The organism is Novosphingobium flavum, from assembly GCF_014230315.1.
Classification (GTDB): Bacteria; Pseudomonadota; Alphaproteobacteria; order Sphingomonadales; family Sphingomonadaceae; genus Novosphingobium; species Novosphingobium flavum.
The window spans coordinates 1-57,671 of the sequence record NZ_JACLAW010000017.1; the positions used below are offsets into that span (position 1 = coordinate 1).

46 protein-coding genes (1 of these 46 running past the window's edge) are annotated in these 57,671 nt (G+C 69.0%); 16 read left to right on the forward strand and 30 right to left on the reverse strand.

The genetic code is table 11. From position 1 onward, the window contains the following. From H7F51_RS17330 to H7F51_RS17360, 7 genes are all read right to left on the reverse strand, one after another. The coding region (locus tag H7F51_RS17330) for a hypothetical protein (protein WP_221774204.1) at nucleotides 1-309 on the reverse strand (309 nt) is incomplete at its 3' end. A gap of 49 nt (nucleotides 310-358) precedes the next feature. After that, entirely contained in the window at nucleotides 359-1,546 is a 1,188-nt protein-coding gene (locus H7F51_RS17335; RefSeq protein WP_221774205.1) for an HlyD family type I secretion periplasmic adaptor subunit, read from the reverse strand. Next, a complete protein-coding gene (locus H7F51_RS17340; RefSeq protein WP_185665583.1) occupies nucleotides 1,543-3,585 on the reverse strand; it encodes a type I secretion system permease/ATPase in 2,043 nt (680 codons plus the stop codon). The genes H7F51_RS17335 and H7F51_RS17340 overlap by 4 nt, the downstream gene beginning before the upstream one ends. Beyond that, complete coding sequence (locus H7F51_RS17345) at nucleotides 3,582-4,928, reverse strand: TolC family protein (protein ID WP_185665584.1); 1,347 nt, start codon at nucleotides 4,926-4,928, stop codon at nucleotides 3,582-3,584. Before H7F51_RS17345 ends, H7F51_RS17340 begins: the two co-directional genes overlap by 4 nt. Before the next feature lie 393 nt (nucleotides 4,929-5,321). Continuing rightward, a complete protein-coding gene (locus H7F51_RS17350) occupies nucleotides 5,322-5,588 on the reverse strand; it encodes a hypothetical protein (protein WP_185665585.1) in 267 nt (88 codons plus the stop codon). A gap of 91 nt (nucleotides 5,589-5,679) precedes the next feature. Beyond that, a complete protein-coding gene (locus H7F51_RS17355; RefSeq protein ID WP_185665586.1) occupies nucleotides 5,680-5,955 on the reverse strand; it encodes an HU family DNA-binding protein in 276 nt (91 codons plus the stop codon). A 104-nt stretch (nucleotides 5,956-6,059) separates the two neighbouring features. Continuing rightward, nucleotides 6,060-6,320 (reverse strand): hypothetical protein, encoded by a 261-nt coding sequence (locus tag H7F51_RS17360; protein ID WP_185665587.1) that lies wholly within the window; start codon nucleotides 6,318-6,320, stop codon nucleotides 6,060-6,062. Nucleotides 6,321-6,437: 117 nt separating this feature from the next. Here H7F51_RS17360 and H7F51_RS17365 point away from each other — a divergent pair, with 117 nt between their 5' ends. The 7 genes from H7F51_RS17365 (at nucleotide 6,438) to H7F51_RS17395 (ending at nucleotide 18,285) form a co-directional block, all read left to right on the forward strand. Then, the gene (locus H7F51_RS17365) at nucleotides 6,438-6,890 is read left to right on the forward strand and encodes a MaoC family dehydratase (RefSeq protein WP_185665588.1); all 453 of its coding nucleotides are present in this window, start codon (nucleotides 6,438-6,440) and stop codon (nucleotides 6,888-6,890) included. Beyond that, nucleotides 6,887-7,744 carry an aldolase/citrate lyase family protein gene (locus tag H7F51_RS17370; RefSeq protein ID WP_185665589.1) on the forward strand — a complete coding sequence of 286 codons (858 nt, stop codon included), beginning with the start codon at nucleotides 6,887-6,889 and terminating at the stop codon, nucleotides 7,742-7,744. Before H7F51_RS17365 ends, H7F51_RS17370 begins: the two co-directional genes overlap by 4 nt. A 7-nt stretch (nucleotides 7,745-7,751) precedes the next feature. Further along, nucleotides 7,752-11,396, forward strand: a complete 3,645-nt coding sequence (gene putA, locus H7F51_RS17375) for a bifunctional proline dehydrogenase/L-glutamate gamma-semialdehyde dehydrogenase PutA (protein ID WP_185665635.1) — start codon at nucleotides 7,752-7,754, stop codon at nucleotides 11,394-11,396. A 69-nt stretch (nucleotides 11,397-11,465) separates the two neighbouring features. Next, on the forward strand, nucleotides 11,466-12,065 hold the full coding sequence (locus H7F51_RS17380) for a TetR/AcrR family transcriptional regulator (protein ID WP_185665590.1): 600 nt from the start codon (nucleotides 11,466-11,468) through the stop codon (nucleotides 12,063-12,065). Nucleotides 12,066-12,273: 208 nt separating this feature from the next. Further along, nucleotides 12,274-13,593 carry an efflux RND transporter periplasmic adaptor subunit gene (locus tag H7F51_RS17385; RefSeq protein WP_185665591.1) on the forward strand — a complete coding sequence of 440 codons (1,320 nt, stop codon included), beginning with the start codon at nucleotides 12,274-12,276 and terminating at the stop codon, nucleotides 13,591-13,593. 70 nt (nucleotides 13,594-13,663) lie between these two features. After that, on the forward strand, nucleotides 13,664-16,843 hold the full coding sequence (locus H7F51_RS17390) for an efflux RND transporter permease subunit (protein WP_185665592.1): 3,180 nt from the start codon (nucleotides 13,664-13,666) through the stop codon (nucleotides 16,841-16,843). A gap of 11 nt (nucleotides 16,844-16,854) precedes the next feature. Then, on the forward strand, nucleotides 16,855-18,285 hold the full coding sequence (locus H7F51_RS17395) for an efflux transporter outer membrane subunit (protein ID WP_185665593.1): 1,431 nt from the start codon (nucleotides 16,855-16,857) through the stop codon (nucleotides 18,283-18,285). A 10-nt stretch (nucleotides 18,286-18,295) separates the two neighbouring features. Here the strand turns inward: H7F51_RS17395 and H7F51_RS17400 are convergent, their stop codons facing one another. The 4 genes from H7F51_RS17400 to H7F51_RS17415 are packed head-to-tail and all read right to left on the reverse strand — an operon-like array spanning nucleotide 18,296 to nucleotide 22,466. Then, a complete protein-coding gene (locus H7F51_RS17400) occupies nucleotides 18,296-19,708 on the reverse strand; it encodes a sugar porter family MFS transporter (protein WP_185665594.1) in 1,413 nt (470 codons plus the stop codon). Nucleotides 19,709-19,729: 21 nt separating this feature from the next. After that, nucleotides 19,730-20,596, reverse strand: a complete 867-nt coding sequence (locus H7F51_RS17405) for an SMP-30/gluconolactonase/LRE family protein (protein WP_185665595.1) — start codon at nucleotides 20,594-20,596, stop codon at nucleotides 19,730-19,732. Continuing rightward, nucleotides 20,593-21,339 (reverse strand): D-xylose 1-dehydrogenase, encoded by a 747-nt coding sequence (xylB, locus tag H7F51_RS17410; RefSeq protein WP_281384467.1) that lies wholly within the window; start codon nucleotides 21,337-21,339, stop codon nucleotides 20,593-20,595. The genes H7F51_RS17405 and xylB overlap by 4 nt, the downstream gene beginning before the upstream one ends. Then, the gene (locus tag H7F51_RS17415) at nucleotides 21,336-22,466 is read right to left on the reverse strand and encodes a fumarylacetoacetate hydrolase family protein (protein WP_221774207.1); all 1,131 of its coding nucleotides are present in this window, start codon (nucleotides 22,464-22,466) and stop codon (nucleotides 21,336-21,338) included. The genes xylB and H7F51_RS17415 overlap by 4 nt, the downstream gene beginning before the upstream one ends. 252 nt (nucleotides 22,467-22,718) lie before the next feature. Here H7F51_RS17415 and H7F51_RS17420 point away from each other — a divergent pair, with 252 nt between their 5' ends. Then, the gene (locus H7F51_RS17420) at nucleotides 22,719-24,491 is read left to right on the forward strand and encodes an IlvD/Edd family dehydratase (RefSeq protein ID WP_185665597.1); all 1,773 of its coding nucleotides are present in this window, start codon (nucleotides 22,719-22,721) and stop codon (nucleotides 24,489-24,491) included. Between the two features lie 153 nt (nucleotides 24,492-24,644). Here the strand turns inward: H7F51_RS17420 and H7F51_RS17425 are convergent, their stop codons facing one another. From H7F51_RS17425 to H7F51_RS18560, 3 genes are all read right to left on the reverse strand, one after another. Continuing rightward, a complete protein-coding gene (locus H7F51_RS17425; protein WP_185665598.1) occupies nucleotides 24,645-25,694 on the reverse strand; it encodes a LacI family DNA-binding transcriptional regulator in 1,050 nt (349 codons plus the stop codon). Nucleotides 25,695-25,802: 108 nt separating this feature from the next. Further along, a complete protein-coding gene (locus H7F51_RS17430; protein WP_343061323.1) occupies nucleotides 25,803-26,789 on the reverse strand; it encodes a cytochrome-c peroxidase in 987 nt (328 codons plus the stop codon). 2 nt (nucleotides 26,790-26,791) lie between these two features. Next, entirely contained in the window at nucleotides 26,792-27,313 is a 522-nt protein-coding gene (locus tag H7F51_RS18560) for a hypothetical protein (RefSeq protein ID WP_343061324.1), read from the reverse strand. A gap of 79 nt (nucleotides 27,314-27,392) precedes the next feature. Between H7F51_RS18560 and H7F51_RS17435 the strand changes: the two genes are divergently transcribed. Continuing rightward, nucleotides 27,393-29,498: a TonB-dependent receptor plug domain-containing protein gene (locus tag H7F51_RS17435; protein ID WP_185665600.1), complete on the forward strand. Its 2,106-nt coding sequence runs from the start codon at nucleotides 27,393-27,395 to the stop codon at nucleotides 29,496-29,498. A gap of 10 nt (nucleotides 29,499-29,508) precedes the next feature. On the opposite strand, the gene H7F51_RS17440 is transcribed toward H7F51_RS17435, so the two are convergent. The 9 genes from H7F51_RS17440 to manD all read right to left on the reverse strand — a co-directional run bounded on the left by H7F51_RS17440 (nucleotide 29,509) and on the right by manD (nucleotide 42,297). Then, nucleotides 29,509-30,291, reverse strand: coding sequence for a GNAT family N-acetyltransferase (locus H7F51_RS17440; protein ID WP_185665601.1), 783 nt, complete (start codon nucleotides 30,289-30,291; stop codon nucleotides 29,509-29,511). A 93-nt stretch (nucleotides 30,292-30,384) separates the two neighbouring features. Continuing rightward, a complete protein-coding gene (locus H7F51_RS17445) occupies nucleotides 30,385-31,032 on the reverse strand; it encodes a class I SAM-dependent methyltransferase (protein WP_185665602.1) in 648 nt (215 codons plus the stop codon). Continuing rightward, nucleotides 31,029-32,252, reverse strand: a complete 1,224-nt coding sequence (locus H7F51_RS17450) for a BtaA family protein (RefSeq protein WP_185665603.1) — start codon at nucleotides 32,250-32,252, stop codon at nucleotides 31,029-31,031. Before H7F51_RS17450 ends, H7F51_RS17445 begins: the two co-directional genes overlap by 4 nt. Nucleotides 32,253-32,522: 270 nt before the next feature. After that, entirely contained in the window at nucleotides 32,523-33,581 is a 1,059-nt protein-coding gene (locus H7F51_RS17455) for a tyrosine-protein phosphatase (RefSeq protein WP_246448677.1), read from the reverse strand. An 11-nt stretch (nucleotides 33,582-33,592) separates the two neighbouring features. Then, nucleotides 33,593-35,968 (reverse strand): TonB-dependent receptor, encoded by a 2,376-nt coding sequence (locus H7F51_RS17460; protein WP_185665604.1) that lies wholly within the window; start codon nucleotides 35,966-35,968, stop codon nucleotides 33,593-33,595. Between the two features lie 143 nt (nucleotides 35,969-36,111). Next, nucleotides 36,112-37,638, reverse strand: coding sequence for a CYTH and CHAD domain-containing protein (locus H7F51_RS17465; protein ID WP_185665605.1), 1,527 nt, complete (start codon nucleotides 37,636-37,638; stop codon nucleotides 36,112-36,114). A gap of 255 nt (nucleotides 37,639-37,893) precedes the next feature. After that, on the reverse strand, nucleotides 37,894-38,148 hold the full coding sequence (locus H7F51_RS17470) for a hypothetical protein (protein WP_185665606.1): 255 nt from the start codon (nucleotides 38,146-38,148) through the stop codon (nucleotides 37,894-37,896). A 184-nt stretch (nucleotides 38,149-38,332) separates the two neighbouring features. Further along, nucleotides 38,333-41,029 (reverse strand): glycoside hydrolase family 2 TIM barrel-domain containing protein, encoded by a 2,697-nt coding sequence (locus H7F51_RS17475; RefSeq protein WP_246448678.1) that lies wholly within the window; start codon nucleotides 41,027-41,029, stop codon nucleotides 38,333-38,335. A gap of 59 nt (nucleotides 41,030-41,088) precedes the next feature. After that, nucleotides 41,089-42,297 carry a D-mannonate dehydratase ManD gene (manD, locus tag H7F51_RS17480; protein WP_185665607.1) on the reverse strand — a complete coding sequence of 403 codons (1,209 nt, stop codon included), beginning with the start codon at nucleotides 42,295-42,297 and terminating at the stop codon, nucleotides 41,089-41,091. A 102-nt stretch (nucleotides 42,298-42,399) separates the two neighbouring features. Between manD and H7F51_RS17485 the strand changes: the two genes are divergently transcribed. The 3 genes from H7F51_RS17485 (at nucleotide 42,400) to H7F51_RS17495 (ending at nucleotide 45,954) form a co-directional block, all read left to right on the forward strand. Next, complete coding sequence (locus H7F51_RS17485) at nucleotides 42,400-43,155, forward strand: FCD domain-containing protein (RefSeq protein ID WP_185665608.1); 756 nt, start codon at nucleotides 42,400-42,402, stop codon at nucleotides 43,153-43,155. Nucleotides 43,156-43,228: 73 nt separating this feature from the next. Next, nucleotides 43,229-44,644: a glucuronate isomerase gene (gene uxaC / locus H7F51_RS17490; protein WP_185665609.1), complete on the forward strand. Its 1,416-nt coding sequence runs from the start codon at nucleotides 43,229-43,231 to the stop codon at nucleotides 44,642-44,644. Further along, a complete protein-coding gene (locus tag H7F51_RS17495) occupies nucleotides 44,641-45,954 on the forward strand; it encodes a mannitol dehydrogenase family protein (RefSeq protein ID WP_185665610.1) in 1,314 nt (437 codons plus the stop codon). The genes uxaC and H7F51_RS17495 overlap by 4 nt, the downstream gene beginning before the upstream one ends. A 139-nt stretch (nucleotides 45,955-46,093) precedes the next feature. Here H7F51_RS17495 and H7F51_RS17500 read toward each other — a convergent pair whose 3' ends face one another. Together H7F51_RS17500 and H7F51_RS17505 are read right to left on the reverse strand one after the other, a co-directional pair. Then, nucleotides 46,094-46,846, reverse strand: coding sequence for a YiaD family glycine zipper/OmpA-like lipoprotein (locus tag H7F51_RS17500; protein WP_185665611.1), 753 nt, complete (start codon nucleotides 46,844-46,846; stop codon nucleotides 46,094-46,096). Between the two features lie 67 nt (nucleotides 46,847-46,913). Beyond that, entirely contained in the window at nucleotides 46,914-47,579 is a 666-nt protein-coding gene (locus H7F51_RS17505; RefSeq protein WP_185665612.1) for a protein-L-isoaspartate(D-aspartate) O-methyltransferase, read from the reverse strand. Nucleotides 47,580-47,793: 214 nt separating this feature from the next. On the opposite strand from H7F51_RS17505, the gene H7F51_RS17510 reads away from it, so the two are divergent. Together H7F51_RS17510 and H7F51_RS17515 are read left to right on the forward strand one after the other, a co-directional pair. After that, nucleotides 47,794-49,500 carry an Hsp70 family protein gene (locus H7F51_RS17510; RefSeq protein ID WP_185665613.1) on the forward strand — a complete coding sequence of 569 codons (1,707 nt, stop codon included), beginning with the start codon at nucleotides 47,794-47,796 and terminating at the stop codon, nucleotides 49,498-49,500. Continuing rightward, on the forward strand, nucleotides 49,497-51,275 hold the full coding sequence (locus H7F51_RS17515; RefSeq protein WP_185665614.1) for a hypothetical protein: 1,779 nt from the start codon (nucleotides 49,497-49,499) through the stop codon (nucleotides 51,273-51,275). The genes H7F51_RS17510 and H7F51_RS17515 overlap by 4 nt, the downstream gene beginning before the upstream one ends. 43 nt (nucleotides 51,276-51,318) lie before the next feature. On the opposite strand, the gene H7F51_RS17520 is transcribed toward H7F51_RS17515, so the two are convergent. Genes H7F51_RS17520 through araD1 form a run of 4 tightly spaced genes read right to left on the reverse strand, consistent with a single transcriptional unit; the run spans nucleotide 51,319 to nucleotide 54,790 of the window. Continuing rightward, on the reverse strand, nucleotides 51,319-51,963 hold the full coding sequence (locus H7F51_RS17520; protein ID WP_185665615.1) for a 2-dehydro-3-deoxy-6-phosphogalactonate aldolase: 645 nt from the start codon (nucleotides 51,961-51,963) through the stop codon (nucleotides 51,319-51,321). After that, nucleotides 51,960-52,829 (reverse strand): 2-dehydro-3-deoxygalactonokinase, encoded by an 870-nt coding sequence (locus H7F51_RS17525; protein WP_185665616.1) that lies wholly within the window; start codon nucleotides 52,827-52,829, stop codon nucleotides 51,960-51,962. Before H7F51_RS17525 ends, H7F51_RS17520 begins: the two co-directional genes overlap by 4 nt. 30 nt (nucleotides 52,830-52,859) lie before the next feature. Further along, on the reverse strand, nucleotides 52,860-53,786 hold the full coding sequence (locus H7F51_RS17530) for a Gfo/Idh/MocA family protein (protein WP_185665617.1): 927 nt from the start codon (nucleotides 53,784-53,786) through the stop codon (nucleotides 52,860-52,862). 5 nt (nucleotides 53,787-53,791) lie between these two features. Next, nucleotides 53,792-54,790 (reverse strand): AraD1 family protein, encoded by a 999-nt coding sequence (araD1, locus tag H7F51_RS17535; RefSeq protein WP_185665618.1) that lies wholly within the window; start codon nucleotides 54,788-54,790, stop codon nucleotides 53,792-53,794. 215 nt (nucleotides 54,791-55,005) lie between these two features. Between araD1 and H7F51_RS17540 the strand changes: the two genes are divergently transcribed. Further along, entirely contained in the window at nucleotides 55,006-55,749 is a 744-nt protein-coding gene (locus H7F51_RS17540) for a FadR/GntR family transcriptional regulator (protein WP_185665639.1), read from the forward strand. 27 nt (nucleotides 55,750-55,776) lie between these two features. Here the strand turns inward: H7F51_RS17540 and H7F51_RS17545 are convergent, their stop codons facing one another. Next, entirely contained in the window at nucleotides 55,777-57,084 is a 1,308-nt protein-coding gene (locus H7F51_RS17545; protein WP_185665619.1) for a sugar MFS transporter, read from the reverse strand. Between the two features lie 168 nt (nucleotides 57,085-57,252). Here H7F51_RS17545 and H7F51_RS17550 point away from each other — a divergent pair, with 168 nt between their 5' ends. Continuing rightward, nucleotides 57,253-57,671 carry the 5' end (the start) of an IlvD/Edd family dehydratase gene (locus H7F51_RS17550; RefSeq protein WP_185665620.1) on the forward strand. Its footprint extends 1,390 nt past the window's final position, so the window shows 419 of its 1,809 coding nt (coding positions 1-419); the start codon lies at nucleotides 57,253-57,255; its stop codon lies beyond the right edge, outside the window.

Below are 57,671 nucleotides of genomic sequence, written 5' to 3' on the forward strand. Positions count from 1 at the left end.
CGCCGCCGCATCGCCGCTGGCCCCGCCCGCAGGCGCGCTGCCCGAAGCGCCGCCCCCGGCGCCATCGGGCGCGAGGCCCGCCGCCTCGGCGGCAGCGCCGGTGGCCGCGCCCAGGCCCTCCGGCAGGTTGACGACGACCTGGCCGCCCGTGCGGGCCAGATCGGCCTGATCGACGACCTTGCCGGTCGCTTCATCGATAATCACGACGACCGCATCGGGATCGGCCCGGAAGGCATTGGCCCCGTGGTGCAACGCCACGGTGCGCAGCAGCTTGCCGGACTTTCCCGAGATCCTCGCCACGATCGCCATTTTCACTATCCCCTTGAATGAATTGACAGATGTTCTGGTGTTGCGGGCGTCACCGCTCGCGGAAAGCCTCGTCGATCTTGAGGACCGGACGCAGGAAATAATCGAAGACGGTGCGCCGCCCGGTCAGGATATCGACCGTGCCGGTCATGCCCGGAATGATGGTGAGCGCCTTGCCCTGATGAACGAGGGTGGACTGGCCGGTGCTGACCAGCACGCGGTAAAAGGCTTCCTCGTCGGGGCGGCGGTTCTCGCGCAGGGTATCGGGGCTGATCGATTCCACCCGGCCCTTGAGCGAGCCGTAAACGAGGTAGTTGTAGGCGGCGAGCTTGACCGTCGCCTCCTGCCCCGGGCGAATGAAGGCGACGTCGGCCGGCTTGATCCGCGCCTCGACCAGCAGGACGTCGCGCAGCGGCACGATTTCCATCATGTCGGCACCCGGCTGGACCACGCCGCCGATCGTCGTCACCTGCACGTTCTTGACCGTGCCGCGCACCGGCGCGCGCAGGACCGTGCGGGAGACCGCATCGCGCCGCCCGGCGGCCACTTCGGACACCTGCGCCAGTTCGGATTCGACCCGCGACAGCTCGGTCCCGGCGTCCGCCCGGTAGCGGTTGGTGCGTTCGGACATCTGCAGCTGGGCCTCGCTGATCTGGCGGCGCAGGCGCAGCACCTCGACCTCGGGCACCAGCCCGCGATCGCTCATCGGCCCGGTGATCGCCAGTTCGCGCTGCATCAGCTCGATCGAGCGCCTGAGGCCGGCGGTCGCGTCGGACACGGCCTGGAGGCGGACCCGGTAGGCCGAGGTCTCGTCACGAATCAGGTCAGCGTCGGCGGCGATCTCGGCCGGGAAGTTCAGCGGCAGGCCCATCGATTCGGCCCGCAGCCGCGCCGCCGAGGCGATCAGGGCGCGGCGGCGGCGGTCCATCTCGTTGAACGCGGATTCGGCGCGGGTCGGGTCGATCACGATCAGCGGCTGGCCGGCCTCGACCACGTCGCCCTCGTGCACCTTGAGCGCTGAGACGATCCCGCCTTCGAGCGACTGGATCACCTGGACCTTGCCCGAAGGCACGATCTGGGCCGGACCGGTAGTGACCTCTTCCAGCACGGCGAAGCGCGACCAGACCAGCAGGCCCAGCACGGTGGCGAGCAGAAGCAGCGAGAAGCCGAGCCAGGCCGGGTGGCGATCCTGCTCGCGGGCCATGGCGAGCGGCGAGCGCAGGAGGGCGAGCGCCTTCATGCCACGCTCCTCACGCGGCCTTCGGACAGGGCGTTGATCACCCCGTCGCGCGGGCCGTCGGCCACGATCCGCCCGCCGTCCATCACGATGATCCGGTCGACATGGGGCAGGACGGTCTGCTTGTGAGTGACGATGACGAAGCCGGTGCCCTCGCCCCCGAGGGTGGAAATCGTGCGCAGCAGTTCGGCCTCGGTTTGCTGGTCCATCGCCGAGGTCGGCTCATCCAGCAGGTAAAGGCGCGGGCGGGCCATCAGGGCACGGGCCATGGCCACGGCCTGGCGCTGCCCGCCCGAGAGGGTATCGCCGCGCTCTCCCACCGGGCGGTCGAAGCCGAGCGGGTGGCCGGCGGCGATCGCGGCGGCGCCGGTCGCCTCGGCCACCTCGAGCATCCGCTGGTCGTCGGCCCCGGCGGCGGCGAGGGTGATATTGTCGCGCAGGGTGCCGTGGAACAGGCGGGCGTCCTGCCCGACCAGCAGCACGGCGGCGCGCAGGTCCGCCGGTTCGATCGCTGTCATGTCCACCCCGTCAAGCAGGACCTGCCCCTCGCCCGGACGCAGCAGACCGGCGATGAGGCGCAGCAGGGTCGACTTGCCGCTGCCGATCCGGCCGAGGATCGCCACCCGTTCGCCCGGTGCGATGCTGAGCGAGACCGTGTCGATCGCGGCTTGCCCCTCGCGCTCATAGCGGAACGAGGCGCCCTGCAGTTCGACCGCGCCGGCCCAGTCCGGGCCCGAGATCAGGGTCCGCTCCGGTTCGCGCTCGACCGGCAGGGCCATGATCGCATCAAGGCTGCGCAGGGCCGAGCGGACCTGCTGGAAACGCACGGCCAGCGAGGTCAGCGTGACCAGCGGGGCCAGCGCGCGCGAGGAAAGCTGGACGCAGGCGACCAGCGCGCCCGCCGTGGCCATGCCGACGCTGGCGAGATAGACCCCCCAGGCCAGCAGCAACGCCGAAGCGGCCTGCTGGAGCAGGACGGTGAGGTTGACGACGAGGTTGGACCAGGACTGGCTGCGCACCGCCCGGTCGGCGACGACCGCGCTCGACAATTCGTGGCGGCGCCGCATCCGGCCCTCGGCGCCGAGCGCCTTGAGCGTTTCCAGCCCCTCGAGGCTTTCGATCACCGTGCCATGGCGCACCGCCGCCTCGCGCAGGCTTTCATTGGCGAGGCGGGCCATCGGCACCTGTATGGCGAGCGAGAGCACGGCGACGATGACGAAGGCGAGCAGCGGGACCACGACCAGCCAGCCGCCGACCAAAGCGCAGACGCCAAGGAACAGCAGGGCAAACGGCAGGTCGGCAATGGCGACCAGCGTGGCCGAGGTGACGAAGCCGCGCACGGCCTCGAACTCCTTGAGGATATTGGCGAAGGCGCCGGACGACTGGGCGCGGTGTTCGAGCCGGATCGACAGGGCCCGGAAGAAGACCGTATCGCCCAGCACGAGGTCGATCTTCTTGCCCGCCGCATCCAGCACGTGGCTGCGCAGGGTGCGGGCGGCAAATTCGAAGCCCATGGCAAGGACCACGCCGACCAGCAGCGACCACAGGGTGACGAAGGCCTGGTTGGGCAGGATGCGGTCATAGACCGTCATCGTGAAGATGATCCCCGCCAGCGACAGCAGGTTGATCACCGCCGACTGAGCGGCCGCCTCGAAATAATAACGGCGGTAGGACCACAGCACCGGCCAGAACCAGTGCGCAGTGCCCTTGACGACGAGATCGTCGGCCCGCCCGTCGGCCGCTGCCGCCTCGGCGAAGACAAGGACGATCGCCGCCCCCTCCAGCCCGGCCAGTTCGCCCAGCGAGCCGACCGCGCAGGCCCCGCCCTCGGCCAGCACGGCCACGGCGGGCATCATGTCGGCTGCGAGCGCCTCGGGCGCGAGCCACTGGGCGGTGATCCCGATCTCGGCCAGGCCGCGCAGCACGGCGGCCCGGTCCGGCGCCGGGCCGATCGCAGCGTGGATCACGGCGGCGCTGGCGCTGCGGCCGCGCCGGGCGAGGCAGGCCGCGATGGCGCCCGAAAGATCCTGCCGTCCGCTCATGCGCCCTGCTCCGCGCTGCTGGCCGCCTGATAGATCAGGCCAAGGGTGCCCAGCAGCTGGTAGCGGGTCTGGGCAATGTCGAAGCGTTCGTTGACCAGCTGGGCGCGCACGTTGAAGCGCTCGAGGTCATAGGACAGCACGTCGAGGATGGTGCGGCGGCCGAGCCGGAACTGCTCGAACACGATGTCGCGCGCCTGGTCGGAGCGGCCGACGAGGTCTTCCAGTTCGGGCAGCCGCCCGGCCCGGTCGGACTGGAAGGTCCACAGCCGCTCGACCCGGTCGCGCAGCATGACCTCGGTGCCGCGCGCCGTGGCCCGCGCCGCCTCCAGCGCGGCGAGCGACGAGGTGTGGCGGGCCTTGCCGCCACCGCTGTCGAACGGCAGGACCGAGGCGCGCAGGCGCAGGGCAAAGCCATTGAGCAGGCGGGTATCGCCCAGCGCCGTGCGTTCGGAAGTGCGCGCCGCCTCCACCGCAAGATTGGGCGCCCACCAGTTGCGGGTGGCGCGCTCGGCCTCCTGGCCTTCATCGACCTGCAGCGACGCGAGCCGCGCGGCGGGACTGGCCGGGACGAGCGCGAGGCAGGCGTCGATATTGGCGGGAAGGGCCTTGCCCGCATCGGGCACGGCGCCCTGCGGCTCGACCGGGAGCGAGGACACCTCGCGAATCCGGCCGCGCGCCTCGCTCAGCGCGATCTGGCGCGAATAGAGCGCGGTGCGCGCCTGTTGCAAGCGGCTTTCGACCATCACCACGTCCGAGGCGCGGCCGCGGTCGAACCCGGCGATCTCGGTCACCAGCCCGTCGAGCACCATCAGCGCGGCGACCTGCTGCTGGCTGACCCCGACCAGTTCGCTCTGGCGCGAATAGTCCAGCCAGGCGTGGGCCAGCTGGAGCGAAAGGTCGGCCAGGGTGGCCTGCTCCTGCACTCCGAGCAGATCGACCCGGATGCGGCGGCGGCGGATTTCGGCGGGGGTGCGACCGCCATCGAAGACCAGTTGAGAAACGCGCACTTCGGGGAGGATCGAGACCCCGGCCGGGCTGTAGGTGGTGGCCCCGGACCAGCCGAAATCGGTGGTGACGCCAAGCTGCGGGCGATAGGCCGAGCGCGCGCCCGCGACATCGGCCTCGGCGGCGCGGACGAGGTATCCCGCCGAAATCACCCGCGGGTTCTTCTGCGCCATCTCCTCGAGCGCCTGGACGAAAGATTGCGGCTCGGCCCCGGCGGCGGTGCCCCAGACCGCCCCCAGCGCGAGGAGAAGGAAACGCCCCCTGCGCCATTCGCCCTGCAGATAAGGCAGCGGCGATCGCGCACATGGCCGCCGCCCCAGGAAATCACGCCCCCGCATAGCCCCCGCTCAAGTGTCCCCGGGAGCAGCTTCATACCCGGACCGATGGCCGCGGGACCCCCCATCGGCGCATTTACTGCCATTCCTGCAGCATTAGACAACATCAACTTTCGTTAATATCGAAAAAAATTCCAAGAAAAACGGATCAAGCGCCAAGCTTCAAGAATTCTGTTTTCTTTCTCATAAAGTTACCGCGCTTGCGAAATCATGTTTCCGCGACCGCTGTTTCCGCGCGGTTCGGGTACGACTTTGGCGCGGTCCTTTCACCGGGCACGAAGATGCGGCAGCCGCGAAGGCCGCGCCAACCGTCGGCGCCAGCCGCCACGGTGGGGCGAATGGCCGCGCGAGCGCCCGGTGCATCTGCGTGGGGGGGGAGGCCGGAACGGCCGGACGTCAGGAGAGCGCCGGGCCCGCGCGGTCCAGCATGTCCATGAAGTCGCGCGCCGCGTTCTGGTCCGCAGGGTCCTTGAAGGCGACATCGAGATCGGGCGCGCTGCCCATGACGTGCATCAGGCACCACATGGCGAAACGGCGGCCGCGATCCTTCTCGAGCCCGAATTCGACCGCGAGCCGCTCCATCCCGCTGGCAAGCACCGCAGGCGTCAGGCTGGCGAGATCGCTGGTGCCGAAATGGCGGACCAGCTGGTCGTTGAATTCCATGGGCTTCCTGCCGCAAAAGAGGCGGGGCCGGGATGACCCCGGCCCCGCCGCTATGAAAGGCGGCGCAGGGAAAATCCCGCGCCGCAATGGATCAGCCGTTCAGCTTGTCCTTGACTGCCTTGGCCGGAGCGAAGGCGAGCTTGCGCGAAGCGGCGATCTGCATCGGCTCGCCGGTGGCGGGGTTGCGGCCCTCGCGCGCGGCGCTTTCCTTGACCTTGAACTTGCCGAAAGCGCTGAGCGAGATTTCCTCGCCCTTGGCGGCGGCTTCGGTGATGGCGGCGAAGACGGCGTCCACGACCTTGCGGGCGTCAGCCTTCGTCAGGTCGGCAGCCGAGGCGACGGCTTCGGCGAGATCGGAAGTGTTCATGTGCGTGTCTCTCCATTAAAGGCGCGGCATGACTAGGCCGCAGTTTTGCGCCCGTCCAGCACAAGAAAGGGCGCGATCCCCAAGGAAATGCGCCCGGATGGGCCTCAGGCAGAAGTTTCGACCAGTTCGGCGATCTCGAAGACGAAGCTCTTCCACCCACGCGTGCGCGCCGCTTCCTCGGCCGGGGCGCGCTTGCGGCGGGCCTCGGCCAGCGAGCGGGCATGGCCCCAGAACACCTCGGTCCGGCCGTTCTCCAGCTCGGCCACGATCCGCCAGTAATGGGTGAAGTTGTCGGCCGTGGGGCCGATGGTCTTCACATAGCCGTCCGGCATGGTGGCGGTGAGATAGCGGCGCTTCTTCTTCATGGGCGGCCCCATCATCGCCCGGCGCGGGCAGCGGCGGCAAGGCCGGGGCATGACATTTTGTTGACCCGGCGCCGCGAAGGGCCGAATCTTGCCCGGCAGCGGCGGGAGAGACGGCACATGGCAGGTCGCTATTTCGAGGACTGGCGCGACGGCGAGGAAATCGCTCACGAGATCGGCCGCACGGTGACCGAGACCGACAACCTGCTGTTCTCGGTCATGACGCACAACCCGCAGCCGCTCCACCTAGACGCCGAAGTGGCGGCGGCCAGCGAGTTCGGCCGCATCATCGTCAACGGTACTTTCACTTTCGCGCTGATGGTCGGGCTCTCGGTGGCCGACACCACGCTCGGCACGCTGGTCGCCAACCTCGGCTACGACAAGCTGGTCCATCCCGCCCCGGTCTTCATCGGCGATACGCTGCGCGCGCGGACCCGGATCGCCGCGCTCAGGGCCAGCGGCTCGCGCAGCGATGCCGGGATCGTCACGTTCGAGCACGAGCTGATCAACCAGACCGGCACCGTGGTCTGCCGCTGCCTGCGCGCGGCGCTGGTCAGGCGGAGGCCGGCGTGACCCCCCGTTCGTGGCTGTTCGTGCCGGGCGACCGGCCGGAGCGGTTCGCCAAGGCCGAGGCCAGCGGCGCCGACGCGGTGATCCTCGACCTTGAGGATTCGGTCAGCCCGGCGCACAGGGACCACGCCCGCGCCGCCGTTCGCAAGCGGCTGGGCGAGCCGCGCGGGCCCGCGCTGCTCGCCGTGCGGATCAACCCGCCCGGCTCAGCCGCGGCCGCCGCCGACCTTGCCGCGCTGGCCGATGGCCCCGCGCCCGGCGTGATCGTCGTGCCCAAGGCCGAGGGCGCCGCGACCCTTCGCGACCTGAGCGCGCGGCTGGCGGGCACGGGCCTTGCCGAAGCGGCGCTGCTCCCGATCGCGACCGAGACGCCCCGTGCCCTGTTCCAGCTCGGCACTTACCGGGAATGCCGGGAACGGCTGGCCGGGATGGCCTGGGGCGCGGAGGATCTCTCTGCCGCGATCGGCGCCGAGGCCAGCCGCGAGGCTGATGGGCGCTTCACCCCGCCCTATGAAATGGCGCGGGCACTGGCCCTGTTCGCCGCTGCCGCCGCCGGGGTTCCGGCGATCGAGACGGTCTGGCCCGCCTTCGCCGACGAGGCCGGCCTTGCCGCTTTCGCCGCCCGCGCCGCGCGTGACGGGTTTGCCGGGATGCTGGCGATCCACCCGGCTCAGGTCTCGGTGATCAACGCCGCCTTCACGCCGGGCGCAGAGCGGGTGGACTGGGCCCGCCGGGTCGTGGCCGCCTTCGCCGCCGCGCCGGAGGCCGGAGCCCTGCAACTGGACGGGGCGATGATCGACGCGCCGCACCTGGCCCAGGCGCGGCGCATCCTCGCCCGGCTTGGCCCGCAAGCCTAGCCGCGCGGTGCCCAGCCAGCCGCCTTTCGCCGCGTTCTGCCCGGCGCTTGCAAGCGCCGATCCGCTGCGCCGCTCCATCGCGGCCGCCTGCCGCCGCCCCGAGCCGGACTGCCTGCCGCCGCTGCTCGCCGAGGCCGAAGTGCCGCCGGCCCTGAAGGACGCGATCGCGGCGACGGCCACGGCCCTCGTCAACGCCCTGCGCCGTGGCGGCAAGCGCGGCGGGGTCGAGGCGCTGGTGCACGAATATTCGCTGTCGAGCCAGGAAGGCGTTGCCCTGATGTGCCTGGCCGAGGCCCTGCTCAGGATTCCCGACGACGCCACCCGCAATGCCCTGATCCGCGACAAGGTGGCCGGAGCCAACTGGCAAGCCCACCTCGGCGAGGGCCGCTCACTGTTCGTCAACGCCGCAACCTGGGGCCTGGTGGTGACCGGCAGGCTGGTGGGCAGCATTGACGAGAAGGGGCTCCTTGCCGCCCTGACCCGGCTGGCGGCCCGGGCGGGCGAGCCGGTGATCCGCCACGCGGTCGATCTCGCCATGCAGATGATGGGCGAGCAGTTCGTGAGCGGCGAGACCATCGCGGAAGCGCTGAAGCGCAGCCGGGCGCGCGAGCACGAGGGTTTCACCTACAGCTACGACATGCTGGGCGAAGCGGCGGTAACCGCCGCCGACGCGCGGCGTTACCTTGCCGCCTATACCGCCGCGATCCATGCCATCGGCGCGGCTTCGGCCGGGCGCGGGCCGGTGGCCGGGCCGGGGATCTCGATCAAGCTGTCCGCCCTGCACCCGCGCTATGTGCGCGGGCAGGCCGAGCGGGTGATGAGCGAACTGCTGCCGCGCCTGCGGGGGCTGGCGGCACTGGCACGGGACTATGGCATCGGCCTCAACATCGACGCCGAGGAGGCCGACCGGCTCGAGCTGTCGCTTGACCTGCTCGAAGCGCTCGCACTCGATCCGGGCCTTGCCGGGTGGGATGGCCTCGGCTTCGTGGTCCAGGCCTATGGCAAGCGCTGCCCGGCGGTGATCGACTGGATCGCTGCGCTGGCCCGGCGGGCGGGGCGGCGGATCATGGTCCGCCTCGTCAAGGGCGCCTACTGGGACAGCGAGATCAAGCGGGCGCAGCTCGATGGGCTCGCCGACTTTCCGGTCTATACCCGCAAGGTCCATACCGACGTTGCCTATATCGCCTGCGCGCGGCGGCTGCTGGCGGCGCGCGATGCGGTCTATCCGCAGTTCGCCACGCACAATGCCCAGACCGTGGCCACGATCTTCCACCTCGCGGGAGAGCGCTTCGCGCCGGGCGACTACGAGTTCCAGTGCCTCCACGGCATGGGCGAGCCGCTCTACGAGCAGGTGGTCGGCGCGGCGGGGCTGGGCCGCCCGTGCCGGATCTATGCCCCGGTCGGGACTCACGAGACCTTGCTGGCCTATCTCGTGCGCCGCCTGCTTGAGAACGGGGCCAATTCCTCCTTCGTCCACCGCATCGGCGACGAGACCGTGCCGGTCGGCGAACTGGTCCGCGATCCGGTGGACGAGGCGCGCGCGATCGTGCCGCCGGGCAGCCCCCATCCCGCCGTGCTGCTGCCGCGCGACATCCTCGGCAAGCGGCGCAATTCGGCGGGCTTCGACCTGACCGACGCGGCCGTGCTGGAGCGGTTGGCGGCGACCTTGCAGGAGAGCGCGGCGCAGCGCTGGTCCGCTCGCCCGCTGCTGGCGGACCCGGCGCCGGGCGTGGGCGCCGCGCCGCGCCCGATCGCCAATCCCGCCGACCTGCGCGACCTCGTCGGCATGGTGGCCGAGGCCAGCGCGGCGCAGGTGGCGCGGGCCGGGGCGGCGGCGGCGCGCCATGCCGGTGGATGGGCCTGCACCCCGGCGGCCGAACGCGCCGCCATGCTGGAGCGCGCCGGCGATCTTATCGAAGAACGCGGGCCTGTCCTGCTCGGCCTGATCATCCGCGAGGCGGGCAAGTCCTGCGCCAATGCCGTGGCGGAAGTGCGCGAGGCCGTGGACTTCCTGCGCTACTATGCCGCCGAGGCGCGGCGCGGGCTTGGCGCGGACACGGAGCCGCTCGGCCCGGTCGCCTGCATCAGCCCGTGGAACTTCCCGCTGGCGATCTTCACCGGCCAGGTCGCGGCGGCACTGGCCGCGGGCAACCCGGTGATCGCCAAGCCGGCCGAAGAGACCCCGCTGATCGCGGCGGAGGCCGTGCGCCTGCTCCACGCGGCGGGCATTCCGCAAGGCGTGCTGCAATTCCTGCCCGGCGACGGGACGATCGGCGCGGCGCTGGTGGCCGATCCCCATGTGGCCGGGGTGATGTTCACCGGCTCGACCGAGGCAGCCCGCGCGATCAACGCCAGCCTTGCGCGGCGGGCGGGCGAAGAGGGCCGCGGGGTGATCCCGCTGGTGGCCGAGACCGGCGGGCAGAACGCGATGATCGTCGATAGCTCGGCCCTGGCCGAACAGGTCACCGCCGACGTCATGGCCTCGGCCTTCGACAGCGCGGGCCAGCGCTGTTCCGCCCTGCGGGTGCTGTTCCTGCAGGAGGAGATCGCCGGGCGCCAGCTGGCCATGCTCAAGGGCGCGCTGGCCGAACTGGCGGTGGGCAATCCCGACCGTCTCGCCAGCGACATCGGGCCGGTGATCTCGGCCGAGGCCCAATCCGCGATCGAGGCCCATGTCGGGCGGATGGCAGCGGCGGGCTGCCCGGTGCACCGCCTGCCGCTGCCGCCCGAATGCGCGCAAGGCACTTTCGTGGCACCCACGATCATCGAGATCGACGATATCGCCCGGCTGAAGCGCGAGGTGTTCGGGCCGGTGCTCCACGTCGTCCGCTATTCGCGCAGGGACCTCGGCGCCGTGATCGCCGACATCAATGCCACCGGCTATGCCTTGACTTTCGGCCTGCACACCCGGCTCGAGGAAACCGTGACCCGCGTGCGCGAGCCGATCGCGGCGGGCAATGTCTATATCAACCGCAACGTGATCGGCGCGGTGGTCGGGGTCCAGCCGTTCGGGGGCGGCGGTCTTTCGGGCACCGGCCCCAAGGCGGGCGGGCCGCTGGCGCTGGGCCGGCTGGTGCGCGGCGCGCCGGCGGAAACCCCGCGCGGGGCGGGGGCAACGCCGCTGCTGGGCGAACTCCAACGCTGGCTGGCCGGGCGCGGCGAAGCCGACCTTGCGACGAGCGCCCGCGCCGCCGGACAGGCCTCGCCGCTCGGCTTCAGCACCGAGCTGCCCGGCCCGGTGGGCGAGCGCAACCTCTATGCGATCCGCCCGCGCGGCAGGGTTTTGCTGCGGCCCACGACGCGCGATGGGCTGGTGCGCCAGTTGATCGCGGCGCTGGCCGGCGGCAACCGAGCGGTGGTCGTGGGCCCGGCATGGCTGGATGCGGAGCTGGCCGTGCTGCCGGCCCCGCTCCGCGCCGTGATCGAACGCGCCGCCGACATCCCGACTGGCACGGACTTCGCCGCCGCCCTGATCGAGCAGGTCGGGCCCGAATGGCTGGCCAGACTGGCCGCCCGGCCGGGGCCGATCCCGCTGGTCCAGTCGCCGCAGGCGGGCGGGGACTATCGTCTCGACTGGCTGGTGGAGGAAGTGTCCACCTCGATCAACACCACCGCCGCGGGCGGCAATGCCAGCCTGATGGCGCTGGTCTGACCGCGACACCAACAGGGAGGGGCGATCGCGGCCTTGAATTTACTGCGCCATGTTTTTATACCGGGAGGTATGGAAAAGCTCGCAACACGCGGTCGCCCTCGTCAATTCGATCTGGATGAAGCCCTCGCAGCGGCGCTGCGCGTCTTCTGGACCAAGGGATATGAGGGCGCCTCGCTCAGCGACCTGACCGAGGTCATGGGGATCACCCGGCCCAGCCTTTACGCCGCTTTCGGCAACAAGGAGAACCTGTTCCGTCAGGCGCTCGACCTCTACGAGCGCGAGAAGCTGGCCTATATCGGCAGGGCGATCGAGGCGCCGACGGCGCGCGCCGTGGCCGAGAACATGCTGTTTGGCGCGGTGGACACCGTCACCGGCAGCGAGTGCCGGGGCTGCATGGGCGTGATCGCCTCGGTCGCCTGCCAGACGGTCGAACCCTCGATCCGGGATGACGTCAACAGCCGGGCCGAATCGGCCAAGCGCGTGATCGTCGATCGGTTCCAGCGCGCCATCGACGCGGGCGAATTCCACGGCCCGACCAATGCCGAGGCGATCACCCGTTACCTGATCGCGATCATGCAGGGCATGTCGGTCCAGGCCCAGTCCGGCGCGACCCGCGAAGAGCTGTTGCAGGTGGTCGAATCGGCCCTGGCGGCATGGCCGTCGCGCTAGGCGGATTGCTGCGTTGCAGGAAAAAGTAACGATCGGTACAAAAAGCGCTTGACCTGAACGTCACATTATATACTTATCGGTACATATATAAGGCTGCGTCGGTTTCCATCGGCGCAGTTTCTGTTCCAGACAGTCGCATGTTCGCGCTCGAAGCCCTGCCGCTTGCGGGAGCGCCGGGGGCATGCCGACTGTTCGCCGGGGGTAACCAATGCTCGACACGCCATTCGACCGTTCTGACGAAGTTGCCGTCCACGCGCAGCACGACGATCCGGACGGATCGCCCGAAGCACGGCCCACCGCCGCCGACGCCCCCGCGCAAGGCTCCGGCAAGCGCCGGGTGTGGGTCGGCACATGGCTGGTCGTCGCCCTCGGCGCCGCATGGTGGCTGCTGCGCGGGGCCGTGCCCGTCATGCCGCAGGCGCCGGTCCCGGTGGTCTCCGCCGCCGTGCCGCTGCAGAAGCAGGTTACGGAGTGGAACGAGTACATCGGCCGCTTCGAGGCGAGCAAGAGCGTGGAGGTTCGCCCGCAGGTTTCCGGTCAGATCACCCAGGTCCTGTTCACCGACGGCCAGATGGTGAAGGCGGGCCAGCCGCTCTTCACGATCGATTCCCGCGCGCTGCGGGCCGCCCTCGCCCAAGCCCAGGCCGAAGCCGCGAAGGCCGGCAGCGCGCTCGCCCTGTCGCAGAACAACCTCGCCCGCGCCAGGCGCCTCGTCGCCGAGGACGCGGTGGCCGCGACCGAGATCGACCGGCTCGAGGCCGAAGTGCGTAACAACGCCGCAGCCCTCGCCGCCGCCCGCGCCCTGGCCAGCGCCCGGGCGATCGACGTCGGCTTCACCACGGTGCGCGCGCCGATCTCAGGCCGGATTTCCGACCGCCGGATCGATGCCGGCAACCTCGTTTCGGGCGCCGGCGGCGCGGCGGCCACGCTGCTGACCACGATCAACGCGGTCGACCCGGTCTATTTCGTCTTCACCGGCTCCGAGGCGCTCTACCTGAAGGCGCGCCGCGAAGGGCTGGGCAATGGCACCCCGGTGGAAATCCGCCTGCAGGACGAGAGCGACTATCGCTGGCACGGCGCGCTCGATTTCACCGACAACGGGCTCGACGCCGCATCGGGGACGATCCGCGCCCGCGCGGTGGTGCGCAATGGAGAGGCCTTCCTCGCGCCCGGTCTGTTCGGCCGGATGCGGCTGGCGAACGGTTCGCCGCGGACCACCCTGCTGGTGCCCGATACCGCCGTCACCACCGACCAGACCCGCAAGCAATTGCTGGTGGTCGGCCCCGACGGCACGGTCGCGGCGCGAACGATCGAGCTTGGCCCGCTGGTCGGCGGCCTGAGGGTCATCGAACAGGGCCTGAAGCCGAGCGACCGGGTGATCATCAAGGGCGTCCAGATGGCCGTGCCGGGCCAGAAGGTCCGCGCAGAGCCCGGCCGGATCGCGCCCGATGCGCCTGGCGCCGCCCCGGCGGCGGACAGCCCGGCCCCGCCCGTATCCCGCGCAGCCGCCGCCACCTTCGCCAACTGATCCCGTCCACCGGCTTGCCTGACGGCGCGCTTTCGCCCGCGCCCCGGCAAGCCGCGCCCGGAGAACGCTCATGCGCCTGTCCCGCTTCTTCATCGACCGCCCGATCTTCGCCGCCGTGATCGCGGTGCTGATCACCCTGATCGGGGCGATCGCCTATTTCTTCCTGCCGGTCAGCCAATACCCCGACATCGTCCCGCCGACGGTGACGGTCAGCGCGGCCTATCCCGGCGCCTCGGCCGAGACGGTGGCCGATACCGTGGCCAACCCGATCGAGCAGGAGATCAACGGCGTCGACGGGATGCTCTACCAGTCGAGCGAATCGACCGGTGACGGGCGGATGACGATCACCGTCACCTTCAAGGCCGGGACCGACCTCGATGCCGCGCAGGTTCTCGTGCAGAACCGCGTCGCCATTGCCGAGGCGCGGCTGCCCGAGGAAGTGCGCCGGCTTGGGATCGTGACCCGCAAGACGACACCCGACTTCCTGATGGTGGTCAATCTCGTCTCGCCCGACGGCTCGCTCGACCGGGCCTACATGTCCAACTACGCCCAGACCCGGATCAAGGACCGCCTCGCCCGGCTCGACGGGGTGGGCGACGTCCAGCTGTTCGGCCAGCGCGAACTGGCGATGCGGGTATGGATCGATCCCGGCCGCGCCGCCGCGCTGGGCCTGACCGGCAGCGACATCGTCAATGCCCTGCGCGCCCAGAACGTCCAGGTTGCCGCGGGCACGCTGGGCCAGCAGCCCAGCCCCGGCGCGGCCTTCCAGCTCAACGTCGAGACCCAGGGCCGCTTCACCGACCCCAGCCAGTTCGGCGACGTGGTGATCCGCACCGATGCGCAAGGCCGCCAGACCCGAGTGAACGATGTGGCACGGGTGGAAATCGGCGCGTCCGACTATGCCACCTCGGCCTATCTCGACCATCAGGAATCGGTGATCCTGCCGGTCTTCCAGAAGCCCGGCTCGAACGCGCTGAACGCCGCCGAGGGGGTCAAGGCGGCGATGGACGAACTGTCCAAGTCCTTCCCCAAGGGGCTCGAATACCGGATCGTCTACAACCCGACCGAATTCATCTCGCAGTCGATCGACGCCGTGCTGCATACCCTGCTCGAAGCGGTTGTGCTGGTCGTCCTCGTGATCGTCGTCTTCCTGCAGAAGGCCCGCGCCTCGATCATCCCGGTGCTGGCGATCCCGATCTCGCTGGTCGGCACTTTCGCCGTGCTGGCGGTGGTCGGCTACTCGCTCAACAACCTGTCGCTGTTCGGGCTGGTGCTGGCGATCGGCATCGTGGTCGACGACGCGATCGTGGTGGTCGAGAACGTGGAGCGTAACCTTGCCGCCGGGCTGAGCCCGCTGGAGGCCGCGCGCCGCTCGATGGACGAGGTGGGCGAGGCGCTGATCGCCATCGTTCTGGTGCTCTGCGCCGTCTTCGTGCCGACCCTGTTCATGGGCGGCCTCTCGGGCGAGTTCTACAAGCAGTTCGCGGTGACGATCTCGGCCGCGACCGTGATCTCGCTGATCGTCTCGCTCACCCTGTCCCCGGCGCTTTCGGCCCTGTTGCTCAAGCCGCATGAGCACCTGCCCGCCGATGCCCCGCGCTGGCGGCAGGCGATCGAGCGGGCAGGCGACCGCTTCAACGCGCTGTTCGAGCGCCTGTCGGCCGGCTACGCCCGCCTGACCACCCGCCTCGTGGCCATGCCGCGCCGTGTCATGCTCGCCTACGGCGTGCTGATCGGCCTCACCGGTCTGACCCTTGCTGCCACGCCGACCGGGTTCATCCCCCAGCAGGACCAGGGCTATTTCGTCAGCGTGATCCAGCTGCCGCCCGGTTCGGCAACCTCGCGCACCGATGCGGTGATGAAGCAGGTGGCCGAGCGCGTGCTCAAGATCGACGGGATCAAGGGCACGGTCATGCTCTCGGGCTTCGACGGCACGACCCAGACCCAGTCCGCCAGCTCGGCCGCCGCCTACTGGGTGCTGGACGATTTCGCCTCCCGCCAGAAGAAGCACCTCTCGGTCGACGTGCTGGTGGACGAGGCCCGCAAGGCCACGGCCGACATCAACGAGGCGCGCCTGATGATCGTGAAGCCCCCGGTGATTCAGGGCATCGGCTCGGCCGGCGGCTTTCGCATGATGCTGCAGGACAATTCGGGCAAGGGCTACCGCGCGATGCAGGAAGCGGCCAATGCGGTGATCGCCAAGGCCAACGGCCAGCCGGGCCTCGCCGGGGTCTATACCTTCTTCGACACCGGCACGCCGCGCGTGCGCACCGACATCGACCGCGAGAAGGCGCAGATGCTGGGCGTTGCGCCGAGCGACGTGTTCGACACCCTGTCGGTCTATCTCGGCAGCGCCTTCGTCAACGACTTCAACCTGCTCGGCCGGACCTACCGGGTGACCGCACAGGCCGATGCCGGCCACCGCGCCGACATCAGCGACATCGCCGGGCTCTATACCCGCTCCAGCACCGGGGCGATGGTGCCGCTGGGATCGCTGGCGACATTCACCGACACCACCGGGCCCTACCGCGTCTCGCGCTACAACCTGGCCCCGGCCGTGGCGATCGACGGCGATACGGCGCCGGGCGGATCGACCGGCAAATCGCTGCTGACGATGGAAAAGGTCGCGGCCGAAACCCTGCCGCAGGGCTATTCCACCGAATGGACCGGCATCGCCTACCAGCAGGCCATGACCGGCAACACGGCGGTCTATGTCTTCGGCCTTGCAGTGCTGCTCGTCTTCCTGGTGCTGGCGGCGCAGTACGAAAGCCTGATCATGCCGCTGGCGATCATCCTGATCGTGCCGATGTGCATCCTCGCGGCGATGGTCGGCGTGAACCTCAGAGGCATGGACAACAATGTCCTGACCCAGATCGGGCTGGTCGTGCTGGTCGCCCTCTCGGCCAAGAACGCGATCCTGATCGTGGAATTTGCCCGGCAGGGCGAGAACCTGCACGGGCTTTCTCCGGCCGCGGCAGCGGTCGAGGCAGCGCGGACCCGTCTGCGCCCGATCCTGATGACCAGCTTCGCCTTCATCCTCGGCGCCGTGCCGCTGGTGATGGCGACCGGCGCCGGGGCCGAGCTGCGCCAGGCACTGGGCACCGCGGTCTGCTTCGGGATGCTCGGGGTGACCGGCTTCGGCCTCGTGTTCACCCCCACCTTCTACGTCGTCAGCCGGGCGCTGGGCGACTGGGCCGCCGCCCTGCGCCGCCGCGGTGCCGCGCCCGCCGCGCTGCAGCCGGCCGAATGAGGATCACCACCATGCCGCTTCGCACCACCCTGCTCACCACCTTGTCCGCGCTCGCCCTTTCGGGGTGCGCGGCGGGGCCGGACCGTGTCGCCTCTGCCCCGCCCCCCGCAGCGACCGCCGGCCCCTTCCTTTCCACCGCCGCCGCGCCTGTCACGACCAGCGCGCCGCAGGCCGACTGGTGGCGGCTCTACCAGGACCCCGTGCTCGACAGCCTCGTGGCCGACGCGCTGGCGGCCAACACCGACGTCCGCCAGGCCGCCGCGCGGATCGACCGCGCCCGCGCCGCGCTGCGCGGCGCCCGGGCCGACCGCCTGCCGCAGACCAGCCTGAGCGCCTCGGGCGGCTATGCCCACGTTCCGGCAAGCCAGCTGCCGGCGGGCGCCAACCAGTCCGGCGCGGGCTTCTCGATCGGCGCCGACATCTCCTACGAGGTCGACCTGTTCGGGCGGGTGCGCAGCGGGATCGCGGCGGCACGCGGCGATGTGGCGGCGGCCCAGGCCGATGCCGACGCGGTGCGGGTGATGGTCGTGGCCGACACGACCCAGGCCTATGCCGATGCCGCCAGCGCGGCCGCACGGCTCAAGGTGGCGCAATCAATCGTGCAACTGCTCGACGAGACGCTGCGCCTGACCGCGCGGCGCCACACCGCCGGCCTGTCCGACGGGCTGGCCCTCGCCCGGATCGAGGCCCTGCGTGAGCAGCGCGCCGCGACCATCCCGGCGATCGAGGCCCAGCGCAGCGCCGCCCTGTTCGCGCTCGCCACCCTGACCGGGCGGGCGCCGTCGCAGTTGCCGGCCATCGCGGGCGAACGCTCGGTGATGCTGGAGATCACCGCGCCGCTGCCCGTGGGCGACGGCGCGCAGTTGCTGGCCCGCCGCCCCGACGTGCGCGCCGCCGAACAGCGCGTGCTGGCGGACACCGCGCGGATCGGCCTCGCTCGGGCCGATCTCTACCCGCGCATCACGCTCGGCGGTTCAGCCAGTTCCACCGCCTCCAACCTTGCCGACCTGTTCTCGGGCGGTCCGCTGAGCCTGCTGCTCGGCCCGCTGGTCAACTGGGCCTTCCCCAACCGCGAGCCGGTGCGGGCGCGGATCGACGCGGCCAAGGCCGACGCCGCCGGATCGCTCGCCGCCTTCGACGGCGCGGTGCTGACCGCGCTGCAGGAAACCGAGACCGCGCTGTCGGCCTATGGCCGCTCGCTCGAACAGCGCCGCGCGCTGACCTCCGCCGCCGACGCCGCGCAGCGCGCCGCGCGCATCATCCGCGCACAGAACCGCGAAGGCGTGGTCGATTCGCTCGAGACGCTCGATTCCGAGCGGACCCTGGCCGAAGCCCGGGCCGCGCTGGCCGATCAGGATGCGCTGGTCTCCAGCCGCCAGATCGCGCTGTTCCGGGCGCTTGGCGGCGGATGGAGCGACACCGCGCGCGCGGCGCAGCCATGAGGCGCGCCGCTCAGCCCTCCATCCGTTCGAGCGTCACGCCCTTGGTTTCGCGCACCATGGCCCGCACGAAGAAGAACGAGACCCCGGCGGCCAGGGCGTAGCCGGAATAGGCGGTGGCGAGCCCCGGCCAGGCCACCAGCGCCGGGAAGCTGACCGAGATCGCGGCATTGGCGATCCACTGCGCGAAGCCCGAAACGGCCAGCCCCGAGCCGCGGATCTGGTTGGGGAACATCTCGCCCAGCATGACCCACATGATCGGGCCCCAGCTCATGTTGAACAGGACCACGTAGGCATTGGCCGCGAGGAGGGCGATCAGGCCATTGTCGCCCGGCAGGCTCACTGCGCCGTCTGGCCCATGGACCGCGGTGGAGAAGGCCCAGGCGACGATCGCCAGCGTCACGGCCATGCCCGCCGAGCCGATCAGCAGCAGGGGCCTGCGCCCGACGCGGTCGACCAGCAGCAGCGTTGCGATGCAGCCCGCGATCGAGACCAGCCCGGAGATGATGTTGATCTGCAACGCGTAGCTTTCCGAAAAGCCCACCGCCTGCCACAGCGTCGCGCCATAATAGAACACCACGTTGATGCCGACGAACTGCTGGAAGACGGCAAGGCCGATCCCGGTCCACACGATGGGCCGGAGCCGGCCGGTCGTCTTGTCAATCAGGTCGGACAGGCGCGGGCGGTGGTGGTCGGCGGCCAGGCTCTCACGGATCTCGGTGACGATCCGCTCGGCGGAACTCGCCCCGAACAGGCGGGCCAGCACCTTGCGGGCACCGGCCTCGTCGCCGCGCGTCACGAGGTAGCGCGGGCTTTCCGGGATGAAGAGCAGCGCCGCGAAATAGATCGCGGCGGGAATGGCCTGAAGCCAGAACATCCAGCGCCAGGCGGGCTGGCCCGCCCACAGGATCGCGGTGGATTCGCCCGCAACCTGGGCCAGCACGTAGTTCATCACGAAAGCGCCGGTGAGACCGGTGATGATCATCACCTGCTGCACGCTGGACAGGCGCCCGCGAACATGGGCCGGCACGACTTCGGAAATATAGACCGGCGAGATCACGCTGGCCGCGCCGACGCCAAGCCCGCCGATGATGCGGGCGATGATGAACACCGCCGAGGAACCCGCCGCACCGGCCAGCAGCGCGCTGACGAGGAACAGCACGGCGGCCAGCTTCATCACCCCGCGCCGCCCGATCCGGTCGGCCAGCCGCCCGGCGCCGAATGCGCCCACCGAGGACCCGACGAGGATCGCGCCGACATTGATGCCGATGCCCACCTTGCCCAGAGCGAAAGCCGCCTCCAGCCCCTTCTGGGTGCCGTTGATCACGCCGGAATCGTAGCCGAACATGAACCCGCCGATCGTCGCCACGGCCACGATCATGGCGATCAGCGCCATGTTGACCGTGCCTTCCGAAGCATCCTGCATCGCTCTCTCCCTTTTATGCTTTCAGACGCGCGCCAGGAACCCGGGCGGGCCGGCAACACCGGCATCGAACGCGAACAGGGCCCCGGCCAGCGGCTGGGCGGCAAGCTCCGCCGCTGACAGGCCCTTGGCGGCGGTCGTGGCATAGGCCGTGGCAAGGTCCGGCCCGCCGAAGGCGATCTTGGTGATATTGGCGACCGGGAAGGGGACCGTGGCCATCAGGCGGCCCGCCGGATCATACCGGCGCACGCCCCAGCCCCTGAACAGGCTGACCCAGAGGCACCCCTCCGCATCGACGACGGGGCCATCGGGATAGCCCGCGCCCTCCTCGATCGCGGCGAACAGCCGCGTGTCGGTGACGCGGCCGTCCTCCACCGTGCTGGCCCAGATGGTCTGGCCCAGCGTATCGTGGTGGTAAAGGGTGCGGCCATCGAGCGAGAAGGCCGGACCGTTCGTGACCGAGACCGGCGGCAGGCCGGTATCGACCGCTCCATCTGCATCGAGCCGGTAGATCCGCCCGGTGTCTGACTGCTCGCTGTCGTCCATCGAGCCGAACCAGATCGCGCCGTCGCTCGCCACGGTGGCATCGTTGAGGCGATTGCCCGGCAGATGCGCTTCCGGCGCGGCGATCAGGCTGAACGCGCCGGTGGCCGGGTCAAAGCGGTGAACGCCGGTCTGCATGCCCGCGACCATGCCGCCGCCCTCGGCCGGAAGGACCCAGCCGACCTGCGCCGGTGCCGCCCACGTCCGCTGCTCGCCCGTGCCGGGGGTGAAGCGGTGAATGGCGGGAGCCTTGATGTCGACGAACCACAGGGCGGCGCCCTGCTCCACCCACACCGGGCCCTCGCCCAGCGCGGCGCCAAGCGCCCATACCGGGCGGGGCGTGCTCATCGCCACCCCGCGTCGACCCAGTATTCGTGGCCGGTGATCAGCCGCGCATCGTCCGAGGCGAGGAACAGCGCCAGCGCCGCCACGTCGGCCGGAAGCAGCCGCCCATCGAGGCACTGCGCTGCAACGATCTGCGCCTCGCCTTCGGGGGTGTACCACTGTTCCTGGCGCGCCGTTTTGACATTGCCGGGAACGATGGCGGTGACGCGGATATTGTCGCGGCCCAGCTCACGCGCGAGACCGCGCGTCATCCCCTCGATCGCGGCCTTGGCGGTCTGGTAAAGCACGAGGTCGGGCAGGCCGAGATGCCAGGAGATCGAGCCGAGGTTGATGATCGCCCCGCCGCCCGCGCGCTTCATCGCGGGGATGGCCGCCTGGGCGACGAAGAACAGGTGGCGCAGGTTGACCGCCATGCACTTGTCCCAATAGGCCGGGGTCACGTCCGCAACGCTGTGCCGGTCATCCCGGGCGGCGTTGTTGACCACCACGTCGATCCCGCCCAGCGCCGCTTCGATCCCGGCCATCATGGCCTGCAAGTCATCCAGTTCGGTCAGGTCGCAGGGGAAGAAGGGCGCCCCGGTCCGTTCGGCAACGGCCCTGCCCGCTTCCTCGGCAATGTCGCAGAAGGCGACCTGCGCGCCCTGGGCGGCGAAGGCTTCGACCAGCCCTTCGCCGATGCCGCTCGCGCCGCCGCTGACGAAGACGCGCTTGCCGCGCAGGCTCGGATAGACGGCGGCCATGGTCATGCCCCCGCGCCCAGCAGCCCGCGCGCGGCAAGGTTGGCATAGAAGGCCGCGATCCCCTGAGTCCACGGCGCCGCCTGCTCGCAGGTGACGACCCGGTTGACCAGCGTGCCCAGCTTCGGCGTTGAGATGGTCACCATGTCGCCCACCTTGTGCGTGAACCCGCGGCCCGGATCGTCGCGGTCCTGCGTCGGCGCGAACAGGGTGCCGAGGAACAGCACGAAGCCATCGGGATACTGGTGTTCGCTCAGCGTCTGCCGCACGAGGTCGAGCGGATCGCGGCTGATCTCGCGCATCGAGGAATGGCCCTCCAGCCGGTAGCCTTCGGGCCCTTCGATCACGAGGTCCAGCTCGGCGCCGCGCACCTCGTCGATGGTGAAGCTCTCGTCGAACAGGCGCACCAGCGGGCCGAGCGCGCAGGAGGCATTGTTGTCCTTCGCCTTGCCCAGCAGCAGGGCGCTGCGCCCTTCGATGTCGCGCAGGTTGACGTCGTTGCCGAGGCAGGCGCCCACCGCCTCGCCCGCCGCGTTGACCAGCAGCACGACCTCCGGCTCGGGGTTGTTCCAGGTCGAATCGCTGCGCACGCCGATCTCGGCGAGGGCGCCGACGGTCGACAGCACCGGAGCCTTGGTGAACACCTCGGCATAGGGGCCGATCGCCACCTCGAGGTATTGCGACCAGAGCCCTTCGGCGATCAGCAGGTCCTTGAGCGCTTCGGCCTCGGCCGAGCCTGGCACCACCGAGCGGATCGAACCGCCCACCCGGCTTTCGATGCGGGCCCGGATGTCCTCGGCCTTGGACGCATCGCCGCGGGCGCGCTCTTCGATCACGCGTTCCAGCGTGGACGTGGCGAAAGTGACGCCGCAGGCCTTGATCACCTGCAGGTCGACCGGGCTGAGCAAGGGATGGTCAAGCTGGTCGAGCGGACCGAGCACCTGCCCGGCCGAACTGTCGAGCGGCAGGCGCTCGACCAGTTGCGAGACCGTGGGGGCGACGGCGGACATGTCGTAAGCCACGCCGTTCTCGACCAGCACGGGGCTTGGCCCCGCCGGCCCTTGCACACGGCCGAGGAAGCGACCCTTGCTCCAGTCAGCCGGGAGGAGCCCGGCGAACGACGATTGAACCGACATTTTCTCTCCCGACATGCAGCCCTGTCACTGACAAGGTCATTGACAAGTTCTGGTAGCGCTACCATCATGTAAAGGCCGCCGCTGTCAAGCCCTTTCGACCAGGCGGCCGGCAAGAGCCGGGCCCGTGGCATTCGATCATCGCCCGCCGCCAATGTGGAGAGTGACGCATGTTGAACGGATGCCCGCGCATCGACGCGGATGGGATCGCCACGCGGCAGCCCGGGCCGAGCACCGCAGGCTGAGGACAGAGCCATGACTTCCCCCCGCCGCTTCCGCTCGCAGGACTGGTTCGCCGATCCGGCCCGCTCCGACATGGTCGCGCTCTATCTCGAGCGTTTCATGAACTACGGCGTCACGCCCGCCGAACTGCGCTCCGGCCGCCCGATCATCGGCATTGCGCAATCGGGCAGCGACCTCAGCCCCTGCAACCGCATCCACCTCGACCTTGCCAAGCGGGTGCGCGACGGCATCCGCGATGCGGGCGGCATCTGCATGGAATTCCCGGTCCACCCGATCTTCGAGAACTGCCGCCGGCCGACCGCGGCGCTCGACCGTAACCTGGCCTATCTCGGCCTGGTGGAGATCCTCTACGGCTACCCGATCGATGCCGTGGTGCTGACCACCGGCTGCGACAAGACCACGCCCAGCCAGGTCATGGCCGCCAGCACGGTCGACATCCCGGCCATCGTCCTGTCCGGCGGCCCGATGCTCGACGGCTGGAGCGACGGCGAACTGGTCGGCGCGGGCACGGTGATCTGGCGCAGCCGCCGCAAGTTGACCGCGGGCGAGATCACCGAGGAGGAATTCCTGCAGCGCGCCTGCGATTCCGCGCCGTCCGCCGGGCATTGCAACACCATGGGCACGGCTTCGACGATGAACGCCGTGGCCGAGGCGCTGGGGCTCTCGCTCCCCGGCTGCGCCGCCATTCCCGCCCCTTACCGCGAGCGCGGCCAGATCGCCTACGAGACCGGGCGCCGCATCGTCGGCATGGCGCACGAGGACCTGCGCCCGTCGAAGATCCTGACGCGCGAGAGCTTTCTCAACGCCATTCGCGTGGTGACGGCGCTGGGCGGATCGAGCAATGCCCAGCCCCATATCGTGGCCATGGCGCGCCATGCCGGGGTGGAGATCACCGCCGCAGACTGGATGGAGCATGGCTACGACCTGCCGCTGATCGTCGACATGCAGCCGGCAGGCCGCTTCCTTGGCGAGCGCTTCCACCGCGCCGGCGGGGTTCCCGCGGTCATGTGGGAACTGCTGCAGGCGGGCAAGCTGGCGGGTGACTGCCTGACCGTGACCGGCCAGAGCCTGGCGGCGAACGTCGGCGCCTGCGAGGCGCGCGACCGCGAGGTGATCCGGCCCTTCGCCCAGCCGCTCAAGGAGAAGGCGGGGTTCCTCGTGCTGTCGGGCAACCTGTTCGATTTCGGCATCATGAAGACCAGCGTGATCAGCGAGGAATTCCGCGCCCGCTACCTCTCGTGCCCCGGTGCGGAGGGCGTGTTCGAGGGCCGCGCGATCGTCTTCGAGGGGGCCGACGACTACCATCACCGCATCGACGATCCGGCGCTGGCGATCGACGAGAACTGCATCCTCGTGATGCGCGGGGCGGGGCCGATCGGCTGGCCGGGCAGCGCCGAGGTGGTCAACATGCAGCCGCCCGCCGCGCTCATCCAGCGCGGCATCCAGTGGCTGCCCACCCTGGGCGACGGGCGCCAGTCCGGCACGTCCGACAGTCCTTCGATCCTCAACTGCTCGCCCGAGAGCGCGGCGGGCGGCGGGCTGTCATGGCTGCGCACGGGCGACCTGATCCGCATCGACATCGGCAAGGGCGCATGCAACGCGCTGGTGGGCGAGGCGGAGATCGCCCGCCGCCGGGCCGAGCCGCTCCCCCCCGTGCCGCCCAGCAACACGCCGTGGGAAGAACTCTATCGCGAGAAGACCGGCCAGATGGGCGAAGGCGCGGTGCTGGAGATGGCGGTCAAGTATCGCGGGATTTCAGCAAGGACGCCCCGGCACAACCATTGACCCCGGTCAGGTGCAAGACCGGCTGATCTGAAACCGTCGTCATTGCGAGGGGCGAAGCGCCGAAGCAATCCAGGGCGTTTGGGTGCGGCGGCCCTGGATTGCTGCGCGACCTGCGGTCGCTCGCAATGACGATGCTGATCCGTTGGGTTTGCTTCAGTGCCGGCCTCGCGGCGCGGCGTCCGACTGGCGGCGGATCAGTTCGAAATCGAGCAATTCGTGGGCGGCCGTGCCGTCCGGGCGCTTGCCGCGCAACTGGCGCACGAGCAGGTCCACCGCCCTGCGCGCCATGTCGCCGATCGGCTGGCGGATGGTGGTGAGTTCGGGCCAGATCGTCGTGGCCAGCGGCGTATCGTCGAAGCCGCAGACGGTGAGGTCGCCCGGCACGTCGAGATGCCGCGCATGGGCCACCGCGACGGTCGCGGCCGCCATGTCGTCGTTGCTGGCAAAGATCGCGGTCGGCGGCTCGCGCGCGTCCAGAATGGCCCCGGCCGCGTCCAGCCCCGACCGGTAGGTGAAGTACCCCTGCGCGACGATGGCCGGATCGAGCGTCAGCCCCGCCTGCTCCAGCGCCGCGCAATAACCGGCATAGCGGCGTTCGCTCGCGCTCTGATCCGGGTTGCCGCGGATGAAGCCGATGCGCCGGTGGCCCAGTTCGACCAGGTGGTGCGTCATCGCTTCGGCCGCCCGGAAATCGTCGATGCTGACCGAGGCAATGTCAGGCCGGGGCACGCCGGCGGCCACGGCCACCACCGGGATTCCCGCCGCCGACAGCGCGGCCAGCATCGGGCCGGATTCGCATAAAGGCGGGGGCAGGACGATGCCGCTGACCCGCCCGCGCCGCATATGGGCGATCATCTCGGCCGGGCCGGCGGCCTCGTCCAGCTTCTCGACGGTCAGTTGCAGGTTGAGCGCGCTGGCCCGATCAAGGCTGCCGGTCAGGAATTCATAGAGATAGGCCGAAGAAGGGTTGGCATGGACGAGGGCGATGCGCGTTTCCTCGCCCCCAGCCAGCTGCCGCGCTGCCGCCGAAGGGGCATAGTTCAGCGCGGCGATCGCCGCCTCCACCTTCTCGCGAATGGCCGGGCGCACCGAGGTCTCGCCATTGATCACCCGCGAGACCGACATGGGCGACACCCCGGCATGGCTGGCGACATCGGCAATGGTCGGCGCATTGCGCTGGCTGCGGGAACGGGTGGTCGACATGAAACGTCCGAAGAATGGCGCGCCGGTGCTCACAAGCGGCCCGGATTTCCGCCCGGTTGCTAGCACATAATGAGCGTGCCTCGTCCAGCTTCTTGCGAGCGGGGACGATCACAGCCTCCGGCCGCAGGCGCGGTCAGGCAGTGCCAGCGACTTGCGCCCGGCGAACTCCGCATCAGACAGGGCGTTCAGGAAGGCGAGGAGACGCTCCACCTCGCTGTCGGGCAGGGCGAGGCCGTGGCGCGCAATGGCGCCGCGAAGACTCGGCGCTGAACCGTCGTGCCACCACGGCCCGGTCAGCGCGACATTGCGGAGCGACGGGGTGCGGAACTTGCCGCGATCCGCCTCGGCCCCGGTATTCTCGAAGGCGCCCTGATCGCCGCCCGCCGGGTCGGCCGGACCAAGGCGGTGGAAGCCGAGATCGGTGAACCGCGCCCCCGCGTGGCACGCGGCGCAGTCGCGGCTGAAATCCTGCTGGCCGGCGCGCGCAGCGGCCGTCATGACGCCGCGATCATAGGCGCTGCCGTAGGACACCAGCGTTCGCTCGAACGCCGCGAGCGCCTTGGCCACGGCGGCAAATTCGATCCGGCCGCCGCTGTCGGGAAAGGCGCGGCGGAACTGCGCGCGATAGCAATCGTCCTGTCCCAGCCGCGCCGCGATCTCGCCCTCGCGCCCGGCCATGCCCATTTCCACCGGATGCGTGCCGAAGACCGGGGTAAACGCCTGTTGTTCGAGCGTTTTCGCGGCGGGATCGGCATAGGTCAGCGGCGACAGCCACGCGGCATTGGCCAGGCCGGGAACATTGCGGCGTCCGGGCTCGTCGGTAACGCCGGGATGAGTACGGTTGCCGTCGGCGAAGGCATGCTTCTGCTCATGGCAGGTCGCGCAGGCCATGGTCCCGTTGGCGGAGAGATCGGCATCGTAGAACAGCCGGCGGCCAAGCTCGACCTTGGCGGCCGTCATCGGGTTGTCCGCGGGCAAGGCCGGCGGGGCGATGCCCCCGGGCAGGTCCCAGCGCCAGGCCTGCGGCGCAGCAGCGCCGACCAGCGCCGCCGCCCCCGCCGCGAGGGCTCCCAGTCTCCAGATCAGGCCCGCCACGGTCAGCGCGCGGGGATCACCAGCACGGTCGCCTGCGGCTCGCCGCTGGCGGCGATCTGCAGCGTGTAGGTTCCCGGCTCGAGCGGGAAATCGACGATCTTGCGAATGCCGCTGCACTTCGGCCCCATGCCGTGCGCGGTCGAGATCACGGCCTTGCCGGCGCTGACAAGGTCGATCCATGCCGCCGTGCCCAGCGCCACTCGGTAGATGCCGGCCTCACGGATGGTGAGGTTCGCAAGCCCGCCGCGGCTGACCGACCCGCCCGGCTTTTCAGGCCGAAGCGCAAAGCGGACGTGCGGCGTGGGCAGCAGCGCGAGGCGCGCGGCGCGCCCCGGAACAAGGCGAACGCGGGCGGCCGCTCCGGCATCGCCCGCGGCGGTCAGCGGCACGGGCGCGGCCCATGCCGCAAGCGCGCCCGTGGGCGCGATGGGGGACCGACAGGACCCCGCTCCGTCCTGCGCCGCCAGGGCGCTGCTCCACAAGGCCAGCGGCGCCAGAACGGCAAATCCCTTGAAACTCGGCACAAAACCCCCGTTGCATTGCTATATTCCTGCAAATATAGCGCAGCCCGTCAAACCACAACCGGTTTTCAGGGAAAACTTCATGCGCCTCGTATCGACGGCCGCCCTCGCGGCCTGCCTCCTCCTTTCCGCCCCCGCCCGGGCCGAGGGCACTGACGACACGGCCGGCGATCCCTTCGCGCTCGGCCAGATCGTCGTCACCGCGCCCGCCCCGCAGGGCATTGCTCCCGGCGGCGAAACGCTCACCGCCCCGGCCATGCAGGCCTTCCAGCGCCAGACGCTGGACGATGCGGTCAACCTGATGCCCGGCGTCGCCGCCGCGAACAGCGGCGGGACGCGCAACGAGCGGCTGATCTACGTGCGCGGGTTCGACCGGTTTCAGGTGCCGCTCTCGATCGACGGCATCCGGGTCTATCTCCCGGCCGACAACCGGCTCGATTTCGGCCGTTTCCTCGCCGCCGACATCGCCGAGGTGCAGGTCGCCAAGGGCTATGCCTCGGTGCTCGACGGGCCGGGCGCGATGGGCGGAGCGATCAACCTCGTCACCAGCAAGCCGGTCCGCGCCCTGGAAGGCGAGGTGCGCGCCGCGCTGAACCTCGGCCGCGAGGGCGAATATTCGGGCTACACCGCCTATGGCCGGATCGGCACGGCCCATGACCACTGGTATGCCCAGGCCTCCTTCGCCCGCTCGCTGCAGGATCACTGGGACCTGCCGGGCTCCTACGTTCCCACGATCGGCTCGGTTGAAGATGGGGGCCACCGCGACTTCTCGAACACGGCCGACTGGCGCCTCAACGTGAAGGCCGGCTACACGCCCAACACCACCGACGAATATTCGCTGAACTACACCCGGCAGGAAGGCTCCAAGAACGCCCCCCTGCACATCACCGATGCCGCGTCCGCGCAGCGCAACTGGTCGTGGCCCTACTGGAATATCGACAGCCTCTATTTCCTCTCGACCACGGCGCTGGGCGACCGGGCGACGCTCAAGACCCGGATCTACACCAACACCTTCGACAACCTGCTGCGCTCGTTCGACAATGCCGCGCAGACGACCCAGACCCTCGCCCGCGCCTTCAACAGCTACTACGCCGACAAGGCCTGGGGCGGCTCGGCCGAACTGGGCCTGCGGGTGAGCGAGGCCGACCAGCTGACCCTCGCCCTGCACTACCGCCGCGACAAGCACGTCGAATGGCAGCAGTCCTTCCCCTCGGGCTCGGCCGAGCCCCCGCAGACCGATCTGGAAGACACCTGGAGCCTCGCGGCGGAGAACCGGCTGGCGCTGTCTCCGGCGGTGACGCTGGCCATGGGGGCAAGCTATGACTGGCGCGACCTCAAGACGGCCGAGGAATACGGCACCCCGCCCGGCGGCACGGGCTCGGCCCTGTTCTCCTATCCGCTGGCCGATGCCGATGCGCTGAACGGTCAGGCCCAGCTGGTCTGGGCGCCCGGCGATGCCACCCGGATCAACGCCAGCGTCTCGTCCCGCGCCCGCTTCCCGACCATCTTCGAGCGCTTCAGCACCCAGTTCGGCACGGCAGCGTCCAACCCCGGTCTGAAGGCGGAACGCGCCACCAATGTCGAACTGGGCGGCAGCCGCCGGTTCGGCGCGGTGAAGGCCGAAGGCGCGCTGTTCTACAGCCATGTTGCAGATGCGATCGTCTCGGTCGTTCCGGCGGGCTTCCCGGCCGGCAGCAGCCAGCGGCAGAACCTTGGCGACGGCGACTACTACGGGGCCGAACTGTCCCTGACCGCCACGGTTTCGCCGGCCCTCGAACTGGGCGCCAACTACACCTGGACTCACCGCGACTTCACCATCACCGGCGCGGCGGCCGGCACGACCGTTCCGGCCTTCGCCCTGACCGGCGTGCCCGAACACAAGGCCTTCGTCTATGCGAGCTGGCAGCCGTTCGGGCGGCTGCGGGTCCTGCCCAGTCTCGATCTCGCCTCCGACCGGATGACCGTGACCACCGGCGCCGCCTCGACGCTTTCCCCCACGGCGCCGCCGGTCCGCTATTACGAGACCGGGGGCTATGCCATCGCCAACCTGTCGCTGACCTATGCGGTCACGCCGCAGGTCGAACTCGGCATCGCGGCGCGCAACCTGTTCGACGAATACTACGTGCTGACCGACGGCTTCCCCGAGCCGGGCCGCAGCTTTTCCCTGACCGCCAGCGCACGGTTCTGACCGGAGCGCCTCAGGCCGCGACGTTGAACCGGTTGGCGTAGCGCTGGCTGACCCGGTCGACCGGCAGGATCACGCAGACGTCGATCGTGCGGAAGGCATGATCGACGAAGGCGCCCTCGCCGAACTGGGCCCCGGTGCGCAGGTAGCCCTTGATCAGCGGCGGCAGGCTCATCAATGCGCCGCGCTCGTCATAGGAACCGCGCGCCAGCCGTTCGAGCGGGATGCCCACCCGGCCCCGCACCAGCGGCCGGGTTTCGTCCGGGGCGAGGTGGTGATGGGCAAGATAGGACAGGCCCGCGGCATGGACCTCGGGGTCCGTACCGGGAAACGAGGCGCAGCCGAACAGGGCGGCGATGTTGTGCTGCGCCACATAGCTCGAGATGCCGCGCCACAGCAGCGAGATCGTGTGGCTGTTGCGATGGTCGGGCAGCACGCAGGAACGGCCGAGTTCAAGCAGGTCGCCGGTCCGCCTTGTCCGGCGCAGCAAGGGCCGCAGATCGAATTCGGTGCTGGAGTAGAAGCCGCCATGCCGCCGCGCCACGGATTCGCGCAGCAGGCGATAGGTGCCGACCACCTGCGCAGCACCGCTGCCGCAATCCTCGCACGTCACCAGCAGGTGATCGCAGAACGCGTCGAACGGATCGCGTTCGAGCCGTAGGCCGGGTTCGCGCCCTTCGGCGCCCATCTCTTCGACGAACACCTGCCAGCGCAGGTGCTGCACGGCGGCGAGATCGCCGGCATTGCGGGCGAGCCTGACTGACAGGCGGTGCGTTTCCGATGCGTTCTGGGACATGGCGGTTCCTTCACCACTCGCCGTAATGAGCGGCGATGACGGCGTGGTGGCACTTTCATGGCGATCAGGTGTCATGACGCTGACGCGGGCCCGTCAGCCGATCCGGGTGAGGACGACGTACTGGTAATAGCCGCCCATCGCGTCGCGCGCGTCGCCGGAGAGCCCGCAGGGTCCGCCGACCATCAGGGCATGGCCCGCCAGCGAACGGCGCGGCGCGACATGGAACCGGGCCAGCCAGGCCAGCAGCGAACGGCGCGCGAAACCGGGCAAGCCGTCCATCGCCCCGAAATCCACGATGTGGAGCGATCCGCCGGGCTGGATCATCCGGCAGGCGTTGGCCACCGCCTGTTCCCATTCGGGGATCATCGAGGTGCAGTAGGACAGGATCACCCGGTCGAACCGCTCGCGCCCGAACAGGTGGCGGGGATCGAAGGCGGCGGCGTCGCCCAGCGCCAGGCTGGCGTCTGCGCCCAGCCGCGTCTGGGCCGATTTCAGCATCTCGGCGGAAATATCGAGGCCGAACAGCGAAGCCCTGGGCCAGCGCCGTCGCACCATGGCCAGGTTGCGCCCGGTCCCGCAGCCGATTTCGAGCACGCTGCCGCCGCCGTCCAGCCGCAGATCGCCGATCATCCGGTCCCGCCCGAACAGGTAGTACTTGCGGGTCAGGTCGTAGACATGACGCTGCCAGCGATAGGATTCGTCCATCAGCGCGGCATGTTCGTCCCGTGCGGCGGGGGTCATGACTTCAGCCGGTAGAGGTGCAGACCGCCATAGATCGACGAGCGGTCCCGCCGGATCAATTCGCGCGCCTGCTCGGGCGAATAGGCCCAGCGGTCGAGGATCGCTGCCGGCACCCGGCCCGGCAGTAGGGTTTCCTCGGCGGCCGTGCGGAACAGCACGCGGGCGCCGGGCCGCGCCGTGCGCGTGATCTCGCGCCACAGCGCCGTGAGCTGGCCATCATCCATCCAGTCCTGCGCATCGAGCAGCACGTAGCGGTCAAGGCTCGCATCGCCCTGCCGGGCGAGATGGTCGGTCATATTGGCATGGCGCACGTCCAGCCGATCGATCCGCTCGCGCAGCACGGCATGGTTGGCGGCCTCGAGATAGGGCGGCACCGGGGCGTCGGGCGCGCGCCCATAACCGCGCGAGAAGGCCTGCCAGGCGAAATAGTTGTCGCTGACCGCAAAGTCGCAGGCCAGTTTCTCCAGCCGTTGGCGCAGCACCACGGCCATGCGCTCGTTTCCGGCCAGCGCCTCGTATTGCGCCGGGGGGATGCCAAGCCCGAACAGGGATACGGGCAGGCTGGTCAGCCAGCGGATGAAGGCCCGGTCGAACACCGGGGCAAAGCGTTCCTCGAACACCCGGCGCTGCCCTTCGAGCGACCCGGCCCCCAGGATCTCCCGCGGATCGACCCCGTGCAGCCGCGCGACCAAGTGTGCCGCGCCGATGAAACCGCCAAGCAGGCCGCGCTTGTAGATGCCCTTGCCGAAGCCGCCGATCCGGCGCCGGCCGACCAGGTCGCGCCCCTCCCAGTATTGCCGGGTCGGCTCGTCGAGATGGGGACGCAACAGGTCCCGATAGGCCGCGATGTTGGCCTCGCTGTCGGCCTCGACGAAGAAGCGGCGCAAGTGATCATGACCGGGCAGGTGGCGCACGGCCGCGATCTTGAGCCGGTTGAGCGCGACATGGGCCGTATTGAGGTCGACCGCCGTCACCTGCGCCGGATTGGCCACGAGGTAGGACAAGGCATTGCACCCGCCGCTGGCAATGGTGACCACGCGGTGATCGGGGCCGATCTCCAGCGCGGCCATGTCGATCACCGGGTCTTCCCAGATCTGGGCATAGACCAGGCCCCGGAAAGCAAAGGCGAAGGCCTTGTCGAGCAGGCGCTCCCCTGCCTGCGCATCGCGGCGGACCACGGCCGGCACGATGTGATCGGTCGCCCGGCGGCGCGCGTTCATTGCCCTGACCATGGCTCAGATCGCCGGAAACGCGGGCAGGCGGCGGAATTGGCAAGGCATGAACGGAAAGACCCTTTTGTGGTTCGAAGGGCTCTTACGACCCGGCTGTGGCACCGCCGTTGCGGAACCGGGAAAGTTCCGCGTCAGCTTCCCGTCATGGCCGCGACAGCACCATGGCGCCTGAACGACACGGGCTGGCCGCGGGATGCCGACAGGATCGCATGGCCCGCCGACCAGCGCCGGACATGGGTTTAGCCCCCGGGGCTCGCCTCACGACGTGTAGAGCTGGCGAAGCCGCGCGATGTCCTGCGGGCTCAGCCCGATCTCGGCGCGCAGGTAGCCATCGACCCCGCCCCACCTGTCCTTGATCTCGGCATAGGCGAAGTCGAGGAACGGCTGGCCGTCCGCGGTCTTGAGCGGCGGCGGCGTGCTGTAGCGCGGATCGCCCTGGTAGTGCGCGAACATGGCCGCGACCGGATCGCCCGCATGCTGCGCCGGATCGATGCGCGGCATCTCGAACTCGGGCCGGCGATAGCGGGTCGAGAGGTGATAGTCGGTCACGATCGCGGCGTAGTCCGTGCCCAGCGCGGAGAGGATCACGGCGGTGGCGAAGCCGGTCCGGTCCTGTCCCGCCGAGCAGTTGTAGGCCAGCGGGGCCTCCTGCCGCAGCAGCTTTGCGAAAATCTGCCGCAGCTGGGGCGCCATCATGGCCGGCAGGTTGCGATAGGTCGCCTCCATGCCGCCGGCCACGCCCAGCTTGCCCATCGAATAGCCCACGGCCGTATAGGGCACGCCGTCCACCCGGCTCGGGGCCAGCACCCGCTCCTCATCGGAACGCAGGTCGATCATGTTGGCGAGGCCGAGCGCGCGGATCCGCTCCTGATCCGCCGCGGTGATCAGCGGCGTGCCGCCGGAGCGATAGATCATCCCCCATTTGACGTGGCGGCCATTGGCGGCGGGATAGCCGCCGATGTCGCGGAAGTTGGAGCCGGCCTCGAGCGGGATCACCCGCTCGGCCACGGCGGCCACATCGCCAGTCCGCACATCGCGCAGCAGGACGTAGCTGCGCGATGTCCCCGTGCCGGCGATCTCGGCCTTGCCGTCGGCGTCGCGTGCCGCAACCAGCCGCGCGGACTTGAGCGTGGCATCGGCGCGATCGGCGACGAATACGTCGACCGGCCCCCGCGACTGCCATGTCACTACCAGGGCCTCGCCCCGGCGCTGGACCATGGGCTCGGCGGGGGGCGCCGCCAGCGCCGGGGCGGCGGTGAGGCTCCCGGCCGCCAGGAGCGCGAAAGCGACGCGGCGGCGTGCAAACATGCGGATCATCGGATTTCGCCTCACATCTTGACGTTGAGTTCAACGCCCCAGGTGCGGGGTTCGTTGAAGAAGCCCTGCATCCCGCTGGTCGGGCTGAGCGAGCGATAGAAGACGTGCTGTTCGTTGAAGAGATTGCGCGCCCACAGGGCGATCGCCGCCTTGGCGTTGGCGCCGGTCCTGATGTCGGCAAGCGCAAGCCTGCCGTTCACCACGAACGACTTGTCGCCCTTGGGCTGATAGATGTTGGTGGGATCACCCGGGCCAACGTATTTCGGGTCGGCCGCGCTGACGTAGTAGCCCGAATCGTAGTTCGCATCGAGGTGAGCGCGCAGCGTCATTCCCCGAAGCGGAACCTCGTAGTCCACTGAACCGCTGGCCGCGTCAGACGGCGTGTAGGTGGCATAGACCGGCACGGCCACCGTGCTGGTTACCCCGGCCGCATTGGGATAGGGGTTCACCGCCGCCGGAATATGCACATAGGTGTGGGCGTAGGAGGCGGACAGAGTCAGCCCGTCGACCGGAGCGAGCGTGAGCTCCGCTTCCACCCCATGCACGCCGCCGGTGCCCGGCGCATTGACGGTCGAGAGCGTGGTGCGGGTGGTGCGCAGGCCGCCGGTTTCGTACGGACGGATGAAATCCACCTGGATGTTCTTGTAGGTGCCGGCATAGCCCGCCACGTTGAACCGCGCGCGGCGATCCCAGAACTCGGTCTTGGCGCCGATCTCGAAGATCGAGACTTCCTCCGGATTGAACCGGTCGTATTCCTGCGAGCGCGAATTCGCCCCGCCCGACTTGTAGCCGGTGCTCCACTTTCCGTAGAAATGCAGGTCCCGCGACGCGTCGAAGCTGAGGTTGACCATCGGGTCGACCCGCGACCATGCCGCGTCGAGCGGGATCGGGCGCGAAACGTTGTTGCGATCGACCGGCAGGGCATTGTTGACGATGAACAGCGTGCCGTGCTTGGCATCGCGCGTCCAGCGCAGGCCGCCGGTGAGGTGGATGCGCTCGTCCAGCATCGCCGGAGTCCAGGTCGCCTGGCCGAACAGGCCGATGCTTGTCGCGGTGACGTGGCTGGCGCGGTCAATCGCCTGGGTAGCGGGATCGAGCGTGAGCACGGAATAGGCGCTGCCGTCGGCATTGGTGAACTGCGCCGTATTGTAGGCCTGGGCGTTGTCCTCGACCCTCTCCTGATACCACATCGCGCCGACCACGTAGTCGAGGTTCGGCAGGGTGCCGATCGCCTCGAACTCCTGGCTGGCCTGATTCTGGCGGAATTGGGCCAGGCTGTAGCGCGAGAAACCGACGCCGGTGAACACGCCGGTGGCGTTGGACATCGAGCTGGCGGCGGAGCCGTTGTCGAACTGGGCCTGGGCCAGCTCACGGTAGGAGGTGATCGACTTCAGCTTCAGATCGGGCGAGGGATCGAACTCGAGCGTCAGGGCATGGCCGTGGGTCCTGCCGATATTGCGCATCTGCGGCACGCCGACGTTTGCCACCTCGGCGCGGGCTGGCTGCAGTGTTCCCAGCACGGCCTGGGTGTTCGAGCCCTTGGCGAGCAGCTGGTAGTAGAGCGGGGTGGTGGAATCCCGCGACACGTCGAACGAATAGAGCGCACTGAAGCCGGCCGCGGGCTGCCACAGCGCCGCCACGTGCAGGCCCTGCTTGTCATAGGAGTTGAACCCTTCCGCCCCGGGCAGCGGGTTCGTCACGAAGGGATCGCGCTTGCCGGCCACGGCATCGAGCTTGAACGAAATCCCCGCGATCTCGGGGAGATCGAGGTGCATCTCGCCCTTGTAGGAGCCGTAATTGCCCACGCCGGCCGTGGCGTTGAGGTGATATTCGCCGCTCGGCTTCCTGGTGGTGATGTTCACCGCGCCGCCTTCGGTGTTGCGACCGAACAGCGTGCCCTGCGGCCCCTTGAGAACCTCGACGCTCTGGATGTCGAACAGCGCGGTGCCCAGGCCCTGCGCGCGGCCGAGATAGATCCCGTCAACATAGATGCCCACGCCCTGGTCACGCGCCGGCTGGTTCGAATCGCCCAGCACGCCGATCCCGCGAATGTTCACGATCAGCGCGGTCGGGCGAGAGAAGAAGGGCGCCACCCGCAGCGAGGGAATCGAGCCGTCGGTCAGGTCAAGCAAGGAGGTGACATGGCGGTTGGCCATCTGTTCGCCCGAAAGGACCGAGATCGAGATCGGCGTTTCCTGAAGGTTTTCCTCGCGCTTCTGTGCGGTGACGACGATGTCCGTCAGCCCGGCCGCATCGTCCGACGCGGCGGCATCATTGGCTGCGGCATCATTGGCTGAAGCATGGGCCGGGGCGGCGAAGGCCATGGAAAGACCGGCCGCCAGCGCGGCGCCGGCAATGGCGGGAAGGAAAGAACTGGAACGCTTCATGGGGACCCCCTTTTGGTTAGGGGCCGCCACTAGATAGGGTTTGTGGCACGGCAGTTGCGTTTCAAAGACGAACTGGCTGCGGAATCGAGACAGCCCGCCGTCATGGCAATGTCAGGACGATGACAGGGGGGCACGAGCCGGGCTCAGCCGCGCCACCATTTCGGCGCCCGCCACGCCGCTTCGAACGACCGGGCCGCCGTGCGCAGCTGGCCCTTGCGGCCCGGCCCGGCGCCCCGGATGACCCGCTTCAACTCCTCCGCCAGTCCGGCGGCGGCAACCGGCTCGGTTCCCTGAAACAGTTCGGCATCCATGGCCCGGGCCGCGGCAAGATCCTGTATCCGGCCAAGCGCGTCCTGCGCCTTGGCGAGAGCGCGGGCAAAGTCCTGGCGCGGCCGGTCGGCCCGCTTGCCACAATGGAGGGCCGCGGCGAAGTCAGCGGCATAGCGCAGGGTCTTGGCCCGTTTGCGGAGCCGATGGAGCTGCTCGTCCGACAGGTCGCGCAGGCCGGCCGAGGTCTTGCGCAGCTTGCGCCGACGCGCGGCGATCACCCCGGCGAGGTGATCCCCCACCGACCCGTGATCGCCGGCGCCGGCCCCGCGCAAGGCCCACTCACCCCGTTCGATCCATGCCGCCAGGTGCAGCAGCAAGCGCTGGAAGGCCTCCGCCACCAGCATGGTCCTGACCCTGTCCAGCGCTTCCGTCCGCCGTTTCGTGAGGTGCGCGACAAGCTCGGGCGAAGGGGGCGCATCTCCCGCCCCGGCCTCCGCGATGCGTTCCAGCAGGACGTCGATATTGCGAACCTGCCCCAGGCTTTTCGCCGCCGCCGTCAGTTCGGCCCGAAGAATCGGGCGGGTCTGATCGGCGGTGATCGCGCGGAAGAGACTGAACGCCGCGCGCAGTCGCCGCACCGCGACCCGGCACTGGTGCACCGCTTCCTTGTCGCCCGTCGCCAGCACCACTTCCTGATTGGCGAGCAGGTGATCGAGGCACGACCATGCCACGGCCCGGAAGCCGGCAGCGGCGTCCATTTGCAGGCTAAGCGGCGGCCGCCCGGCATGCCCGGCAAGGGGCTCGAGATCGAAGGCAAGGAGATGGCTTTGCTCGGCCTTGCTGACCACCGACCAGCGCAGGCCCGGCCCGAGCGGCAGGGCCATGGCAAGGCCGAACAGGTCGGCCGGCTGGCCCTTGATCAGCTCCAGTTCGAGTTCGCAGACCGCGCTCTGCCGCTCACCCGCGCGGATCTGGCCCACATCAAACGCGACCTCGATCCGGGAGCCGCCGAAACGCACGACCCGGCTCGTGCGCTGGATCTCGTTCACGGCGAATTCCTGCAGCGCTGCGCCGCCCATCATTCGCAGCAGGGCGGCCCGGGCGGGACCGGGAAAGCGCGCAGGATCGGGCTCCCCGCCCGCAATCGCCGTGGTCCATTCCCGCCGCTGCAAAGCGCCCGATGGCGAAAGCTTGAGCGTCTGTTCCCGTTCGCCCCCGGCAAGCTCACGGATGCGCAGGCCCGCTCCGCCCCGCCCCAGCCGGGAGCTGACCGTGTCGAAATAGGTGGAGCGCAGGAGCCGGCTCTGTTCGGGCCCGGCAAGGTGCGGATCGCCGCGAAGCCGATCCAGCATCGCCGCGGAGGCGACGAGCTTGACCTCGATTTCAGTGTTGCGCCGCATCGCGGCCTGCCTTGTTCCGCCGCAGCCGGCGCCCGGCCTGCGGCACGGCGCGGCTCAGGCGCTCCCACCACAGAGGGGGATCGTTGTTTCCATCAACCGGGGCACAGGTCGCTGAAGAGGCCGCAACCGTGCCCGTGCCGATGTCGTCCTTAAAGTTGAATGCGGCAACAATTCCGGACATTTCTCGCTCCGCGAAACGGCGCGGAGAATACCCCGCCCCTACCGTTCCGCCCAAGCGAATTTAGGCCGCCGGTTTCAGCGCTTTCGGTGCGACTGGCGCAGATTGTCCGATTCCATGCCCAGCAGCACGATCGACGTTGCCGTCGTGCGCAGGTTCGTCGCACGATTGTTCGCGGCCACGACCGTCGCCGCAAGGCCGTCACCGGCCGCCACAGACGAGGCAACCGCAGCCCGGTCAGCCGCCACTTCGGCAGCCCCGGCACTGCTGCAGGCCAGCAGCGAGACGGCCGCGATCAACGAGAATGTCGTCTTCGGGAACGGGGTGGGCATCGGCAAGTCTTTCGATCACCCGGCGGCCCGCATTCCCGAAAAGAATGTCGCGCGCGCGGGCATGGTAAGGATCGCCCTCTGCGCCCGGCAAGTTGCAGATTTAAGACACCCCCGATCAGCCCATCCCGCTTGCTGCCGGAACGCATGCGCCGCGCTTTTTGCGCGCCGGGCTCCGGTCTTGCGATCACCGGGCCGGGCCGACGGGCACCACTTCGATGGCCGAGACGATGGCCTTGCCCTGCCGGGGGACGAAAGCGAGGTCCAGCGGTCCTTGCGCCAGCTTGACGGCAAAACTGCGCGTCACCTCGGCGAAGGGCGCCGCGGCCGATGCCGCGATGTCGAGTGCCTCCACCTGCACCGCGCCATTGGCGCGCACGTCGAACACGCGTTCGCCGGGCTTGGCGGCGGGCTCCACGAAATGCAGCGTGACGCGGTATTCACCGGGCGGCAGGGGCAGCCGGTATGAAAATTCGCCCTCGCGGTAGCTAGCCAGTGGCACCCGCTGCTCGGCCGGGACGATCGGCGCCAGCACGGCAGGCCTGCCGCGGGGGCGGCGATCGGCCGAATTGGCCTGACCACCTGAGAAGAAGGCATCCGAACCGAACCCCGGCGCTCCGATCAGCGCGCCGCTGTCGATCCGGTAGGTTGCACGCCGCGTCGGATCGAGTTGCCAGACGATCGCATCGCTGGTCGGGCCATTCGCAAAGGATCCCACCGCTTCCAGACGGTTCTCACCCGGTTGCAGTGGCGTTGCAGCCCAGATGCAAATCCGGTTGGGACAATCGCTGCGCAGCCCGAGCGAGCGGCCGTTGAGCTTGAGTTCGGTGGCGGGCGCATTGCTGTAAACCCGGACATCGGCCACCGGATAGGCACGGTCGACATAGCGCCGCCCGGCGATATGCACCGTGGGCTCGGCCGACCACTGCGCGCGGTAGTAATAGAACGCGTCCTTGCGGATGCGCCCGTCGTAGGACACCAGCCCCTTGGTGTTGATGTCGCGCGTGTCGCCCTCGGTGCGGGTAACCGTGGCGAAATCGAAGGCATTCCACAGCCACGTCGCCCAGACATGGGGCCGCGCGGCCAGCTGCGGCCAGGACTGTTCATGCACCCAGGCCTGGTATTCCTCGGGCTGGTCATGCCCGCCTGAATCCACCGCGCCGCCCAGCACGTTGTCGGTATGGAGCGAGAGCGCCCCGCCCGCGCCATATTCGGTGAGAGCCTGCGGCTGATCGCCCCGCTCGGCGTGCAGCGCGTCGAGATGCGGGCCCAGCTGATCCGGCTTGCCGTAATACCAGCCGAAGTAGCGGTTGGCCGCCGCTACCGGGGTCATTTTGGCCACCACCGGCACGCCGCGCTGCCCCTGCCCCTCGCAGCAGGTGGCCAGCGTGGCGGGGCGCGACGGGTCCTCCGCGGCGACGATGGCGGCAAGATCCGCCAGCAGCGGGCTGGGGTCGACCGGCTGGGCCGGCGCGGCCTTGCCGAAGAAGTCGGGCCGGTTGGGCCCGAAGTCGACCTCGTTGGCGATCCCCCACACGGCAACCGAGACATGGTTGTAGTTCTGCCGGATCAGTTCCTGCAATTGCCGCCGCGCCTGCGCCCGGATGGCGGGCGGAGCCTCGCCCTGTGCCTCGTCGAGCGTCCACGCGGTGACCAGCGCGATCTCATCCCACAGCACCAGCCCATAGCGGTCGGCAAGGTCGTGGATCGGCTGGCCGTGCTGGTAATGGGTGAGCCGGATGGTATTCGCGCCCATGTCGCGGATCGTGGCCATCCGGTCGGCAATCTGCTCGCGCGACATGGCCCAGCCGGATTCCATGCTGTCCTGATGGAGGCCGACTCCGTGGAGCGGGACATGCCGGCCATTGATGAAGAAGCCTTGCGCCGGGTCGATCCGGAACTGGCGAATGCCGAAGCTCTCGCTCTTCACATCGAGCAGACGGCCCCGGCCATCGCGCAGTTCCGTGCGCAGCGTGTACAGATAGGGGTCGCTGGTGCCTTGCCACAGGCGCGGAGAAGGCACGGCCAAATCAAGGCGCGCCTCGCCCGCTCCGCTTCCAGTAAGGCGCACCTTCTGGCTCGTTTCGGCAGCCACCGCTCCGTCAGCCCGGACCAGCCGGGCGGTCACCATGCCCTTCGCCGCGGCCCGTCCCTGGTTGGAAAGCCGCGCCAGCACGGAAACCCGCGCGCTCCCGGCCTCGACCGCCTCGGTCCGGGCATAGACGCCCGGCCCGCCGAAATCGTCGAGCGCGAAATGTACCGGGCCGGTCTCGATCAGGCGTACCGGCCGATAAAGCCCGCCCTGCACGAAGAAGTCGCCCACCAGCGGCAAGGTGTCGGCGGTCGCGCCGCCGGGCGCCGGTGTGCTGTTGTCGACCTTGACGGCCAGCAGGTTGCCCGCGCCGGGGCGGATCGCATCGGTCGCATCGAAGCGGAACCGGGCAAAACCACCCTGATGCGCGCCCAGCCGCTTGGCGTTGAGCCAGACCTCGGCGGTGCGGCTGGCCGCGTCGAATTCCAGCCAGAAACGCCCGCCGGAACGCGGCTGCGGCGCAGTAAAGGTCAGGCGATACCAGCCGGCGCCCATATACTTGTCGATCTGCCGCCCGCCGGAACCCGGCACCCCTGCGGCCGCCTCATAGACGCCAACGCGGTTCCACGTGTGCGGCACCGAAACCCGCTCCCACGCGCTGTCGTCCGCCGCCGCATCGAAAGCCGGCTCGCCGCCCTTGCGGAAGCGCCAGCCCTGCGCCAGCTCGGTCACGGTCCGCACCTCCGGCGTCTCGGCCCGGGCGCTCGCGACAGTGCCGGCCGCATGGGCCGGGCCGATCACGCCGGGAACAAGGGCCGCCAAGGCCAGACCGATCGCCCCGCTCCGCATCATCAAGCCTTCCTCTTCCCGTTATCGTTGCAGCAGCCCGAATTTCGCCCGCGCGGCGAAACTCACCAGTTCCACATGGTTCCGTCCTCGAGCCGGGCGACCGGCAGGTAGGCGCGCTTGTAGGGGTATTTCGCGGCCAGCTTCTCGTCGATGTCGACGCCGTGGCCGGGGGTGTCGCCCACGAACAGCTCGCCCGCCTCGAAGTGGTAGTCGTGGGGGAAGACCGCGTCGGTCTCCTCGCTGTGACGCATGTATTCCTGGATGCCGAAATTGGGGACCCAGGTGTCGAAGTGCAGCGCGCAGCCCATGGTGACGGGGGAGAGGTCCGTGGCGCCATGGCAGCCCGTGCGGATCTGGTAGAGGCTGGCGAGATCGGCGATGCGGCGCAGGTGCGTGATCCCGCCGGCACCGACCACCGTGGCGCGGATATAGTCGATCAGCTGGTTCTGGATGAGGTCCTTGCAGTCCCAGATCGTGTTGAAGATCTCGCCCACCGCGAGCGGCGTGACCGTGTGCTGGCGGACCAGCCTGAAGGCCTCCTGATTTTCCGCCGGGGTGCAGTCCTCCAGCCAGAACAGCTGATAGGGCTCGAGCATCTTGCCCAGGTTGGCGGCTTCCTGCGGCGTGTAGCGGTGGTGGCCGTCGTGCAGCAGGTGATGGTCGAAGCCGTAGGTCTTGCGCAGTTCTTCGAACAGCCTGGGCACGTAATTGAGCGCCTTGCGCGTATCCCACCCGGTGACCGAGGGGAGCGCGGCATCGGCCGGCTCGTAGTAGAGCTTGCCCCGGCCAACCCCATAGGCGTCCTTGATCCCCGGCACCCCGGTCTGGGCGCGGATCGCCTTGTAGCCCAGGTCGATATAGTGGCCGACCGCCTCGACCGTTTCGGCAATATCGCTGCCATTGGCATGGCCATAGACCATCACCCCGTCGCGGCTGCGTCCACCGAGCAGTTGGTAAAGCGGCATTCCGGCCATCTTGGCCTTGATGTCCCACAGCGCCATGTCGACCGCGGCGATCGCGCGCATCGTCACCGGGCCGCGCCGCCAGTAGGCGCCGCGATAGAGATACTGCCAGATATCCTCGATCCGCCGCGGGTCCATGCCAACGAGGCAGGGGATCACGTGCTCCTCAAGGTAGGCCACGACCGACAGCTCGCGCCCGTTCAGCGTCCCGTCGCCGATCCCGTAGACCCCCTGATCGGTCTCGATCTTCAGCGTGACGAAGTTGCGCCCCGGGCAGGTGACGATGACCCTGGCAGCAGTGATTTTCATGGCAGGACTCTCGCAAAGCGGCGGCTGGATGTGGTAAGACCGATTGACTGACCAATTTTGGTCTGTCAAGTTTTATAAATTGGCTTTACCAAAAGGACCCGCGTGGAAAATCAGCAGCGCAGCAGCGACCGGCTTTATCAGGATGTCGCCCGCCAGTTGCTCGATGAGTTGGCGGCCGGGCGCTATCCGGTGGGCAGCCGCCTGCCGGCCGAACGCGATCTGGCCCTGCGCTTCAACGTCAGCCGGCCGACCGTTCGCGAGGCGATCATCGCGCTCGAGGTGCAGGGGCTGGTCGAGGTGCGGATCGGGTCAGGGGCCTATGTCCTGCGCCGGCCCGGCGAGGGCGATGCGCCGGGGTTCAATGTTTCGGCCTTCGAACTGACCGAGGCGCGGCTGTTGTTCGAGGGCGAGGCGGCGGCGCTCGCGGCAGCGCAGGCGACCGACGAGGACCTCGCCGAGATCGAAGGGCTGGTGCGGCAGATCGCGGCGGAGAACCTCGACCCCAACGGAACCGAGCGGGCCGACCGCGCCTTCCACCTCGCCATCGCCCGGGCGACGCGCAATTCGGCGATCTACAACGCGATCGAGGAGTTGTGGAACCTGCGCTCGACCTCGCCCGAGGCGGCCCTGCTGCACGAGAAGGCGCGCCACGCCAATGTGAAGCCCGTGGTCGAGGAGCATAGCGCGGTGCTGGAGGCCCTGCGCGCGCGCGATCCGGCGGCGGCCCGCGCGGCGATGCGGGCGCACCTCTCGGCCGTGCTCGAGACGCTGCTCTTCGCCACCGAGGAAAAGGCGCTGGAGGAAGCGCGCCGCGCCACCCAGGCCAAGCGCGATCGTTACGGTCGCGCGACCGCATAAGACTGGATTTGCCGTTCGGCTTAGTTCATTATGACACCGGTTACCCAACCATAGCCTGAGACTGGGAAGAGAGATGCCCCGACCGCTCGAATTGCACCCCGACCGTCTTTTCCCCGCCGATCCAACGGTTCGCGCCATCGCGCGCGAACTCTATGGCGCGGTGAAGGATCTGCCGATCGTCAGCCCGCATGGGCACACCGATCCGCGCTGGTTCGCCTATGACGAGCCTTTCGGCAATGCGACCGACCTGCTCCTGGTGCCGGACCACTACGTGTTCCGGATGCTCTATTCGCAGGGCATCGCGCTGGAGGAGCTTGGCCTACGCAATCCGGGCGTTGATCCCCGCGCCGCCTGGCGGCTGTTTGCCGAGCGCTATCCCCTGTTTCGCGGCACGCCTTCACGGATCTGGCTCGACTGGGTCTTTGCCGAGGCTTTCGGGATCGGGGTGCAGCTTTCGGCCGAAACCAGCGATCTCTACTTCGACACGATCACCGCAGCGCTGGCGACCGAGGCCTTTCGCCCTCGCGCGCTGTTCGAGCGGTTTAACATCGAGGTCATCGCCACGACCGAGAGCCCGCTCGACAGGCTGGAGCACCATGCGGCGATCCGCAGCTCGGGCTGGCAGGGCCGGGTGATCACCGCCTATCGCCCCGATCCGGTGATCGACCCGGACTTCGTCGACGACAAAGGTGGGGGCTTCCGCGCCAATCTTGCGGCCTTTTCCGAGCTGACCGGGGAGGACTGCCTGTCATGGCCGGGCTACCTTGCCGCGCATCGCCAGCGCCGGGCCTTCTTCGCCGCCATGGGCGCGACCAGCACCGACCATGGCCATCCCACGGCGCGGACCGCAGACCTGTCGACCGCCGAGGCCGAGGCGCTGTTCCGCAAGGTCAGCGCGGGGGATTTCACCGCCGATGACGCCGAACTGTTCCGCGCCCAGATGCTGACCGAAATGGCGGCGATGAGCCTAGATGACGGGCTGGTCATGCAGATCCATCCCGGCGCGTTCCGTAATCACAACGCCAAGGTCTTTGCCCGCTTCGGCCGCGACAAGGGCGCGGACATCCCGAGCCGGACCGAATATGTCCAGGCGCTGAAGCCCCTGCTCGACCGGTTCGGCAACGAGAAGGACCTCTCGGTCATCCTGTTTACCTTGGACGAGAGCACCTATGCCCGCGAACTGGCGCCGCTGGCGGGGCACTATCCCTGCCTCAAGCTGGGCCCGGCCTGGTGGTTCCATGACAGCCCGGAGGGGATGAAGCGCTTCCGGGCGATGACCACGGAAACGGCCGGCTTTTACAACACGGTCGGGTTCAACGACGATACGCGGGCCTTCCTCTCGATCCCGGCACGGCACGATCTGGCGCGGCGCATCGACAGCGGCTTTCTTGCCGGGCTGGTCGCCGAGCACCGGCTGGAGGACTGGGAAGCGGCCGAACTGGCGCAGGACCTGGCCTACAACCTCGCCAAGAAGGCCTACAAGCTGTGAGGATCAGTGCTGCAACGCTGCCGCAAGCGCGGGGCGCCGCGCGCTTCGGCTATGACCGCGAGGCGCAGAAGGTGGGCATCGTCCACTTCGGCATCGGCGCCTTTCACCGCGCCCATCAGGCCTGGTACACCGACCGGGCGATGGAGGCCGGTGACCGCGACTGGATGATCGCCGGGGTCTCGCTGCGCAGCGCCGCCGTGGCCGAGCAGATGAACCCGCAGGACGGGCTCTATACCGTGGCCGAGCGTTCGGCGGCGGGGACGGATCTCAGGATCGTCGGCGCGGTGCGCGAGGTGCTGGTGGGGACGGGCGAGGCCGGGGCGATCGTCGCCCGACTGGCCGCGCCGGAGACGCGGATCGCCAGCTTTACCGTGACCGAGAAGGGCTATTGCCGGGCGGCGGACGGCTCGCTCGACCTCAATCTGGCCGAGGGCGGTTTCTACCCGCTCCTGGCCGATGCGATGCGGCAGCGGCGGGATGCGGGGATCGCCGGGCTGACCCTGCTGAGCTGCGACAATCTGGCCGACAATGGCAAGCAGCTGGCTCGGCTCATGGGTGAATACCTGTTCGCTCGCGCGCCGGATCTGGCCTCGTGGTTCGAGGGCGAGTGCCGCTGCCCGGCGACGATGATCGACCGCATCGTGCCGGCGACGACTGGGGCTGACCGGGCGGAGATCGAGGCCGCGCTCGGCCTGTCGGACGAGGCGGCGGTGGTGACTGAGCGGTTCAGCCAGTGGGTGATCGAGGACCGCTTTGCCGGGGCCCGGCCGCGCTGGGAGGCGGCGGGAGCGCAATTGGTGAGCGACGTCGCGCCCTATGAGATGGCCAAGCTTCGGATGCTCAACGGGGCCCACTCGCTGCTCGCCTATTGCGGGCTGGCGGCGGGGCACACCTATGTGCACGAGGCCGTGGCCGATCCGGGCCTGCGCGCCCTCGCCGAACGGCTGATGCGCGAGGAGGCCGCGCCGACCGTGCAGGCCGCGCCGGGGCAGGACCTGGTGGCCTATGCCGATGAACTGATCGCGCGCTTCGCCAATCCGGCGCTGGATCACCGGCTGATCCAGATCGCGATGGACGGCAGCCAGAAGATTCCGCAGCGCTGGCTGGAAACGCTCGAGGCCAATCGCCGCATGGGCCGCACCTGCCCGGCGATCGAGGCCGGGCTCACGGGCTGGTTTCACCACCTGCGCGGTGCCAATGGCCCGGTTGACGATCCGCTGGCGGACCGGCTCGGTTCGATGGCGCGGGCTCACGACGACTTGCAATTGCGGGACTTGCTGGTCGGACCGCAGGGGTTGCGGATAGAATGATGATCGCACCAAGCGCGGGCAGGTCACGCTGATCGTGACCTGCCCGCAATGGTGGAACCTCGCTTCGGTTCGGACGTGAGGCATGCCGCCCGGCTGCCAGTTCCGGTCGCCGGCGGGGACGCTCCGCCCCCTCCCCCCGTCACGAGGTATAGGGTGTCAGAACGATCTCCACGCGGCGGTTGGCGGCGCGGCCCTCGATCGTGGCGTTCGAGGCAATCGGCTGGGTCTTGCCGAACCCCTCCACATGCATCCGCGCCGAATTGACCGAGCTTGCGGCGAGGAAGTCTGCGACCATGTCGGCCCGCCGTTCGGAAAGGCGCTGGTTGTACGTGTAGGAGCCGATCGCGTCGGTGTGGCCATAGACGTCGACATAGGTTGCAGGATAACGGGCCAGCGTGCGGGAAACGGCACTGAGCGCGCCGTAGAAGCGGGGCTGGATATTGTAGCGATCGAAAGCGAAGGTCACATCGCTGGGCATCTCCAGCACGATCTGGTTCTTGCGCTTGATCACCTGAACCCCGGTACCGCGCAATTCATCCTGCAGGATGACGTACTGGTGGTCGACATAGGCCGGCACCTCGACCACCGACACCGGGGCGATGCCCGCCTCGACGATCGCGGCGCGGCGCCGGACGACGTTGGGTACGGCCGGGACGACGACGGTCGTGGCCACCGAGGGCACTGCGGTCCTGACGCGCGTGACGACGGTGGCTGACGGCGCCGCGACAACGGTGCGCGAGGCAGCGTCCACCGAGCCCGACACGCCGCCGACCACGCCGCCGACCCCGATGGTGCCGCCAATCGCACCGCCAAGGCCGCCGCCCACCAACTGGGCGTGGGCGGGGATGGCGGAGAGTGCGAGGGCCGTGGTGGCGATGAAGAACGTGCGCATGGGGGCTCCTTTCTCCATTCCGCGAAAACAACAGGCTTTCACGCAGAGAACGAACCTCGCCGCCGGTTTAATCCATGCGGCTGCCGCCCTCGGCCAGTCCCTCCTTGCCGATGAGGGGGACGAAGCGAACCGCGCCCAGATCGTGTTCCTCCCAATGGTCCGCGCCGGTCCGCGAGATGCGGAGCAGGCTCTGGACCTCCTCCGACCCGACAGGGATGATCAGGTGGCCGCCGATCGCCAGTTGCTCTGGCAAGGCCGCGGGAACCTTCTCGGCGCGCGCGGCCACGAGGATCGCATCGAATGGCGCCAGCCCCGGCAGGCCGATGCTGCCGTCGCCGGCCATGACCGTGACATTGCCGTAGCCCAGCTCCGCCAGCCGCTGCCGGGCGGACGCGGCAAGGGCCTCGAGGCGCTCCACGGTGAAGACCTCGCGGGCGAGCTGGGCAAGGACGGCCGCGGCATAGCCCGAGCCGGTCCCGATCTCGAGCACCCGGGCGGACGGCCGAAGGTCGGCGGCATCGATCATGAGCGCCACGATATAGGGCTGCGAGATCGTTTGTCCGTCGCCGATCGGCAGCGGCATGTCGTCGAGCGCGTACTCGGACAGGGCGTCCGGCACGAAGGCTTCTCGCGGGACACGTTCGAATGCGGCAAGCAGCCGCGGGTTGGTGATGCCGCGCGCCTTGATCTGGCAGTCGGCCATGATCCGGCGCTGCTCGTCGCTGAAGCGCATCGGTGCTGCTCCTTCCCGCGCCATCTGTGCAACGGCACCGGCGCGGCGCCGTTCCGGGGCCTGCGGGCCTCGCGTCATCGCAAAGGCTATTCACCATTGCCGCCCGGCGAGGCCGCCGAGCGCAATTCGCCCTGCTTCGCTTGACGCATCTTGCTTTTGCGCATCGCGTTTGGTCAGTTCGATGCAAATCATGTGAGAGGGGCATCACAAGGCTATGATCGTCGGGATCGATCTGGGAACCACCAACAGCGCGGTCGCCATCTGGCGCGACGGGCAAGCGATACTGGTTTCCAACGCGCTGGGCGACCCGCTCACCCCCTCGGCCGTTTCCCTCGATCCCGATGGCAAGACCTATGTCGGCGCGGCGGCGCTGGAGCGGTTCGGCACTCACCCGAACGACACGGCGCTCAGCTTCAAGCGCTACATGGGGACCGACCGCACCGTTTCGCTCGGCAAGCGCAAGTTCAAGGCTGACGATCTTTCGGCGCTCGTCCTGAAATCGCTGTGCGACGACGTGGAGGCGGCCTTCGGCGAGCGCCCTGCCGAAGCGGTGATCACGGTCCCGGCCTATTTCAACGATCGCCAGCGCAAAGCGACCCGCCGCGCCGGCGAGATCGCGGGGCTGAAGGTCCGCCGCCTGATCAACGAACCCACCGCCGCCGCCCTCGCCTTCGGCCTGCAGGATCAGGAGGACCGGGAGCCCTTCCTGGTCTTCGATCTTGGCGGCGGCACTTTCGACGTATCGATCGTCGAAAAGTTCGAGGGCGTGGTCGAGGTACGCGCCTCGGCGGGTGACAACCGGCTGGGCGGGGACGACTTCAACGCCGCCCTCGCGGGCTTGGTCAAGCCCCGCCTCGATCCGTCGGGGCTGCTCGCCCGGCTCGATGACGTGAAGCGCGAAGCGCTGCTGCTCAGGGCGGCGGAAGCGGTAAGGCGCCAGCTGTCGGAGGCCGACGAGGCCGTGTTCACCGTGATCGCCGGGGAAGAAAGGCTGGAAACCCGCGTTACCGCCGCCGACCTCGAGGAAGCCTCGGCCGCCCTGATCCAGCGCCTGCGGGAACCGGTGGTGCGCGCCCTCCGGGACTGCACGTTCGACGTTGCGGAACTGAGCGAGATCGTGCTGGTCGGCGGCGCGACCCGGATGCCGATCGTGCGCAAGGCGATCACCCGCATGTTCGGCCGCTTCCCCAATGCCACGGTGCACCCCGATCACGCCGTGGCCCTGGGCGCGGCGGTCCAGGCCGGGCTGCTGTCGCGCGATGCGGCTCTGGAGGAGATCCGCATATCGGATGTCTGCCCCTTCACGCTCGGGGTCGACATGATCGAGCGCGACAGCAACGGCCATATTCACCACGGGGTTTTCTCACCGATCATCGATCGCAATACCCCGGTGCCGGTGAGCCGCTTGAGCACGTACCAGACGGTGCAGGACAACCAGCGCGAACTGCGCTTCAATATCTATCAGGGCGAGGCGCGGGTCGTTTCGGGCAATATCCACCTTGGCGTCATCTCGGTTCCGGTTCCGCCGCGCCCGGCCGGCGAGATCACGGCCGACGTCCGCTTCAGCTATGACAGCAGCGGCTTGCTGGAGGTTGACGTGACCATCCCCCAGACCGCGCTCCAGCGCAGCCTCGTCATCGTCGATGAGGCGGACCGGCAGTCCGAAAAGGATCTGGCCGAACGGCGCGCGGCCCTTGCCAAGCTGAAGTTCCATCCTCGGGAAGAGGCGCAGAACGTCGCGCTCATGGCCCGGGCGGACAAGACCTACGAGGACCTGATCGGGGACGAACGGCAGGCGGTCGGCCACTGGATCACCGAATTTGCCGGGGCCCTGGAATCCCAGGACCCTCGCCGGATCGCGGACGCCCGGGCGATCCTCGGCCAGCGGCTGGATGCCATCGCGGCCGAGGCGCCGCTGTGAACCCGGGCCAGGCAAATCGCCTCCTCGGGATCAAGTCCGGTGCGGACGTTCCGGCCATCCGCAAGGCCTACGCCGCGAAGCTCAAGGCGCTCGATGTCGATGCCGAGCCCCAGGCCTATGCGGCCCTGCGCCAGGCACGCGACCTTGCGCTCCGGTTGGCCAAGGCCGCGCAGGCAGCCGAGGCGCCCGAGCCGGAGACGGCTGCACCTGCCAGCTTGTCCGATGACCCGGCCGAGCCACCGCGCGAATGGCCCTACGCCGCCCCGTTGCGGCCGGATCTGGCCGATCAGGACATGATCCCGATCCATCTTGTCGGTCAGGCAGAAATCCCGCCGCGGCAAGAGCGCCCGGAGCCTGTCGAGCTGCGACTGCCCGACTTCTCGCCGGCGGTCGAACGCGCCTTCGCCGGGCCGCCGCAGCTCGCCCGAGGCGGCCACGCTGCCGCCGACGGAGTTGCGCTCAGCCGGCCCGACCGGGACCTTTACACCCTGCTGAGTGCCGGCGAGGACGCCCCGCTGGACGAGGCGGAACTGGCACGGGCGAACGGCTGGCTCGGCCAGATCCTCGCCGATGCCGCCTCGGCCGATCTGACCCTGCATGGCCAGATCGAAGGCTGGCTGGCCGACACCATTGCCCGCGCCTGGCCGCGCAGCGCGCCGCTCCTTCCTCCAACCGCCGAGGCCTTTGGCTGGGAAAACGAGCGCGGTCAGCTGCACGAGCGTTCTTCGATAGCCTGGCTCAACGCGCGTTTGCGTGGCTTCCGGTTCCAGAGCGATGTCGTCGATCCCGCGCATCGATTCCACAAGGCGTGGGTAGAACTGCATCAGCCGGGACGCTCGACGGTCTTGCAACGCCTCCGGGTGAATCGTCCCGACGTGATACGGCTTCTGAAGGGCGTTCGCGAGAATTTCCCGGAACTAGAAGATCATTTTGATCCGCAGCGGGTTGCTTCGTGGGAAGGTGGTGGCGGACCCAGCATTTCATTCGCGGCAGGCAGGTTCGCCGAGGGCGCCAATGCGCGCTTTCCCATGTTCGCGGTCTGGACAGGCATTCTCTTTATGATCCAGGTCGTTCGGTTCATTCCGGGGCTCAATTCAGACGCGCGGCCTGACAAGCTGGACGGGCAGTTTGGCCCGCCCGCCGCCGTCGCCACCGCAGACCCGGACTATGAACGCATCCGCGATGCCGCGGTGATCGCGGCCTTCGGCGAGGGCAAGACGATCGCCTGGCTGCGCGAGCACCAAGCCAGCCTGTCCGCTTCGTTCGAAGCCCGCATCCGCGCGGCCCGCAACAGCGGCGCCGACGAAGCCGCGGCGATCGCGCAGGCGGTGGATTTTGTCCATCGCCGCGTGTTTCTCGCCGGGCGCCGCGAGAAAGGGGCCACGCTTGACGATACCATGGCCGTGCACCTCGCCTATCTCGATGCAGCAAGCAAACTCGGCTCGGCGACATGCCTGCAATCGATGCATTCGCTTGATTTTGGGGGCGTCTCCATTCCAACGACCGTGCGCCGGCAGGAGGCGAAACTCGCATCGCGCCTTGCCGAAGCCGGCAAGCTCGTCGAGGTGCCGGCTTCCGGGCCCAGCCAGGCGAGTGTTCCGGGCGAACTGGTCGGCCAGATTATCAGGGCGACTGGCCTGACCCAAAGCCAGGTCGGGAAGGCCCTGCAGGAACGGGCAAGCGCCGAGGACAACTGTGCGGTCAAGCGCGCCCTGTTGCGCGCGGCGCTCGACTGGAACGGGCCCGAGCGGAACGCGATCTTCCTGACGATCTAGGTCCGCTTCCGAAGCCGGGCGGCGGCGGCGACGAAACGAGCGGTCAGGCGGCGCGCGCGTTCCGAAGCGCATCGGAGAATTCGGCCGCGCGGGCGCCGACCTCTTCGGCGGACATTCCCGGCTTGTACAGGCCCGAGCCAAGCCCCGCGCCGTCGGCACCGGCCGCCATCCACTCCCCCAGGTTTGCGACGCCCACGCCGCCGACGGCGAATACCGGCATATCCTTGGGCAAGACGGCGCGCATGGCCTTCAGGACAACAGGGCTGGCGCCCTCGGCCGGAAAGAGCTTCAGTCCCGTCGCGCCGGCTTCAATGGCGGCGAAAGCCTCGCTGGGTGTGAAGAAGCCCGGCAGGGAAAGCAGGCCCTTGGCCGCGCTGGCGCGGATGACCTCGCCGTTGACGTTCGGGGAAACGATCAACCGCCCTCCTGCCCGCGCCACGGCCTCGACATCGCCCGGGCTCAACACCGTACCCGCGCCGACCAGCACGTCCTCGCCATAGCGCCGCGAAAGCCGTTCGATCGAAGCCAGCGGATCGGGCGAGTTCAGCGGGACCTCGATCATGGTGAAGCCGGCCGCGACGATCGCGTCCGCGATCGCCTCGACCTCGTCGGGGCGGACACCGCGCAGGATGGCCACCAAGGGATGGCGGGCCAGGGCTGCACTCAGGATCTCGCGGGGACTGCTCATGATTGGCTGGCTTTCCAGATGCGGGCGATGCCGGACACGAAGGCGGCATGACTGTCGATAAGCGTGGGACGGCCACCGGCGATGGCGACGGCGGCGGAATAGAGCTGGCCCAGATGCGGATCGGCCAGAATGAACACTGGCTCTTCCCGCGCTATGGCAGCGCCGCCCACGTCGTTTCCGATCAGCAGACCCGAAGCATAGGAAGCGCTGTCCTGCGCACTGCGGCGGCCGAGCAGGGCAGCGGCGCGGGTCCGGAACAGGAGGCCGGGCAATCTCCCGTCCATGCCCGCGCGGACACCATCGCGGAAGGCGGGGCCATCGCTGACCGGGCCGGTCAGGAAATCGGCCAGCAGGCTGTGCTCCTTGAGAAGGGCGAAGAGTTCGCCGGTCATGGCCGTTGAAAAACCGGCGATCCGGCCGCCCGCCATGCGGGCCCATTTGCAATGGGTGCCCGGCTGACAGAGCAGGGAATCGGGCGGGGCCAGTGCGGCGGCGACAGCCCCCAGCAGCTGCACCTCTTCGCCGCGCATCACGTCGCCCGCCGGATCGGCCAGACCCGGCACGATCGCGGTGCGGCCCGGTTCGCACCATTCGAGCGCCCCGGCCAGATCGGCGATCCCGGCGGGGCAGGACAGGTAGGGCACGTTGACCCACCCCTTGGCCGAACCCACCATGCCCGCCATCAGCACCGGGAATTGCCCGAGTTCGGCGCGCAAGGCCGCGAGTTCGGCGGGAAATCCGCCCGGCGCGACCGCGAGCAAACCCTTGCTGTCGCGCTCGCTGCGCAGAACCTTTCCATCGCCGTCCAGGACATAGGCGCGGCGGTTCGTCGTCCCCCAGTCGACGGCGATCAGTTCGGCAGTCATTCCGTGTCCTTCCGCCTTGCCGTAGTCCGGTCAGTCTTCAAATGCTTCCACTTCGCGCCGCCGCCCACACAGGAAGGCATCTGCAACGAGCTGCAACGGGGTTACATCGACGTCGCACTGCCCGGACCGGATCAGCGCGGCGAAGTGGGCATAGAGCCCGGCATATTCCCGGTCTTCGTCCCGCTCGGTCCGATCGGGCAAGGCGAGAACCGCGCCGCCGTTCGACAGGGTGAGCCGGCCCGCGTCGGTCTCGACCACGATGTCCCAGGTCTGCGGGCCGGTCTGCCGCCAATCGAGGTCCATGTGGATCGGCGCGCCATGCGTGTCGCAAAAATGCATGTCCGCCGCGATCGGCGCGGCGCGGTTGGCGGGGAATTCGAGGACGGCGGACTTGAGGAAGAACCGCTGCGGGAGGATGTGAGTGGCGATGGACAGGGCGTTGATCCCCGGATCGAACACGCCCAGCCCGCCCGGTTCCCAGATCCACGCCTGTCCGGGATGCCAGACCCGCACGTCCTCGCGCCAAGTGATCTGGACGCGGTCTATCCGGCGGCCAGCCAGCCATGACCTTGCCGGCGCGACCCCGGCGGCAAAGCGGGAATGCCAGCTGGCGAAGAGCGTGGCGCCCGAAGCCTGCGCCATGCCTTGCAGCGCGGCGACTTCGGCCAGGGTCGCGCCGGGCGGCTTCTCGAGGAAGAGGTGAGTTCCGCGCGCCAGCGCCATGGCTGCCAGTTCATGGCGGACCTGCGGCGGGGTGCAGAGCGCGGCGGCATCGATGGCCGGCCCGCGCTCCAGCAACTGGTCGAGGCTCTGGAAATGGGGGACGCCGGGCACTCCATCGCCCTCGCGGCTGACCGTGGCGACGAGGGTGAACGCCGGGTTTGCGGCAATAGCCGGAAGATGCTGGTCCCGGGCAATCTTGCCAAGGCCGACCACGGCGATGCGGACCGGAGCCATCGCCGTTACAGCACCCGGACGGCGACCGGGGCATCGGCCGCCTCGGCGCGGGTCAGCGGGTTGCGCAGCGGCAGGGTGAAGGGCGCCGCCTCGATCTCGAACGCATCGCCGACTTGCGTGCGAAGGCCGTCGCTGAACGAGAGCGTGGCCGTGCCGAAGAAGTGGACGTGAACGTCGCCGGGGCGGCGGAACAGGCCATACTTGAAGTGATGGTGCTCAAGGTTGGCGAGGCTGTGGCTCATGTTATCCTCGCCCGACAGGAAGGGCTTTTCCCACAGAACCTTGCCATCTCGCAGGATGCGGCTGGTCCCGCGCAGGTCCGCCGGGGCCTGGTCGATCAGCAATTCGGGGCCGATCGCGGCCTTGCGCAGCTTGGAGTGAGCGAGCCAGAGATAGTTGTGCCGCTCGGTCACGTGATCGGAGAATTCGTTGGCGAGGGCGAAGCCGAGCCGGAACGGTGTGCCGTCAGGCCCGATCAGGTAGATCCCGGCGAGTTCCGGCTCTTCGCCGCCATCCTTCGCAAAGCCGGGCATTTCGAGCGGCTCGCCCGGGCCGACCAGCTGAGAGCCGTCGCCCTTGTAGAACCATTCGGGCTGCTGGCCGATCTGGCCTTCGGCCGGCTTGCCGCCTTCCAGCCCTTCGAGGAAGATGCGCATGGAATCGGTCTTGTGCTCGGCCATGGCGGCATCGCGGTGCATCTTGTCGCGCCCCTCGGCCGAACCGAGGTGCGTGAGGCCGGTTCCGGTCAGCAGGAGGTGCGCGGGATCGGCGTGATCGATCGGGGCGATGAAGCGGCCGGCCGCCAGTTCATGCGGCAAGTCGATTTCCGCGCCGCCGGGGCAGGCCCGCGCGGCTTCGGCCAAGCTCATGCCCGAGGCAATCGCGCCTTGCGCCAGTTCGCGGATCGTGGCGACACCGCCGAGCACAGCGGCCTTGCCCCCATCGGCAAAAACGACCGAACGCGTGCCATCGGCGGCGCGCATCTGGAGGAGGCGAAGGGACATAGGGAAACTCTCCGGTGCGCCAGGCGCAGGTCAGGATGCGCAAGGCCCAACCTTGGCGCGAGCATTATTTACTCCTACATATTGGCGCGATGGGCGAAAGGCAATAATCCTCGCACATATTCGTTTCAGCCGGGCTGACCCGCTGTTAAGTGAGCCTCGGAGGAGCCCGCCGCGTGACAGATGTCGGACATGAGCCCGAAACGAGCAGCCAGGCCCTGACGGCGGATGGCCGGGACCCGGCCACGCGGGGGCCGGGCCGCCGGCTTCACGGTGCCCTGGCCCACAAGCTGGGCACGGCGATCCTGTCCGGCCAATATGCTCCGGGCGACGTGCTGCCCGGCGAAGTGGTTTTTGCCGAGGAGCTGAAGGTTTCGCGCGGCGCCTACCGCGAGGCGATCCAGGTCCTGACCGCCAAGGGGCTGGTCGCGAGCCGCCCCAAGGCGGGAACGCGGGTCCAGCCGCGCGATCGCTGGAACCTGCTCGATCCCGAGGTGCTCGCCTGGGCCTTTGCCGGCGAGCCGGACGTGACTTTCGTGCGCGACCTGTTCGAACTGCGCTCGATCATCGAGCCGGCCGCGGCGCGCCTCGCCGCCTTGCGCCGTTCGAAAGAGGACGTTCGGATCATGCGCGAGGCGCTGGCCGGAATGCGCCGGCACATGCTGACCACCGAGGCCGGACGGGCGGCCGACCGGGATTTCCACGATGCCATCCTGCGCGCCACCGGCAATCAGGCGCTGATCGTGCTGAGCGCCTCCATCGGCGCGGCGGTTCACTGGACGACGCAGTTCAAGCAGCGCTCGCGCGAATTGCCGCGCAACCCCATTCCCGAACACGCGCGGGTGTTCGATGCCATAGCGGCGGGCGACGGCGAGGCGGCGGCCGAAGCCATGAGCCTGCTGGTCGACCTGGCGCTGGAAGATACCCGCAAGTCGATGGGGCTGGGCAACCCCGCGGCTTGAGCCGCGGGATCGGCCAGCACCCGCCGGTCAGTCTTCCAGTGTCACATCGGGCAGGGCGTGAGTCGGACGCGAACCCCACAGCGCATAGAACAGCACATAGAGTTCGCAGGCCGCCGTCAGCAGGAACGAGGCCTGAAGGCCGTAGCTGTCGGCCAGGTAGCCTTGCACGACGACGAGCGCGCCGCCGGCAATCGCCATGATCAGCAGGCCCGAGCCTTCCTCGGTCAACGGACCAAGGCCGCGAATGCCGAGGGTGAAGATCGTCGGGAACATGATCGAGTGGAACAGCCCGACCAGGATCAGCGACCACATCGCCGCCGGCCCGGTGGAGAACACGGTGACGAGCATGACGACGAACGCGCCGATCGAGAATGCCGCCAGAACCAGTCCGGCATCGACTTTCTGCATGATGGCCGATCCAGCGAAGCGCCCGACCATCATGCCGCCCCACAGGAAAGTGAGGTACTTGCCCGCCTGTTCGTGCGTCAGGTTGGCGATATCGGGCTGGCTGACGAAATTGACGAACAGGTTGGCGACGCCGATCTCCGCGATCAGGTAGATGAAGATTGCCGGCACGCCGAACACGAGGTTGCGGTGCTTCCACAGCGAGAGGTGCTTGCGCTCTTCGGCGGCAAGGCGCTGCGTGGCCGAGCCCATCGCCGGCAGCGGAAAGCGCGCGATGACCACGGCGAGCACGACCAGCACGGCGGCGACGAGGGCATAGGGCAAGAGTACCGACTGGGCATCGGCGAGGCGTTCGGCATGAGTGAGAACGGTGTCGGCCGTGGCCGTGCCGCCCTTGGACCGGCCGAGGATCAGATAGGCCCCGAACATCGGGGCGAGCATGGTGCCGGCCGAATTCATGGCCTGGACCAGGTTCAGGCGGGACGACGCCGTTTCCGGCTTGCCCACCACCGCGACATAGGGATTGGCCGCGACCTGCAGCAGGGTAATGCCGCTGGCGATCACGAACAGCATGGCCAGCGTGACGCCGTAGGAGGGGATGGAGGCCGCCAGCATCATGCCCAGCGCGCCCGCCGCCATGACCAGCAAGCCGATGACCAGCGACTTCTGGTAGCCGATCCGCTCGATCAGCTTGGCCGATGGGATCGACGCCACGAAATAAGCGATGAACCAGACGGATTCGATCAGGGTGGTTTGCGTGTAGTTCAGCTCGAACACGCTGCGCAGGTGCGGCAGCAGCGTGTTGTTGATGACCGTGATGAAGCCCCACATGAAGAACAGGCTGGCCAGCAGGGTCAGTGCCGGGCCGTAGCGCACCCCGCTGGCGGGGTGGCCGGCGCCGACCCCGGATGACGATACCACTGGCGGCATATCCTGATGTCCTCTCGCTCGCGCCGCCGTGACCGCCCGTGGCGTGCCGGCTTGCGCTCTTTTCATTTGTAGGAGTATATATGAGGCAATCCCGCGTCAATGGGCTGCGCAAGTGAGCGATCGCACGACCACGCCCCATTGCCGCTTCCAATCCAGGCGACTGCTTAAATGACCGAAACACCCCCTGCCCGGCCTTCGACCAAGCTTCGCTCGCGCGCCTGGTTCGACAATCCCGACAACATCGACATGACCTCGCTCTACCTCGAGCGCTATCTCAACTTCGGGATCAGCCTTGAAGAGCTGCGCTCGGGCAAGCCGATCATCGGGATTGCCCAGACCGGCAGCGACCTTTCGCCCTGCAATCGCCACCACCTGGTCCTGGCAGAGCGGATGCGAGAGGGCATCCGCGAGGCGGGCGGCATCGCGCTCGAATTTCCTGTCCACCCGATCCAGGAAACGGGCAAGCGCCCGACCGCCGGGCTCGATCGCAACCTCGCCTATCTCGGCCTGGTCGAGGCGCTCTACGGCTATCCGATCGACGGGGTCGTGCTGACCACCGGCTGCGACAAGACCACGCCGGCCCTGCT

Coding starts and splice junctions, on each gene's coding strand:
- H7F51_RS17380 (WP_185665590.1), top strand. CDS start 11,466: ATGGAAAAGCTCGCAACACGCGGTCGCCCTCGTCAATTCGATCTGGAT.
- H7F51_RS17385 (WP_185665591.1), top strand. CDS start 12,274: ATGCTCGACACGCCATTCGACCGTTCTGACGAAGTTGCCGTCCACGCG.
- H7F51_RS17470 (WP_185665606.1), bottom strand. CDS start 38,148: ATGCCCACCCCGTTCCCGAAGACGACATTCTCGTTGATCGCGGCCGTC.
- uxaC (WP_185665609.1), top strand. CDS start 43,229: ATGCCCCGACCGCTCGAATTGCACCCCGACCGTCTTTTCCCCGCCGAT.
- xylB (WP_281384467.1), bottom strand. CDS start 21,339: ATGACCATGGCCGCCGTCTATCCGAGCCTGCGCGGCAAGCGCGTCTTC.
- H7F51_RS17340 (WP_185665583.1), bottom strand. CDS start 3,585: ATGAGCGGACGGCAGGATCTTTCGGGCGCCATCGCGGCCTGCCTCGCC.
- H7F51_RS17395 (WP_185665593.1), top strand. CDS start 16,855: ATGCCGCTTCGCACCACCCTGCTCACCACCTTGTCCGCGCTCGCCCTT.
- H7F51_RS17500 (WP_185665611.1), bottom strand. CDS start 46,846: ATGCGCACGTTCTTCATCGCCACCACGGCCCTCGCACTCTCCGCCATC.
- H7F51_RS17475 (WP_246448678.1), bottom strand. CDS start 41,029: ATGATGCGGAGCGGGGCGATCGGTCTGGCCTTGGCGGCCCTTGTTCCC.
- H7F51_RS17425 (WP_185665598.1), bottom strand. CDS start 25,694: ATGTCGACCACCCGTTCCCGCAGCCAGCGCAATGCGCCGACCATTGCC.
- H7F51_RS17440 (WP_185665601.1), bottom strand. CDS start 30,291: ATGTCCCAGAACGCATCGGAAACGCACCGCCTGTCAGTCAGGCTCGCC.
- H7F51_RS17390 (WP_185665592.1), top strand. CDS start 13,664: ATGCGCCTGTCCCGCTTCTTCATCGACCGCCCGATCTTCGCCGCCGTG.
- H7F51_RS17415 (WP_221774207.1), bottom strand. CDS start 22,466: ATGTCGGTTCAATCGTCGTTCGCCGGGCTCCTCCCGGCTGACTGGAGC.
- H7F51_RS17350 (WP_185665585.1), bottom strand. CDS start 5,588: ATGGAATTCAACGACCAGCTGGTCCGCCATTTCGGCACCAGCGATCTC.
- manD (WP_185665607.1), bottom strand. CDS start 42,297: ATGAAAATCACTGCTGCCAGGGTCATCGTCACCTGCCCGGGGCGCAAC.
- H7F51_RS17355 (WP_185665586.1), bottom strand. CDS start 5,955: ATGAACACTTCCGATCTCGCCGAAGCCGTCGCCTCGGCTGCCGACCTG.
- H7F51_RS17455 (WP_246448677.1), bottom strand. CDS start 33,581: ATGATCCGCATGTTTGCACGCCGCCGCGTCGCTTTCGCGCTCCTGGCG.
- H7F51_RS17405 (WP_185665595.1), bottom strand. CDS start 20,596: ATGAGCACGCCCCGCCCGGTATGGGCGCTTGGCGCCGCGCTGGGCGAG.
- araD1 (WP_185665618.1), bottom strand. CDS start 54,790: ATGTCCCTTCGCCTCCTCCAGATGCGCGCCGCCGATGGCACGCGTTCG.
- H7F51_RS17435 (WP_185665600.1), top strand. CDS start 27,393: ATGCGCCTCGTATCGACGGCCGCCCTCGCGGCCTGCCTCCTCCTTTCC.
- H7F51_RS17345 (WP_185665584.1), bottom strand. CDS start 4,928: ATGCGGGGGCGTGATTTCCTGGGGCGGCGGCCATGTGCGCGATCGCCG.
- H7F51_RS17525 (WP_185665616.1), bottom strand. CDS start 52,829: ATGACTGCCGAACTGATCGCCGTCGACTGGGGGACGACGAACCGCCGC.
- H7F51_RS17520 (WP_185665615.1), bottom strand. CDS start 51,963: ATGAGCAGTCCCCGCGAGATCCTGAGTGCAGCCCTGGCCCGCCATCCC.
- H7F51_RS17530 (WP_185665617.1), bottom strand. CDS start 53,786: ATGGCTCCGGTCCGCATCGCCGTGGTCGGCCTTGGCAAGATTGCCCGG.
- H7F51_RS17450 (WP_185665603.1), bottom strand. CDS start 32,252: ATGAACGCGCGCCGCCGGGCGACCGATCACATCGTGCCGGCCGTGGTC.
- H7F51_RS17335 (WP_221774205.1), bottom strand. CDS start 1,546: ATGAAGGCGCTCGCCCTCCTGCGCTCGCCGCTCGCCATGGCCCGCGAG.
- H7F51_RS17445 (WP_185665602.1), bottom strand. CDS start 31,032: ATGACCCCCGCCGCACGGGACGAACATGCCGCGCTGATGGACGAATCC.
- H7F51_RS17400 (WP_185665594.1), bottom strand. CDS start 19,708: ATGCAGGATGCTTCGGAAGGCACGGTCAACATGGCGCTGATCGCCATG.
- H7F51_RS17360 (WP_185665587.1), bottom strand. CDS start 6,320: ATGAAGAAGAAGCGCCGCTATCTCACCGCCACCATGCCGGACGGCTAT.
- H7F51_RS17545 (WP_185665619.1), bottom strand. CDS start 57,084: ATGCCGCCAGTGGTATCGTCATCCGGGGTCGGCGCCGGCCACCCCGCC.
- H7F51_RS17460 (WP_185665604.1), bottom strand. CDS start 35,968: ATGAAGCGTTCCAGTTCTTTCCTTCCCGCCATTGCCGGCGCCGCGCTG.
- H7F51_RS17365 (WP_185665588.1), top strand. CDS start 6,438: ATGGCAGGTCGCTATTTCGAGGACTGGCGCGACGGCGAGGAAATCGCT.
- H7F51_RS17420 (WP_185665597.1), top strand. CDS start 22,719: ATGACTTCCCCCCGCCGCTTCCGCTCGCAGGACTGGTTCGCCGATCCG.
- H7F51_RS17505 (WP_185665612.1), bottom strand. CDS start 47,579: ATGCGCTTCAGCGACGAGCAGCGCCGGATCATGGCCGACTGCCAGATC.
- H7F51_RS17465 (WP_185665605.1), bottom strand. CDS start 37,638: ATGCGGCGCAACACTGAAATCGAGGTCAAGCTCGTCGCCTCCGCGGCG.
- H7F51_RS17510 (WP_185665613.1), top strand. CDS start 47,794: ATGATCGTCGGGATCGATCTGGGAACCACCAACAGCGCGGTCGCCATC.